The 57,211-nt window shown below is 73.4% G+C and carries 49 protein-coding genes, 3 tRNA genes and 1 pseudogene (2 of these 53 running past the window's edge); 36 read left to right on the forward strand and 17 right to left on the reverse strand.

Annotated features, from left to right (window positions below; all coding sequences use genetic code 11):
* The 6 genes from ACN27B_RS16435 to ACN27B_RS16460 all read left to right on the forward strand — a co-directional run.
* Positions 1-1,137, forward strand: partial view of an ABC transporter substrate-binding protein gene (locus ACN27B_RS16435; protein WP_099162202.1) — the 3' portion only. The gene continues 147 nt to the left of window position 1, outside the view; the window shows 1,137 of its 1,284 coding nt (coding positions 148-1,284); its start codon lies beyond the left edge, outside the window; the stop codon is at positions 1,135-1,137.
* Between the two features lie 81 nt (positions 1,138-1,218).
* Positions 1,219-2,232: a carbohydrate ABC transporter permease gene (locus tag ACN27B_RS16440; protein ID WP_099162201.1), complete on the forward strand. Its 1,014-nt coding sequence runs from the start codon at positions 1,219-1,221 to the stop codon at positions 2,230-2,232.
* A 41-nt stretch (positions 2,233-2,273) separates the two neighbouring features.
* Positions 2,274-3,116: a carbohydrate ABC transporter permease gene (locus tag ACN27B_RS16445; RefSeq protein ID WP_172968022.1), complete on the forward strand. Its 843-nt coding sequence runs from the start codon at positions 2,274-2,276 to the stop codon at positions 3,114-3,116.
* On the forward strand, positions 3,113-5,560 hold the full coding sequence (locus tag ACN27B_RS16450; RefSeq protein ID WP_422740939.1) for a glycoside hydrolase family 2 protein: 2,448 nt from the start codon (positions 3,113-3,115) through the stop codon (positions 5,558-5,560). The genes ACN27B_RS16445 and ACN27B_RS16450 overlap by 4 nt, the downstream gene beginning before the upstream one ends.
* A gap of 77 nt (positions 5,561-5,637) precedes the next feature.
* Complete coding sequence (locus ACN27B_RS16455) at positions 5,638-5,976, forward strand: ArsR/SmtB family transcription factor (RefSeq protein ID WP_013284484.1); 339 nt, start codon at positions 5,638-5,640, stop codon at positions 5,974-5,976.
* On the forward strand, positions 5,973-7,664 hold the full coding sequence (locus ACN27B_RS16460; RefSeq protein ID WP_422740940.1) for a SulP family inorganic anion transporter: 1,692 nt from the start codon (positions 5,973-5,975) through the stop codon (positions 7,662-7,664). Before ACN27B_RS16455 ends, ACN27B_RS16460 begins: the two co-directional genes overlap by 4 nt.
* Here the strand turns inward: ACN27B_RS16460 and ACN27B_RS16465 are convergent.
* Entirely contained in the window at positions 7,661-8,335 is a 675-nt protein-coding gene (locus tag ACN27B_RS16465) for a DUF4386 domain-containing protein (RefSeq protein WP_099162198.1), read from the reverse strand. The genes ACN27B_RS16460 and ACN27B_RS16465 overlap by 4 nt on opposite strands.
* An 86-nt stretch (positions 8,336-8,421) precedes the next feature.
* Here ACN27B_RS16465 and ACN27B_RS16470 point away from each other — a divergent pair, with 86 nt between their 5' ends.
* The 3 genes from ACN27B_RS16470 (at position 8,422) to ACN27B_RS16480 (ending at position 11,080) form a co-directional block, all read left to right on the forward strand.
* On the forward strand, positions 8,422-9,126 hold the full coding sequence (locus ACN27B_RS16470) for a TetR/AcrR family transcriptional regulator C-terminal domain-containing protein (RefSeq protein WP_422740941.1): 705 nt from the start codon (positions 8,422-8,424) through the stop codon (positions 9,124-9,126).
* A 225-nt stretch (positions 9,127-9,351) separates the two neighbouring features.
* Entirely contained in the window at positions 9,352-10,746 is a 1,395-nt protein-coding gene (locus ACN27B_RS16475; protein WP_099162196.1) for a stress response protein, read from the forward strand.
* 160 nt (positions 10,747-10,906) lie between these two features.
* A complete protein-coding gene (locus ACN27B_RS16480) occupies positions 10,907-11,080 on the forward strand; it encodes a hypothetical protein (RefSeq protein WP_422740942.1) in 174 nt (57 codons plus the stop codon).
* Between the two features lie 94 nt (positions 11,081-11,174).
* Here the strand turns inward: ACN27B_RS16480 and ACN27B_RS16485 are convergent, their stop codons facing one another.
* Together ACN27B_RS16485 and ilvD are read right to left on the reverse strand one after the other, a co-directional pair.
* Positions 11,175-11,897, reverse strand: coding sequence for a hypothetical protein (locus ACN27B_RS16485; protein WP_422740943.1), 723 nt, complete (start codon positions 11,895-11,897; stop codon positions 11,175-11,177).
* A gap of 77 nt (positions 11,898-11,974) precedes the next feature.
* Positions 11,975-13,822, reverse strand: a complete 1,848-nt coding sequence (gene ilvD / locus ACN27B_RS16490; protein ID WP_422740945.1) for a dihydroxy-acid dehydratase — start codon at positions 13,820-13,822, stop codon at positions 11,975-11,977.
* Between the two features lie 110 nt (positions 13,823-13,932).
* Here ilvD and ACN27B_RS16495 point away from each other — a divergent pair, with 110 nt between their 5' ends.
* The 5 genes from ACN27B_RS16495 (at position 13,933) to serA (ending at position 22,031) form a co-directional block, all read left to right on the forward strand.
* The gene (locus ACN27B_RS16495; RefSeq protein ID WP_422740946.1) at positions 13,933-16,368 is read left to right on the forward strand and encodes a putative bifunctional diguanylate cyclase/phosphodiesterase; all 2,436 of its coding nucleotides are present in this window, start codon (positions 13,933-13,935) and stop codon (positions 16,366-16,368) included.
* A 180-nt stretch (positions 16,369-16,548) separates the two neighbouring features.
* The gene (locus ACN27B_RS16500) at positions 16,549-18,468 is read left to right on the forward strand and encodes an acetolactate synthase large subunit (protein ID WP_099162193.1); all 1,920 of its coding nucleotides are present in this window, start codon (positions 16,549-16,551) and stop codon (positions 18,466-18,468) included.
* A 61-nt stretch (positions 18,469-18,529) separates the two neighbouring features.
* Entirely contained in the window at positions 18,530-19,045 is a 516-nt protein-coding gene (gene ilvN / locus ACN27B_RS16505) for an acetolactate synthase small subunit (RefSeq protein WP_099162192.1), read from the forward strand.
* A 58-nt stretch (positions 19,046-19,103) separates the two neighbouring features.
* Positions 19,104-20,117 (forward strand): ketol-acid reductoisomerase, encoded by a 1,014-nt coding sequence (gene ilvC, locus ACN27B_RS16510; RefSeq protein WP_099162191.1) that lies wholly within the window; start codon positions 19,104-19,106, stop codon positions 20,115-20,117.
* A 315-nt stretch (positions 20,118-20,432) separates the two neighbouring features.
* The gene (gene serA / locus ACN27B_RS16515; protein ID WP_091580569.1) at positions 20,433-22,031 is read left to right on the forward strand and encodes a phosphoglycerate dehydrogenase; all 1,599 of its coding nucleotides are present in this window, start codon (positions 20,433-20,435) and stop codon (positions 22,029-22,031) included.
* Positions 22,032-22,091: 60 nt separating this feature from the next.
* Here the strand turns inward: serA and ACN27B_RS16520 are convergent, their stop codons facing one another.
* Entirely contained in the window at positions 22,092-22,448 is a 357-nt protein-coding gene (locus ACN27B_RS16520; RefSeq protein ID WP_172967839.1) for a hypothetical protein, read from the reverse strand.
* 333 nt (positions 22,449-22,781) lie between these two features.
* Positions 22,782-23,654, reverse strand: a complete 873-nt coding sequence (locus tag ACN27B_RS16525; RefSeq protein ID WP_422740948.1) for an FAD:protein FMN transferase — start codon at positions 23,652-23,654, stop codon at positions 22,782-22,784.
* A 220-nt stretch (positions 23,655-23,874) separates the two neighbouring features.
* Between ACN27B_RS16525 and ACN27B_RS16530 the strand changes: the two genes are divergently transcribed.
* Both ACN27B_RS16530 and ACN27B_RS16535 read left to right on the forward strand, forming a co-directional pair.
* Positions 23,875-24,906 (forward strand): 3-isopropylmalate dehydrogenase, encoded by a 1,032-nt coding sequence (locus tag ACN27B_RS16530; RefSeq protein WP_422740949.1) that lies wholly within the window; start codon positions 23,875-23,877, stop codon positions 24,904-24,906.
* A gap of 189 nt (positions 24,907-25,095) precedes the next feature.
* Positions 25,096-26,193, forward strand: a complete 1,098-nt coding sequence (locus ACN27B_RS16535; RefSeq protein WP_099162189.1) for a branched-chain amino acid aminotransferase — start codon at positions 25,096-25,098, stop codon at positions 26,191-26,193.
* An 86-nt stretch (positions 26,194-26,279) separates the two neighbouring features.
* Here the strand turns inward: ACN27B_RS16535 and ACN27B_RS16540 are convergent, their stop codons facing one another.
* The 4 genes from ACN27B_RS16540 to ACN27B_RS16555 all read right to left on the reverse strand — a co-directional run bounded on the left by ACN27B_RS16540 (position 26,280) and on the right by ACN27B_RS16555 (position 28,792).
* Entirely contained in the window at positions 26,280-27,011 is a 732-nt protein-coding gene (locus tag ACN27B_RS16540; protein WP_172967838.1) for a tyrosine-protein phosphatase, read from the reverse strand.
* Positions 27,012-27,071: 60 nt separating this feature from the next.
* On the reverse strand, positions 27,072-27,536 hold the full coding sequence (locus ACN27B_RS16545) for a PRC-barrel domain-containing protein (RefSeq protein WP_396822940.1): 465 nt from the start codon (positions 27,534-27,536) through the stop codon (positions 27,072-27,074).
* Positions 27,537-27,698: 162 nt separating this feature from the next.
* Positions 27,699-28,229: a carboxymuconolactone decarboxylase family protein gene (locus ACN27B_RS16550; protein WP_091580544.1), complete on the reverse strand. Its 531-nt coding sequence runs from the start codon at positions 28,227-28,229 to the stop codon at positions 27,699-27,701.
* 2 nt (positions 28,230-28,231) lie between these two features.
* Entirely contained in the window at positions 28,232-28,792 is a 561-nt protein-coding gene (locus tag ACN27B_RS16555; protein ID WP_099162188.1) for a peroxiredoxin, read from the reverse strand.
* Positions 28,793-29,107: 315 nt separating this feature from the next.
* Between ACN27B_RS16555 and cimA the strand changes: the two genes are divergently transcribed.
* Positions 29,108-30,706, forward strand: a complete 1,599-nt coding sequence (gene cimA, locus ACN27B_RS16560) for a citramalate synthase (RefSeq protein ID WP_396822942.1) — start codon at positions 29,108-29,110, stop codon at positions 30,704-30,706.
* Between the two features lie 10 nt (positions 30,707-30,716).
* Here cimA and ACN27B_RS16565 read toward each other — a convergent pair whose 3' ends face one another.
* A complete protein-coding gene (locus ACN27B_RS16565) occupies positions 30,717-31,709 on the reverse strand; it encodes an endonuclease/exonuclease/phosphatase family protein (protein WP_422740950.1) in 993 nt (330 codons plus the stop codon).
* 322 nt (positions 31,710-32,031) lie between these two features.
* Between ACN27B_RS16565 and ACN27B_RS16570 the strand changes: the two genes are divergently transcribed.
* The 7 genes from ACN27B_RS16570 to arfB all read left to right on the forward strand — a co-directional run bounded on the left by ACN27B_RS16570 (position 32,032) and on the right by arfB (position 37,541).
* Positions 32,032-32,556: a hypothetical protein gene (locus ACN27B_RS16570; protein ID WP_281591013.1), complete on the forward strand. Its 525-nt coding sequence runs from the start codon at positions 32,032-32,034 to the stop codon at positions 32,554-32,556.
* A gap of 192 nt (positions 32,557-32,748) precedes the next feature.
* Positions 32,749-33,798: an AAA family ATPase gene (locus ACN27B_RS16575; RefSeq protein WP_091580527.1), complete on the forward strand. Its 1,050-nt coding sequence runs from the start codon at positions 32,749-32,751 to the stop codon at positions 33,796-33,798.
* Complete coding sequence (locus tag ACN27B_RS16580) at positions 33,795-34,856, forward strand: DUF58 domain-containing protein (RefSeq protein WP_099162184.1); 1,062 nt, start codon at positions 33,795-33,797, stop codon at positions 34,854-34,856. The genes ACN27B_RS16575 and ACN27B_RS16580 overlap by 4 nt, the downstream gene beginning before the upstream one ends.
* Positions 34,853-35,812: a VWA domain-containing protein gene (locus ACN27B_RS16585; RefSeq protein WP_098743375.1), complete on the forward strand. Its 960-nt coding sequence runs from the start codon at positions 34,853-34,855 to the stop codon at positions 35,810-35,812. Before ACN27B_RS16580 ends, ACN27B_RS16585 begins: the two co-directional genes overlap by 4 nt.
* Positions 35,813-35,859: 47 nt before the next feature.
* Positions 35,860-36,720 (forward strand): S1C family serine protease, encoded by an 861-nt coding sequence (locus tag ACN27B_RS16590; RefSeq protein ID WP_098743373.1) that lies wholly within the window; start codon positions 35,860-35,862, stop codon positions 36,718-36,720.
* Between the two features lie 88 nt (positions 36,721-36,808).
* Positions 36,809-37,105, forward strand: a complete 297-nt coding sequence (locus ACN27B_RS16595) for a hypothetical protein (RefSeq protein ID WP_098743372.1) — start codon at positions 36,809-36,811, stop codon at positions 37,103-37,105.
* Between the two features lie 10 nt (positions 37,106-37,115).
* Positions 37,116-37,541, forward strand: a complete 426-nt coding sequence (gene arfB, locus ACN27B_RS16600; protein WP_091580508.1) for an alternative ribosome rescue aminoacyl-tRNA hydrolase ArfB — start codon at positions 37,116-37,118, stop codon at positions 37,539-37,541.
* A gap of 11 nt (positions 37,542-37,552) precedes the next feature.
* Here arfB and ACN27B_RS16605 read toward each other — a convergent pair whose 3' ends face one another.
* Positions 37,553-39,982, reverse strand: a complete 2,430-nt coding sequence (locus ACN27B_RS16605) for a low temperature requirement protein A (protein WP_422740951.1) — start codon at positions 39,980-39,982, stop codon at positions 37,553-37,555.
* Between the two features lie 112 nt (positions 39,983-40,094).
* Between ACN27B_RS16605 and ACN27B_RS16610 the strand changes: the two genes are divergently transcribed.
* Positions 40,095-40,670: a GNAT family N-acetyltransferase gene (locus ACN27B_RS16610; RefSeq protein WP_099162182.1), complete on the forward strand. Its 576-nt coding sequence runs from the start codon at positions 40,095-40,097 to the stop codon at positions 40,668-40,670.
* Positions 40,671-40,743: 73 nt separating this feature from the next.
* On the opposite strand, the gene ACN27B_RS16615 is transcribed toward ACN27B_RS16610, so the two are convergent.
* Positions 40,744-41,634: a 3-methyladenine DNA glycosylase gene (locus ACN27B_RS16615; protein ID WP_422740953.1), complete on the reverse strand. Its 891-nt coding sequence runs from the start codon at positions 41,632-41,634 to the stop codon at positions 40,744-40,746.
* 34 nt (positions 41,635-41,668) lie between these two features.
* Entirely contained in the window at positions 41,669-43,087 is a 1,419-nt protein-coding gene (locus ACN27B_RS16620; RefSeq protein ID WP_422740954.1) for a hypothetical protein, read from the reverse strand.
* A gap of 157 nt (positions 43,088-43,244) precedes the next feature.
* Between ACN27B_RS16620 and ACN27B_RS16625 the strand changes: the two genes are divergently transcribed.
* The 4 genes from ACN27B_RS16625 to ACN27B_RS16640 all read left to right on the forward strand — a co-directional run bounded on the left by ACN27B_RS16625 (position 43,245) and on the right by ACN27B_RS16640 (position 44,620).
* The gene (locus tag ACN27B_RS16625; protein WP_098743366.1) at positions 43,245-44,048 is read left to right on the forward strand and encodes a fumarylacetoacetate hydrolase family protein; all 804 of its coding nucleotides are present in this window, start codon (positions 43,245-43,247) and stop codon (positions 44,046-44,048) included.
* Between the two features lie 106 nt (positions 44,049-44,154).
* Positions 44,155-44,226, forward strand: a tRNA-Gln gene (locus ACN27B_RS16630).
* A 75-nt stretch (positions 44,227-44,301) separates the two neighbouring features.
* Positions 44,302-44,374 (forward strand) — tRNA-Glu (locus ACN27B_RS16635).
* A 173-nt stretch (positions 44,375-44,547) separates the two neighbouring features.
* Positions 44,548-44,620 (forward strand) — tRNA-Glu (locus ACN27B_RS16640).
* A 388-nt stretch (positions 44,621-45,008) separates the two neighbouring features.
* On the opposite strand, the gene ACN27B_RS16645 is transcribed toward ACN27B_RS16640, so the two are convergent.
* The gene (locus ACN27B_RS16645) at positions 45,009-45,695 is read right to left on the reverse strand and encodes an IclR family transcriptional regulator (RefSeq protein ID WP_013284529.1); all 687 of its coding nucleotides are present in this window, start codon (positions 45,693-45,695) and stop codon (positions 45,009-45,011) included.
* Positions 45,696-45,744: 49 nt separating this feature from the next.
* On the opposite strand from ACN27B_RS16645, the gene leuC reads away from it, so the two are divergent.
* From leuC to ACN27B_RS16665, 4 genes are all read left to right on the forward strand, one after another.
* Positions 45,745-47,187 carry a 3-isopropylmalate dehydratase large subunit gene (gene leuC, locus ACN27B_RS16650; protein ID WP_099162179.1) on the forward strand — a complete coding sequence of 481 codons (1,443 nt, stop codon included), beginning with the start codon at positions 45,745-45,747 and terminating at the stop codon, positions 47,185-47,187.
* A gap of 15 nt (positions 47,188-47,202) precedes the next feature.
* On the forward strand, positions 47,203-47,790 hold the full coding sequence (gene leuD / locus ACN27B_RS16655; protein WP_091580488.1) for a 3-isopropylmalate dehydratase small subunit: 588 nt from the start codon (positions 47,203-47,205) through the stop codon (positions 47,788-47,790).
* A 160-nt stretch (positions 47,791-47,950) separates the two neighbouring features.
* A complete protein-coding gene (locus tag ACN27B_RS16660; RefSeq protein WP_098743362.1) occupies positions 47,951-48,577 on the forward strand; it encodes an HU family DNA-binding protein in 627 nt (208 codons plus the stop codon).
* Between the two features lie 133 nt (positions 48,578-48,710).
* A complete protein-coding gene (locus ACN27B_RS16665) occupies positions 48,711-50,582 on the forward strand; it encodes an endonuclease/exonuclease/phosphatase family protein (RefSeq protein WP_422740955.1) in 1,872 nt (623 codons plus the stop codon).
* Positions 50,583-50,593: 11 nt separating this feature from the next.
* Here ACN27B_RS16665 and ACN27B_RS16670 read toward each other — a convergent pair whose 3' ends face one another.
* The 3 genes and pseudogenes from ACN27B_RS16670 to cofC form a co-directional block, all read right to left on the reverse strand.
* The gene (locus tag ACN27B_RS16670) at positions 50,594-51,475 is read right to left on the reverse strand and encodes an NUDIX hydrolase (RefSeq protein ID WP_172967837.1); all 882 of its coding nucleotides are present in this window, start codon (positions 51,473-51,475) and stop codon (positions 50,594-50,596) included.
* A 40-nt stretch (positions 51,476-51,515) separates the two neighbouring features.
* Positions 51,516-53,819, reverse strand: coding sequence for an RNA degradosome polyphosphate kinase (locus tag ACN27B_RS16675; RefSeq protein WP_422740956.1), 2,304 nt, complete (start codon positions 53,817-53,819; stop codon positions 51,516-51,518).
* 276 nt (positions 53,820-54,095) lie between these two features.
* Positions 54,096-54,719 (reverse strand): annotated as a pseudogene (gene cofC, locus ACN27B_RS16680) (2-phospho-L-lactate guanylyltransferase); the annotation flags it as partial.
* A gap of 96 nt (positions 54,720-54,815) precedes the next feature.
* Here cofC and ACN27B_RS16685 point away from each other — a divergent pair.
* The 3 genes in view from ACN27B_RS16685 to ACN27B_RS16695 are tightly spaced (at most 11 nt apart) and all read left to right on the forward strand, a layout consistent with a single transcriptional unit that may run on beyond the window.
* A complete protein-coding gene (locus tag ACN27B_RS16685) occupies positions 54,816-55,541 on the forward strand; it encodes a lysophospholipid acyltransferase family protein (RefSeq protein WP_099162174.1) in 726 nt (241 codons plus the stop codon).
* Complete coding sequence (locus ACN27B_RS16690; protein ID WP_091580459.1) at positions 55,538-56,545, forward strand: NAD(P)H-dependent glycerol-3-phosphate dehydrogenase; 1,008 nt, start codon at positions 55,538-55,540, stop codon at positions 56,543-56,545. Before ACN27B_RS16685 ends, ACN27B_RS16690 begins: the two co-directional genes overlap by 4 nt.
* Before the next feature lie 11 nt (positions 56,546-56,556).
* Positions 56,557-57,211, forward strand: partial view of a cystathionine gamma-lyase gene (locus ACN27B_RS16695; protein WP_099162173.1) — the 5' portion only. Its footprint extends 464 nt past the window's final position; the window shows 655 of its 1,119 coding nt (coding positions 1-655); its start codon is at positions 56,557-56,559; its stop codon lies off the right edge, out of view.

The raw sequence follows: 57,211 nt of genomic DNA on the forward strand, positions 1-57,211 counted from the left end.
GACTTCGGCCTGCAGGACCTCAAGACCAAGTACGAGGCCGAGCACCCGAACGTGAAGATCCAGCTCAACTCGGGCGAGTACAACGCCCAGCACGAGGACCTGCAGAAGAAGCTCGTCGCCGGCAACGGCGCGCCGGACATCGCGGCGATCGACGAGGGCTTCATGGTCCAGTTCCGCAGCCAGTCCGACAAGTTCGTCAACCTGCTGGACAAGGGCGCCGGCTCCTACGAGAGCAAGTACCTGCCCTGGAAGTGGAAGCAGTCGCTGTCCGCCGACGGCAAGACGCAGATCGGCCTCGGCACCGACGTCGGCGGCCTGGCCATGTGCTACCGCACCGACCTGTTCAAGGCCGCCGGCCTGCCCACCGAACGCGACCAGGTCTCCGCGCTCTGGCCCACCTGGGACAAGTTCCTGGAGGTCGGCCAGCAGTACACCGGCAAGACCAAGAAGAAGTTCATCGACGCCGGCACCAACCTGTTCAACCCGATCCTCGGCCAGCAGCAGGTCGGCTTCTACAACGACCAGGAGCAGCTCCAGATGGAGCAGGGCCCGAAGGTCGCGTTCGACTACACGGTCAAGGCCGTCGACTCCGGGCTCTCGGCCAACCTGGTCAGCTTCCAGGCCGACTGGGACAAGGGCTTCACCAGCGGCGCGTTCGCGGTGCTCGCCTGCCCGGCGTGGATGCTCGGCCACATCAAGGACACCGCGCCCGGCACCCAGGGCAAGTGGGACATCGCGGCGGTGCCCGGCGGCGGCGGCAACTGGGGCGGCTCGTTCCTGACCATCCCCAAGCAGGGCAAGCACGTCGACGAGGCGTACAAGCTGCTGGAGTGGCTGGTCGCGCCGGAGCAGCAGATCGAGATCTTCAAGAAGGTCGGCAACCTGCCGTCGCAGCCGGCGCTCTACGCCGACCCGGCGATCGCCGACTTCAAGAACCCGTTCTTCAACAACGCCCCGGTCGGCCAGATCTTCCCGAAGATGGCGCAGGGCCTCACCCCGCAGTACCTGGGCAAGAAGAACGGCCCGACCCGGGTCGCGGTGGAGAACGTCATCCGCCGGGTGGAGAACAAGTCGCTGAAGCCGGACGCCGCCTGGAACGAGGCGGTCAAGGAGGCCGACAAGGCCGCCAAGTCCTGACGCACCACAGGTGCCGGAGCGGAACCCGACCGCTCCGGCACCGCCGTACCCGTCCACCCTCCTCGGCTCTGGAGTGATCCGATGTCCAGCACCCGTGCCGCGCCCGCGCCGCCGAGCCGCCGACCCGCGCCGGAGCGCGGCCGCACCGGGGCCGACGACCGGCGGCTGACCTGGCGCAACCGGCTGTACCGCTTCGACATGCGCTACATGCCGTACCTGATGATCGCGCCGTTCTTCCTGCTCTTCCTCGTGTTCGGGCTGTTCCCGCTGCTGTTCAACGCGGTGGTCTCGCTGCGCAACTACCGGCTCGACGACCCGACGCTGCCCTACTGGGCGGGCTTCGAGAACTTCAGCCGGCTCGTCGCCGACGAGGACTTCTGGAACGCCCTCTACAACACCTTCGGCATCTTCCTGCTCTCCACCGTGCCGCAGCTGCTGCTCGCCCTGCTGGTCGCCTCGCTGCTCAACCGGCAGCTGCGGGCGCAGACCTGGTGGCGGGTCGGCGTGCTGCTGCCGTACGTGACACCGATCGTCGCCTCGACCATGGTGTTCAGCGTCTTCTTCTCCCGCGACTTCGGCATGGCCAACTGGGTCCTCGGTCTACTGGGCATCGGCGGCGCCGACGACCCGATCGACTGGCGGGCCGACAAGCTGCACGCCTGGATCGCCATCGCCACCATGGTCAACTGGAAGTGGATCGGCTACAACGCGCTGCTCTACCTGGCCGCCATGCAGTCCATCCCGCGCGACGTCTACGAGGCCGCCGCGATCGACGGCGCCGGCCAGTGGAAGCAGCTCTGGCGGATCACCGTGCCGATGATCCAGCCGGTGGTCCTGTTCACCGTGATCCTCTCCACCATCGGCGGCCTCCAGCTCTTCACCGAGCCGATGCTCTTCGACCCCAACGCCCAGGCCGCCACCGGCGGGCCGAACGGTGAGTGGCAGACCATCGCCCAGCTCATCTACAAGGTCGGCTGGAAGGACCTCAACCTCGGCTACGCCGCGGCCATGTCCTGGGCCCTGTTCCTGATCATCCTGGTCGTCGCCGGGGTCAACTACCTGCTGACGAACCGACTCTCCGGAGGGCGGAAATGAGTGCCGTCGCCTCCCCGCCGGTCCGCCGTAAGCGGCGCGCCATGGCCCGGGCGCCGCAGGACACCCCGGCCGGGCTCTGGACCTACCTGCTCCTCGCGGTCAGCATGCTGTTCGCCGCGTTCCCGCTCTACTGGATGTTCGTCATCGCCACCAGCAACGACGAGGCGCTGGCCAAGCTGCCCCCGGCGATCGTCCCCGGTGACCGGTTCCTGACCAACGTCGACGAGGTCTTCTCCCTCCAGGACGTCTACTTCGCCGCGTCGCTGGTCAACAGCGTCATCGTCTCGACCGTGGTGACCGCCTCGGTGCTGTTCTTCTGCTCGCTCGCCGGGTTCGCCTTCGCCAAGCTGCGGTTCAAGGGCAGCAACGCGCTGATGCTCTTCGTGGTGCTCACGCTGACCGTGCCGAACCAGCTCGGCATCGTCGCGCTCTACATCGTGATGGGCAAGCTCGGCTGGAACGGGACCCTGCTCGCGGTCATCGCGCCCGGCCTGGTCACCGCGTTCGGCGTGTTCTACATGCGGCAGTTCATCGTCAACACCGTCCCGGACGAGCTGGTCGAGTCGGCCCGGGTCGACGGCGCCACGACCATGCGGGTGTACGGCACCATCGTGCTGCCCGCGATCCGTCCGGCCCTGGCGGTTCTCGGCCTGCTCACGTTCGTCGCCACCTGGAACGACTTCCAGTGGCCGCTGATCACGCTCAGCGGCACCGACTTCCCCACCTCGATGGTCGCGGTCTCCGACCTGGCCAGCGGCAACTACGTGATCTACCGGCGGGTGCTGGCCGGCGCGTTCATCGCCACCATCCCCCTGCTGCTCATGCTGTTCATCGGTGGACGCCAGATCGTCCGCGGAATCATGGAAGGCGCGGTGAAGTCGTGAGCCGTCCCACGCTGCTGCACGAGGGCTGGACGCTGCGGGCCCTGCCCGGCCCGCAGGTGCCGTCGGAGATCGCCGGGGTCGAGGTGCCGGCGACCGTGCCCGGGTGCGTGCACACCGACCTGCTCGCCGCCGGGCTCATCCCCGACCCGTACCTCGACGACAACGAGAACCGGCTCACCTGGATCGGGCGCACCGACTGGGTCTACCGGACCACGTTCCACCACGAGCCCGGCGGCGACGACCGGGTCGACCTGGCCTGCGCCGGCCTGGACACGGTCGCAACGGTCACGCTCAACGGCGTCGAGGTCGGGCGCACCGAGAACCAGCACCGCTCCTACCGGTTCGACGTCCGGTCGCTGCTGCGTCCGGGCGACAACACCCTCGCCGTACGCTTCGACTCGCCGTACCGCTACGCCGAGGCCCACCGGGACCGGCTCGGCGACCGGCCGAACGCGTACCCGGAGCCGTTCCACTTCATCCGCAAGACCGCCTGCAACTTCGGCTGGGACTGGGGACCGACCGTGGTCACCGCCGGCATCTGGCAGCAGATCGGCCTGCACGCCTGGTCCGCCGCCCGGCTGGCGACCGTCCGGCCGCTCGTCACGGTCGACGGCGGCGTCGGCCGGGTGGAGCTGCACGTCGAGGTGGAGCGGGCCCGCGACGAGCCGCTGACCGTCCACGCCACGGTCGCCGGCGTCGCCTCCGAGGTGACGGTGCCGGCGGGGGAGCGGGCCGCCGTGCTCACCCTCACCGTCGACGACCCCGCGCTGTGGTGGCCGGTCGGGTACGGCGAGCAGCCGCTGCACGACCTCGACGTGACCCTGCGCGCGGCCGACGGCCGGGACCTGGACACCGCGTCCCGCCGGATCGGCTTCCGCTCGGTGCGCCTGGACACCACGCCCGACGCGCACGGCACCCCGTTCACGCTGCACGTCAACGACGTCCCGATCTTCGTCAAGGGGGTCAACTGGATCCCCGACGACGCATTCCCCAACCGGGTCACCCGGGCCCGGCTGGCGCAGCGGTTCGACCAGGCCCTCGGCGCGAACGTCAACCTGCTGCGGATCTGGGGCGGCGGCCGCTACGAGTCGGACGACTTCTACGAGCTGGCCGACGAGGCCGGGCTGCTGGTGCAGCAGGACTTCCTGTTCGCCTGCGCGGCCTACCCGGAGGAGGAGCCGTTCCGCACCGAGGTCGAGGCGGAGGCGCGGGAACAGGTGACCCGGCTCGCCGGCCACCCGTCGCTGGTGCTCTGGACCGGCAACAACGAGAACATCTGGGGCTGGCACGACTGGGACTGGCAGGAGCCGCTCGCCGGGCGCACCTGGGGGCGCGGCTACTACCTGGAGCTGCTGCCCGCGACCGTCGGCGAGCTGGACCCGACCGTCCCGTACTGGCCGGGCAGCCCCTGGTCGGGCAGCGACGACATCCACCCCAACGACCCGGCACACGGCACCATGCACATCTGGGACGTCTGGAACGACGACGACTACACCAAGTACCGCGAGTACGTGCCGCGCTTCGTCGCCGAGTTCGGCTACCAGGCGCCCCCCGCGTACGCGACGCTGCGCCGGTCCATCTCGGACGAGCCGCTGGCGCACGACTCACCGGGCATGGCCCACCACCAGAAGGCGGCCGACGGGGACCGGAAGCTCCAGCGCGGGCTCGACGCCCACCTGCCGCCGCCCGCCGACTTCGACGACTGGCACTACTACACCCAGCTCAACCAGGCCCGCGCCATCCAACTCGGGGTCGAGCACTTCCGCTCGCACCGGCCGGTCTGCACCGGCACCATCGTGTGGCAGCTCAACGACTGCTGGCCGGTCACGTCCTGGGCCGCCGTCGACGGCGACGGCCGCCGCAAACCCCTGTGGTACGCGCTGCGCCGCGCCTACGCCGACCGGCTGCTCACCGTGCAGCCGCGCGACGGTGGGCTGGCGCTGGTGGCGGTGAACGAGACCGGGCGGGCGTGGACCGCGCCGGCCACGGTCACCCGGCTCACCCTGGCCGGGGAGCCGAGGGCGAAGACCTCGGTCGACCTCGACGTCCCGGCGTACTCCTCGGTGGTGCTGCCGCTGCCGGCGGAGCTGGCGCGGCCGGACGAGGCGCGCCGCGAGCTGCTGGTCGCGGAGGCCGGCGACACCGCGGAGCGGGCGCTGTGGTTCTTCGCCGAGGACCGCGACGTCGAGTGGCCGGCGGCGGACTGGGACGCGACGGTCGAGCCGGCGGACGGCGGACGGCGGGTCCGGGTGACGGCCCGCACGGTGCTGCGCGACCTGACGCTGTTCCCGGACCGCCTCGAGCCGGCCGCGCAGGTGGATCGGGCCCTGGTGACGCTGCTGCCGGGGGAGAGCGCGACGTTCACCGTGCACGCGTCGGGCCCGCTCGACGCCGACGCGCTCACCCGCCGCCCGGTGCTGCGCTGCGTCAACGACGTGCTCTGAGGCGGTCACCCCCATCTCCGATGACTTGAAGACTTCTGCAAGTGCTAAAGTCTTCGAAGTCGTCGGAGGGGCGAGTCGTGTCGGTGCCGCTGTACCAGGCCAAGGCGGAGCTGTTCCGCACCCTCGGGCACCCGGTGCGCATCCGGGTGCTCGAGCTGCTCCAGGACGGGCCGAAGCCGGTCCGCGACCTGCTGGCCGCCATCGACGTGGAGGCGTCCAACCTCTCCCAGCAGCTCGCCGTGCTGCGCCGCGCCGGCATGGTCACCTCGTACCGGGACGGCCCGCTGGTGATGTACGCGCTCAGCACCCCCGACGTGGCCGACCTGCTCGCCGCCGGGCGGCGCATCCTCGGCGCGGTCCTCACCGACCGGGACGCCCTGCTGGACGAGCTGCGGGCCTCGGGGACGGACCGGTGAGCGCGGCGGCCCTTCGTGCCGGTGACCTCGTCCGGCAGGCGGGCCGGCTGTTCGGCGGGCTGCTGCCCGGCCGGGCCGACTGGGCGGCCGTGCGCCGCTCGCCCCGGCGTGACCTGCTCGCCGGGCTCACTGTCGCCGTGGTGGCGCTACCGCTGGCGCTGGCCTTCGGCGTCACCTCCGGGCTCGGCGCGCAGGCCGGTCTGGTCACCGCCGTCGTCGCCGGAGCGGTCGCGGCGGTCTTCGGCGGCTCCAACCTCCAGGTCTCCGGCCCCACCGGGGCGATGACCGTCGTGCTGGTGCCGGTGGTGCAGCAGTTCGGCGCCGGTGGCGTGCTGATGGTCGGCGCGCTGGCCGGGCTGATCCTGATCGCGCTCGCACTGGCCCGCCTCGGCCGGTACGTGCGCTACCTGCCGGCCCCGGTGATCGAGGGCTTCACCGCTGGCATCGCCGTGGTGATCGCGCTGCAACAGGTGCCGGCCGCGCTCGGCGTCGCCGGCGCACACGGGCAGAAGGTGTGGGCGGTGGCCGCCGACGCGGTCGCCCGGTTCGCCGCGCATCCCCGCCCCGCCGCGATCGCCGTGGCGCTCGGCGTGGCGGCGCTGATGCTGCTCGGCGGCCGGTGGCGGCCCGCCGTGCCGTTCTCCCTGGTCGGGGTGGCCGCCGCGACGGTCCTCGCCGAGCTGGCCCCGATCGACCTGGCCCGGATCGGCGAGCTGCCGCAAGGGCTGCCCGCGCCGTCACTGGACTTCGTGGACCTCGGGGCGCTGGGCGTCCTGCTGCCGAGTGCCCTGGCGGTGGCCGCGCTCGCCGCCCTGGAGAGCCTGCTCTCCGCCACGGTGGCGGACGGCCTGACCGTCGGCGAGCGGCACGACCCGGACCGGGAACTGTTCGGCCAGGGCCTGGCCAACCTCGCCTCCCCGGTCTTCGGCGGCATCCCGGCGACCGCCGCCATCGCCCGTACGGCGGTGAACGTGCGCGCCGGTGCGTCCTCGAAGCTCGCCGCGCTCACCCACGCGGTCGCCCTCGCCGCGATCGTGCTCGCCGCCGCTCCGCTGGTCGGCCGCATCCCGCTGGCCGCGCTGGCCGGGGTGCTGCTCGCCACCACGGTCCGGATGGTGGAGGCGGCCTCCCTGCTGGCGCTGATGCGGGCCACCCGGGCCGACGCGGTGGTGCTGGTGCTGACGTTCGCCGTCACGGTGATCTGGGACCTGGTGACCGCTGTGGTCGTCGGGCTCGCCGTGGCGGTCGTCCTGGCGCTGCGTGCGGTGGCCCGCAGCGCCAGGCTGGAACAGGTGCCGCTGGACACCGGCGAGCACAGCGCCGAGGAGCATGCGCTGCTCGCCGAGCACATCGTCGCGTACCGGCTGGACGGGCCGCTCTTCTTCGCCGCCGCGCACACCTTCCTGCTGGAGCTGGCCGAGGTGGCCGACGTCCGGGTGGTGATCCTGCGGATGTCCCGCGTCTCCACCATCGACGCGACCGGCGCCCAGGTGCTCGGCGACGCCGTCGCCCGGCTGCGCGCCCGGGGGATCACGGTGCTGCTCTCCGGCATCACCCCGGGCCACGACCAGGTGCTCAGCGCACTCGGCGTCGCCGACGAGCTGCGCCGCGAGGGCCTGGTGTTCCCGGACACCCCGGCCGCCATCCGGTACGCCCGGGGCGTCGCCCTCGCCGCGAGCCCGGCCTAGGCGTCCGTCCCTTCGAGCGCCCGCCTGCGCACGCCGAAGACGATCAGGTAGCCGAGGATCCACACCTCGCCCACCGTGGCGGGCACCACCAGCAGATCGCCCGCCACACCGGCGCCGGGGGCGAGGTAGGCGACGAACGTCATGAGCACGTAGCCGACGCCGCCGGCGACGAGGACCCAGCCCAGCGGCCGGGGCAGCCAGCCCGACCGGAGCACGCACCAGCCCATCGGTACCAGCCAGAGGCCGAAGAAGAGGCCGCCCACCTCCCACAGGTTTCCGCTGACCAGGTAGAGCAACTGGACGGTGCCGGCGTCGCCCGGCCCGCCGGTCGCAGCCTGCAGAGCCGTCGCGAGCACGGCGGCGCTGCCGAGGATCGCGACGGCGTTGACGAGCCCGAAGGCGGCGATGCTGCCCGCGGCGGTGCCGTCGACAGTGCGGAACAGCCGGTAGAACCAGACGGCGGTGAGCGTCTGGGTGAGGACGACCAGCAGTTCGAGCGCGATGCCGGCGCGTGCCAGCGACTCGTGGGCCACCAGGTTGGCGAGCGTCGTGCCCACGTCGTCGGCGTCGAAGATCATCGGCCGGACGGTGAGGAACCCCAGCGCGCCGGTGACGGCGAGCCCGAGGTAGAACAGCCCGGTCACGCGGGCGGTACGGATCAGCTGGTGCATGGCGGCTCCTCGGGGGTGATCGACGTGCCGTGGCGGGGGTCGCCTTACGCCGTAAGGCCAACCATACGTTGTAAGGTCAAGGGAAGATGGGAAGCCGGATGGGAGCGAGGAAGCCTCGGGAGCCGCTGAGCCGCGAGCGAGCCCTGGCCAGCGCGATCGACCTGGTCGACGCCGAGGGGATGGCCGCGCTCACGATGCGCCGGCTCGCCGCCGAACTCGGCGTCGAGGCCATGTCGCTCTACCACCACCTGCCCGGCAAGGCCGGACTGCTCGACGGCCTCGTGGACGCCGTCGCCGCGGAGATCACCTCAGCCGCCGAGCAGGCCGAGGCGGACGCGCCCGGCGGCGACTGGCGGACCCGGCTGCGACTGCGCTTCCTCGCCGCGCGTGCGGTCATGCTGCGGCACCCGTGGGCCCCGGCGCTGCTCAGCTCCCGCCCGACAGTCCCCGCCGGGGTGTACGCCTACTACGACGGGATCCTCGCCACCCTCGTCGACGGCGGCTTCTCGTACCGGATCGCCCACCGGGCGCTGCACGCCTTCGGCAGCCTGGCGCTCGGCTTCGCGCAGGAGGTGTTCCGGCCCGATGCGGGCGGGGAGGCCGACGCGGACGCGGCGGAGGCCGCGCTGGTGGCGCTGGCCGAACGGTTGCCGCACCTGGCCGCGATGGTGGCCGCCGAGACGCACGACGCGGCGGATCCCACCCTCGGGTGGTGCGACAGTCAGACCGAGTTCGAGTTCACCCTCGACCTGCTCTTCGACGGCCTGGAACGACACCGACCGCATGCCTGAGTCCGTCGGTGGAACGCCATTCGCAGTCAGGTATCGGACTGATAAGCCGACCAGAGCCGAATTGATGACACGGGCTATCCGTCCGGCATTCGGTTTCGACCGGGACGGATCGCTCGACATCCGACTGGTCAACTCTTTCCGTTCGTACGCGCCAACTGTCGCGCCGCTTTCCGGCCGGGCCCGCGAGTAACTTCTCGTACCACCGCATTCACGAGGAGTCACTTTATGTCTGAGGAAACCTGGCTCGCGGCCCGCCTGATCCCCACTTCCGGGATCAACGGCGCGGAGGAGCAGGAACGCCGGGCGACCTCCGCCCTGCTGGCGGTGATGAGCGCAGTCCGGGAATTCGGACGTGTCCTGACTCAGTCCGTCGGCGCGCCGGCCGGAGTGGTGCAGACCTTCATCGAGGTGCCCTTCAAACTCGGAAACCAGCAGCTCTTCCCGGACGGTCTCATTCGCGTCACCAGGGGACAACGCCAGTGGACCGCACTCGTGGAGGTGAAGACCGGCAGTAACCCGCTGCGGTCCGAGCAGTTGGAAGCCTATCTGGACATCGCACGGGAGCAGGGATTCGACGCCCTCATCACGATCTCCAACGAGATCGCCCCCGTCCCGGGGCAGCACCCGACGACCGTCGACCGGCGGAAACTCCGCAAGGTCGCCCTGTACCATTTGCCCTGGACGGAGATCCTCACCCAGGCGGTCATTCAGAAGGAATACCGCGGCGTCGCCGACCCGGATCAGGCATGGGTTCTGGGCGAGTTGATCCGATACCTCGAACACCCGCGCTCGGGCGCTCTTGAGTTCAGCGACATGGGGCCGGCGTGGGTGCAGGTTCGGGATGGGGTGTCTGCCGGGACACTGCGGGCGGGCGACGGTGCGGCAGCGCAGGTCGCCGGACGCTTCGACGCCCTGATCCGTTACGCGTGCCTCCGACTCGGTCGACGGCTCGGCACCGACGTGACTCCCGCGCTGAGCCGCCGCGACCTCGCCGATCCGGCCGCGCGCACCCAGTCGCTCGCCAACCAACTCGCCAGTGCCGGCACCCTGACCGGCAGCATCCGGATTCCGGGTGCGGTCGGCCACCTTCACGTCACCGCCGATCTGCGGGCAGGGCAGATCGTCTGCCACGTCGATGTCGACGCCCCACGGTCTGGCCGGCCGACAACCCGGGTGAACTGGCTGGTCCGTCAACTGAAGGACGCGCCGGACACGGTCCGGATCGAGGCATTCGCGATGCACGCCCGAGGCGGCGGCGCCACCGATCTCCTCCGCCAGATCCGCGCCGAGCCGACGACGCTCATCAGCGACCCCTCGCGCGAACTGCGGGCATTCCGCATCGCTCAGAGCACGGCCGCGGGAACCAAGCGTGGCAGCGGTCGGGGCGCCTTCATCGACTCCGTGCTGCACGCCATCGACGACTTCTACGAGCAGATCATCCAGAACCTGAAGCCGTGGATGCCCGCGCCGCCCCGGTTGCGTACGTCGGAGGACGTGATTCCCGTACAGCCGGTCGCCTCCAGCCTCGTCTCCACCGCCATCTCCTCCCAGGACAGCCCCGAGTTCGACACCCAGGAAACGCCCGGCGGCTCCGGTGCCCCGGACCGCTCCGGCGAGTGACCCCACCGTTCCGCCCATGTGAGGTCGGTCGGCTGGGCCTCTACCCGGCCGGGCCTGGTCGACGACCTGGAAGACGGTCTGACCCTGACGGACAGGCGCGGTCGCTCGGCGGCCAGCGGCCGGGCGGGTTCGGGCGGCGCCGGACGGGTACCAGCACGGCATGACTGATCCGGTTGAGCTGTCCGAACTGCACGCCGGAGGCGCCGACCCCGACGACGTCACCCCGGACGAGCCGCACGCGGACCTGGACGGAACCGACGAGAACTCACCGGCTGAGTTCGGCCTGCCGATAGACGGCACCGCCCCGGCCGAGGAGGACCTCACCCAGTCCTGACGCGCCGCCGCGCCTTGGGTGGAACGTCATGGGTGTTTACGGCCCCGTTTGACACCCATGACGTTCCACCCAACGGTTGTGAGGGCCGAGAGCCCTAGTTGGGGAGTGCGGCGAGGCCGGCCAGCAGTTCCCAGCGCTCGGCCTCGGTGAGCACCGCGTACGCCGGTTCGTCGCGGCGGTCGGTGTCCGCCTCGATCGCCGCGCGTTCCGGGCCGTCCGGCAGCGCGCGGATCTCGTCGGCGGTCAGCCCGGCGGCCCGCCACGCGGCCCGGTGCGCGTCCGCGCGGTGGTGGCGCAACGAGCCCAGGCGGGTCACCAGCAGCAGCGCGGGGGACGCGCCTTCCGGCTCGTACGGCGGGGACATGGCCCGGAACGCCGGCCCGCCGGTGGCCTGGGCGTGCGCCAGCACCCGGCCGACCAGCTCGGCGAGCCGGGGCACGACGACCAGGCCGGGCAGCACCCCGGGCAGCATGCCCCACTTCTCCTCGGCGGCCTCGCCGGTGGCCCGCTGCGCGAACAGCACCAGTTCCCGCCCCAGGTCGGTGAGGTGCCAGGCGCCCGCGTCGTCCCGGACGAAGATGCCCTGCTCCAGCTCCCGGCTCATGTCCCCGTCGCCGTAGGCGAGGCCGTCGGCGAGCGCCTCGGCGGGCATCGGCCGGGCCAGCACGCCGGAGAAGAAGCTGTTCTCGGCGCCGAGTTCGCAGCCGCGCTCGGCGTAGAACGCCTCCATCCGGGGGCGGGCCGCCCAGCGGGCGCCCACATAGACCCGGTCGACCGCCGGTCGGACCAGTCGCGCGTAACTCACCGTCGTCTCCACGCCGCCGGACCCTACCGGCGGCGTGGCGTTAACAGGGGGCCCCTCCTCTACCGGAGGCGTTAACAGGGGGCCCTTCCTTACTCGGGGACGCGGCGGTAGGCGCCGTCGCTGGCCGAGGTCGCCATCGACGCGTACGCGCGCAGCGCCGCCGACACCGGGCGCTGCCGGTCGGTGGGGGTGTAGGGGCGGTCCCGCTTCTCCTCCGCCACCCGCCGCGCGGTCAGCTCGTCGGCCGGCACGTTCAGCTCGATGGACCGGCCCGGGATGTCGATGACGATCTCGTCGCCGTCGCGGACCAGCGCGATCAGGCCACCGGAGGCCGCCTCCGGGGAGACGTGCCCGATGGACAGCCCGGACGTGCCGCCGGAGAAACGGCCGTCGGTGAGCAGCGCGCAGGCGCGGCCCAGCCCCCGGCCCTTGAGGAACGAGGTCGGGTAGAGCATCTCCTGCATGCCGGGGCCGCCCTTCGGGCCCTCGTAGCGGATCACCACCACGTCCCCGGCGACGACCTCCTTGGCGAGGATGGCGGTCACCGCGTCGTCCTGCGACTCGTAGACCTTCGCCGGCCCGCGGAACGTCAGGCACTCCTCGGGCACCCCGGCGGTCTTCACCACGCAGCCGTCCGGCGCCAGGTTGCCGTGCAGGATGGCCAGCCCGCCGTCCGCGCTGTAGGCGTGTTCGCGGTCGCGGATGCAGCCGCCCGCCGCGTCGGTGTCGAGCGACGACCAGCGGTTGGTGGTGGAGAACGGCTCGGTGGTGCGCACCCCGCCGGGCGCGGCGTGGAACAGCTCGACCGCCTCTCGTGTGGCCGATCCGCTGCGCACGTCCCAGTCGGCGAGCCACCGGTCGAGGTCGGGGGAGTGCACCGCGCGCACGTCGCGGTGCAGCAGGCCGGCGCGGTCCAGCTCGCCGAGGATGGCGGGGATGCCACCGGCCCGGTGCACGTCCTCCATGTGGTAGTCCGGGGAGTTCGGCGCGACCTTGGCCAGGCACGGCACCCGCCGGGAGATGGCGTCGATGTCGGCCACCTGGAAGTCCAGCTCCGCCTCGCGGGCGGCGGCGAGCAGGTGCAGGATCGTGTTGGTGGAGCCGCCCATGGCCACGTCGAGCGCGACCGCGTTCTCGAACGCGGCCCGGCCGGCGATCGCGCGGGGCAGCACCGAGGCGTCGTCCTCCTCGTACCACCGCTTGGCGATCTCCACGGCGGTGCGGCCGGCCTCGACGAAGAGCGACCGGCGCGCGGCGTGGGTGGCCAGCGTGGACCCGTTGCCAGGCAGTGCCAGGCCGATCGCCTCGGTGAGGCAGTTCATCGAGTTGGCGGTGAACATGCCGGAGCAGGAGCCGCACGTCGGGCACGCGGAACGCTCGATCTCGCCGAGCTGGTCGTCGGTGACCGCCTCGTTGGAGGAGGCGATCATCGCGTCGATCAGGTCGATCTTGGAGTGGACGACGCCCTCGATCGCCACCGTCTTGCCGGCCTCCATCGGGCCGCCGGAGACGAAGACGGTGGGGATGTTGAGCCGCAGCGCGGCCAGCAGCATGCCGGGGGTGATCTTGTCGCAGTTGGAGATGCAGACCAGGGCGTCCGCGCAGTGCGCGTTGACCATGTATTCGACCGCGTCGGCGATCAGCTCCCGGCTGGGCAGCGAGTAGAGCATGCCGCCGTGGCCCATGGCGATGCCGTCGTCCACCGCGATGGTGTTGAACTCCCGGCCGACGCCGCCGGCCTCGGCCACCGCGTCGGCGACCAGGCCGCCGAGGTCCTTGAGGTGGACGTGACCGGGTACGAACTGGGTGAAACTGTTCGCGATGGCGACGATCGGCTTGCCGAAGTCGTCGTCGGTCATCCCGGTGGCCCGCCAGAGGGCCCGGGCGCCGGCCATCGTCCGACCGTGGGTGGATGTCCTCGACCGCAGCTCAGGCATGACTACCAGTCTGACACCGCCCGCGCGGCGACCCCCCGCCGTGCACCCTGTGTCCCAACAGTTGCACACCCGGTGCCCCACGGAGGGCGCGGATCCGGCAGAGTTGACGCGTGCAGTCGTCCCCGGGGATGGTCACCGTCGCGGTGCTGAGCGGCTCCGTCGCGACCGCCGCCGCCGCGCTGCTCGCCGTGTCCGCCCGCCGGCGCACCGGCCCCCGGCGGCAGGCCCACCTGCTGCTGGCCGTCGCCGCCGGCGCCGCACTGCTCAGCCTGCTCCTCGGCCTCGGTGGTCTGCTGGTCGCCGGGGACCACTGGGCGCACCGGCAGGGCCAGCGCACCGGGTGGGCGACGCTGGTCGCGGTGGGCACCACGGTCGCCGCGCTCGGCCTCGGCGCGGCCCTGCTCCGGCTGCCCGGCGCGGCCGCGACCCGTGCCGCCACCGCCCGGCTGCTGCTCGACGGCCTGATCATGGCCGCCGCGCTCTGGTTCGTCGGCTGGGTGGCGGTCAGCGAGCCGGCCCGGCTGCTCGGTGGCACCACCCCGGCCGCCTGCCTGCCCATCCTGCTGGCCACGGTCAGCGCGGCGCTCACCGCCGGGCTGACGCTGATCCTGGTGCTGCGCGTCGCCCCGCCGCGCGGTTGGCTGACCCTGCTCGGGGCCGGGGCGATCGCGGTGACGGTTGGCGGGCTCGGCGTCTCCGCCGGGCTCTGCCAGGGCGGGCCGGGCATGCTGGTGGCCGGCGCCACGACGACCGCCGCCGGCCTGCTGGCCACCGCCGTCGCCGGGCGCCGGGCCGACCTGACGCAGCTCGACGTCGATCTCATCCGCCGCGACGGCGAGTTCGCCTTCGCGCCGATGTTCGCCATCGCCGCCTCCGCGATGTACCACCTGTTGCAGGGCGGCCGGTTCGACGGTTACGGGATCATGGCCGGCAGTGTCGAGGGGTTCGCGCTGGTGGCCCGGCAGTACCTGGCCCTCAACGACGTCCGCGGCTACGCCGTCCGGCTGGCCGAGCGGGAGGCGCACTTCCGCGAGCTGGCGCACACCGACCCGCTCACCGGCCTGGCCAACCGGCGCGGGCTGCTGCGCGCCCTGCACCGCTGCGCCGAGGCGGGCACGCCCTGCGTGCTGCTCGGGCTCGACCTGGACGGCTTCAAGAACGTCAACGACATGCGCGGGCACGACGTCGGCGACGCGGTGCTGGCCGAGGTGGGCCGGCGGCTGCGCGGCAACCTGCGCCCGGGTGATCTGGCCGCCCGGCTCGGCGGGGACGAGTTCGCGGTGCTGATGCACGGGTCGGCCGAGCCCGGGCCGGTGGCGGACCGCCTGCTCGGGGTGCTCGGCCGGCCGTACGAGGAGGCCGACGGCCCGGTCTTCCTGTCGGTCAGCATCGGCGTGGCCGGCAGTCATGGCGACCACGACGTCGAGCTGCTGCTGCGCAACGCCGACCTGGCGCTGCGCTACGCCAAGCAGCGCGGCAAGAACCGGATCGAGCGCTACGACGCCACGTACGACCAGTTGCTGAGCCGGCGCACCCGGCTGGAGCACGAGTTGCGCGGCGCGATCGAGCGCGACGAGCTGCGGCTGGTCTTCCAGCCGGTGGCCTCGCTGCCCTCGGTGCGCCCGGTCGGCGCCGAGGCGCTGCTGCGCTGGCACCACCCGGAGCTGGGCAACGTGCGGCCGGACGAGTTCATCCCGCTCGCCGAGGAGTGCGGCATGATCGCCAAGCTCGGCGCCTGGGTGCTGCACCAGGCCTGCTACCAGCTCTCCCGGTGGCTGGCCGACGGGCACGACGTCTGGGTGTCGGTGAACGTCTCGCCGCGCGAGCTGCACGCCCCGGAGTACGTGGTCCAGGTCGCCGACGCACTGCGCGCGCACCACGTGCCGCCGCAGCGACTGGTGCTGGAGGTGACCGAGCACGCCGTCGCCACCGACCTGGACGAGTTGATCCGGCGGCTGACAGCCCTGCGGCTGACCGGCGTCCGGATCGCGCTGGACGACTTCGGCGCGGGCTACTCCTCGCTCGGGCAGCTGCGCCGGCTGCCGATCGACATCCTCAAGATCGACCACAGTCTGGTAGCCGAGCACGAGCCGGTGCGGCCGATCGGCCGGGACGGGCCGGCGTTCGCCCCGATGGTCGACATCGTCATGCGCCTCGGCCACCAGCTCGGGCTGGAGGTGATCGCCGAGGGCGTCACCAACCCGACGGAGCTGGCCGCCGTGGTGGCCGCCGGCTGCCGGTTCGGCCAGGGCGCGCTCTTCGGCTGGGGCGTGCCCGCCGAGCACCTGGAGGCGATGCTGGAGGCGGCCACCGCGCCCGGCAACCGGCCCACCTCGGTCCCGCCCGCGCCGCCGCCCCCGCCGGTGCGCTCCCCGTCGCCGTTGCTGCCCCGGCTGCGCAACAACCCGCCCGCCCCGCGTCCCCCGATGGAGGGATCACCGCAGGTGACGAGCGGCGCGGAAGGGGCGCCGGCAGGCGACACGCCCACGTCCGTGAACCAGAATGTGGGATCAGTTGACTCATCGCGTGAGATGCGTCAGGCTTGACCGCATGTCGTCGAACCGGTCGCTGCGAGTACTTACCTGAGCGCACTCTCCCCCCGAGAGTGCGCTGGCCCCGTGCATCCTGCACGTGGGCTTTTTTGTTGCCGTCGGACCATCGCCGGGGCGTCCGCGTCCCATCCTGACAACCGCGTCACCCACTCACAGCCGAAGGCCTGAACCGCCATGACGAGACCCACGCCAGAGACCCTCGCCCACTCCGCCCGACGAGCCCGCCCGGGCGCCGGCGCGGCCGGCGACCCCGACCACGCTCCCGCCCCGCGCGGTGCCGCCCCCGCCGGCAGCCGGGCCGTCCCGGCCGGCGCGGACACCCCCGCCGCGCCCGTACGGCAGCCCGCCACCGCGCAGGTCTCCGGCGCCGGCTCGCTGGTGCGGTCGCTGGAGGCGCTCGGCGTCGACGTGGTCTTCGGCATCCCCGGCGGCGCGATCCTGCCCGCGTACGACCCGCTCTACGACTCGACGGTCCGGCACATCCTGGTCCGCCACGAGCAGGGCGCCGGGCACGCGGCCACCGGCTACGCGCAGGCCACCGGCCGGGTCGGCGTCTGCATCGCCACCTCCGGTCCGGGCGCGACCAACCTGGTCACCCCGATCGCCGACGCCTACATGGACTCGGTGCCGATGGTGGCGATCACCGGTCAGGTGGCCCGGCCGTCGATCGGCACGGACGCCTTCCAGGAGGCCGACATCCAGGGCATCACGCTGCCGATCACCAAGCACAACTTCCTGGTGCAGACCCCGGACGAGATCCCCCGGGTGCTGGCCGAGGCGTTCCACCTGGCCTCGACCGGCCGGCCCGGCCCGGTGCTGGTCGACATCCCGAAGGACGTGCTCCAGGCGCCGGCCACCTTCGCCTGGCCGCCCACCCTGGACCTGCCCGGCTACCGGCCCACGCTGCACCCGCACGGCAAGCAGATCCGCGAGGCGGCCCGGCTGATGACCTCGGCCCGCCGCCCGGTGCTCTACGTCGGCGGCGGCGTGCTCAAGGCCGGCGCCACCGAGGGGCTGCGCCGGCTGGCCGAGCTGACCGGGATCCCGGTGGTCACCACGCTGATGGCGCTCGGCGCGTTCCCCGACTCGCACCGCCAGCACCTGGGCATGCCCGGCATGCACGGCACCGTCGCCGCGGTCTACGGCCTGCAGAAGGCGGACCTGATCGTGGCGCTGGGCGCGCGCTTCGACGACCGGGTGACCGGCAAGCTGGACTCGTTCGCGCCGGACGCCGCGGTGGTGCACGCCGACATCGACCCGGCCGAGATCGGCAAGAACCGGCACGCCGACGTCCCGATCGTGGGCGACGCGCGGCACGTCATCGACGAGCTGATCGCGGCCGTCACCGCCGAGCACGCCGCCCACCCGGCCGCCGACCTGGCGGACTGGTGGACCCAGCTCGACGACCTGCGCGAGCGTTACCCGCTCGGGTTCGAGGAGCCGGCCGACGGCACGCTCGCCCCGCAGTACGTGATCAAGCGGCTGGGGGAGATCGTCGGCCCGGACGCGGTCTACGTGGCCGGCGTCGGCCAGCACCAGATGTGGGCCAGCCAGTTCATCTCGTACGAGAAGCCGAACACCTGGCTCAACTCCGGCGGCCTGGGCACCATGGGCTACGCCGTGCCGGCGGCGATGGGGGCGAAGGTCGGCCGGCCCGAGACCACGGTGTGGGCGGTGGACGGTGACGGCTGCTTCCAGATGACCAACCAGGAGTTGGCGACCTGCGCGCTGGAGGGCATCCCGATCAAGATCGCCGTGATCAACAACGGCAACCTCGGCATGGTGCGGCAGTGGCAGACCCTGTTCTACGGGGAGCGCTACTCCAACACCGAGCTGGGCACCCACAAGCACCGCATCCCGGACTTCGTCAAGCTCGCCGAGGCGCTCGGCTGCGTCGGGCTGCGCTGCGAGAACGCCGCCGACGTGGACAAGACCATCGAGGCGGCGATGGCGATCACCGACGCGCCGGTGGTCATCGACTTCGTGGTCGGCAAGGACGCGATGGTCTGGCCGATGGTGGCCGCCGGCACCAGCAACGACGAGATCATGTTCGCCAGGGGTGTGCGCCCCGCGTTCGACGAGGACGAGCTGTAGTCATGACCGAATGCACCGAGCGCAGCGAGGGCCATGAGGGCATGACGAGGAAGGCACAGCCATGACGATGCACACCCTGTCCGTGCTGGTGGAGAACAAGCCGGGTGTCCTCGCCCGGGTCTCCGGGCTGTTCTCCCGGCGCGGCTTCAACATCGACAGCCTCGCCGTGGGCGAGACCGAGAACCCGGACGTCTCCCGCATCACCATCGTGGTCAACGCCGAGTCCTCGCCGCTGGAGCAGGTGACCAAGCAGCTCAACAAGCTGGTCAACGTACTCAAGATCGTCGAGCTGGACCCGCAGGTCTCGGTGGCCCGGGAGCTGCTGCTGGTCAAGGTCCGCGCGGACCGCTCCGCCCGGGCCCAGGTGCTGGAGACGGTCGGCCTGTTCCGCGCCCGGGTGGTCGACGTCGCGCCGGACACGCTGACCATCGAGGCCACCGGCACGCCGGACAAGCTCGACGCGCTGCTGCGCGACCTGGAGCCGTTCGGCATCAAGGAGATGGTCCAGTCCGGGACCGTCGCCATCGGGCGCGGCTCCCGCGCCATCACCGCCGGCCCGGCGCTGCGCGCCGCCTGATCCGTACCCACCAGTTTTTCGACGGGCCGACGGGCACCGCCGTACGAAAGGGAAGTCAATGAGCGTTGAGGTGTTCTACGACGACGACGCCGACCTGGGCCTGATCCAGGGCCGCAAGGTCGCCGTGATCGGGTACGGCAGCCAGGGGCACGCGCACGCGCTGTCGCTGCGCGACTCCGGCGTCGACGTGGTGATCGGCCTGCCGACCGGGTCGAAGAGCCGGCCCAAGGCCGAGGAGCAGGGCCTGCGGGTGCTCAGCCCGGCCGAGGCGGCGGCCGAGGCCGACGTGATCATGATCCTGGCGCCGGACACCGCCCAGCGTGGCCTCTACGCCGACGCCATCGCGCCGAACCTGGCGCCGGGCAAGGCGCTGTTCTTCGGGCACGGCTTCAACATCCGGTACGGCCTGATCACGCCGCCGGCCGACGTGGACGTGGCGATGGTCGCCCCGAAGGGCCCCGGTCACCTGGTCCGCCGCCAGTACGTCGACGGCAAGGGCGTGCCCTGCCTGGTCGCCGTCGAGCAGGACGCCAGCGGCAACGCCTTCGCCCTCGCGCTGGCGTACGCCAAGGCGATCGGCGGCACCCGGGCCGGCGCGATCCGGACCACGTTCACCGAGGAGACCGAGACCGACCTCTTCGGCGAGCAGGCGGTGCTCTGCGGCGGCGCGGCGGCGCTGGTGCAGACCGGTTTCGAGGTGCTCACCGAGGCCGGCTACGCGCCCGAGGTGGCCTACTTCGAGTGCCTGCACGAGCTGAAGCTCATCGTCGACCTGATGTACGAGGGCGGCATCGCCCGGATGCGCTACAGCATCTCCGACACCGCCGAGTACGGCGACCTGTCCCGCGGCCCGCGCGTCGTCGACTCCCGGGTCAAGGAGGAGATGCGCAAGATCCTCGGCGAGATCCAATCCGGCGAGTTCGCCCGCGAGTGGGTGGCCGAGGACGAGGCCGGCCGGCCGAACTTCGCCAAGTGGCGGGCCGAGGGCGCGGCGCACCCGATCGAGGAGACCGGCCAGAAGCTGCGGGCCATGATGAGCTGGGTCGACCGGCCCATCACCGAGACCGCCTGAGCCAACTCTCCACGCGGCCCGCGACCCGACGCTCTCCCCGGCGTCGGGCCGCGGGCCGCGGCCGTTCACGTGCTGGGACGCGGTGAGCAACGCCTCGTCCCGTCCCGCCCCGGTGAACGGGGGATGTCGGGCGTGCGACGGGCCTGTGTGAGGGCGCTCACCCCGCGGTCCGGGACGCGGAGGGCGGGCCGCCCCCTACCATCCTTGGTGTGGTGCCCCGGCGCACCCGACGGCCATGGCACGGCTCGGCGCAGGGCGCAGCGCGGCGTCCCGACGCCCCCGGGCCGAACCGATACCGAGCGTCTACGAGGACCGATGAATCCTGTCGTACTGATCGCCGAAGAACTCGCACCCGCCGCCATCGAGGTGCTCGCGCACGACTTCGACGTGCGTCACGTGGACGGCACCGACCGACCGGCACTGCTCTCCGCCCTCTCCGAGGCCGACGCGGTGATCGTACGCAGCGCCACCCAGATCGACGCCGAGGCGATCGCCGCCGCGCCGCGCCTGAAGGTGGTCGCCCGGGCCGGCGTCGGCCTGGACAACGTCGAGGTGCCCGCCGCCACCGCGCGGGGCGTCATGGTGGTCAACGCTCCCACCTCCAACATCGTCTCCGCCGCCGAGCAGGCCGTCGCGCTGCTGCTCGCGGTGGCCCGCAACACCGCCAGCGCCAGCGCCGCGCTCAAGGCCGGCGAGTGGAAGCGGTCCAAGTACACCGGCGTGGAGATCCAGGGCAAGACCGTGGGCGTGGTCGGGCTCGGCCGCATCGGCGTCCTCTTCGCCCAGCGCATCGCCGCCTTCGGGACCCGGATGATCGCGTACGACCCGTACATCCAGCCGGCCCGCGCCGCGCAGCTCGGCGTCCGCCTGGTCGGGCTGGAGGAGCTGCTGCGCGAGAGCGACTTCATCTCGATCCACCTGCCGAAGACGCCGGAGACGGTCGGCCTGATCGGCGAGAAGGAGCTGGCGATCGTCAAGCCGGGCGTCCGGATCGTCAACGCGGCCCGCGGCGGTCTGGTCGACGAGCAGGCCCTGGCCGACGCGATCGCGGAGGGCCGGGTCGCCGGCGCCGGCGTCGACGTGTACGCGAAGGAGCCGTGCACCTCCTCGCCGCTGTTCGCCTTCGACAACGTGGTCGCCACCCCGCACCTGGGTGCCTCCACCAACGAGGCGCAGGACAAGGCCGGCCTGGCGGTGGCGAAGAGCGTCAAGCTGGCGCTCCAGGGCGAGTTCGTGCCGGACGCGGTCAACGTGCAGGCCGGCGGCGTGGTCGCCGAGGACGTCCGCCCGCTGCTGCCGCTGGCCGAGAAGCTGGGCCGGGCCTTCACCGCCCTGGCCGGCGGCGTGGCCGCCAGCGTCACCGTCGAGGTGCGCGGCGAGATCGCCACCCACGACGTGTCGGTGCTCAAGCTCGCCGCCACCAAGGGGCTGTTCAGCTCCGTGGTGGAGGAGCAGGTCACCTACGTCAACGCGCCGCACCTGGCCGCCGAGCGGGGTGTCGAGGTCACGCTCGCCACGCCGGCCGAGACGATCGACCACCCGAACCTGGTGACCGTGCGCGGCGCGCTGCCGGACGGGCGGACCGTGCGGGTCTCCGGCACGGTGACCCACACCGGCGCCCGCGACGTGCTCAAGCTGACCGAGGTGGACGGCTTCGACGTCGAGATCGGCGCGGAGGGCATCCTGGTCTTCCTGCGCTACGTCGACCGGCCCGGCGTGGTCGGCACGGTCGGCACGCTGCTCGGCGAGGCCGGCGTCAACATCGCCGCCATGCAGGTGGCCCGGCGGGAGGCCGGCGGTGAGACGCTGATGACGCTCACCGTCGACCAGGCGCTCGGCGCCGACCTGCTCACCTCCGCGGCCGACTCGATCGGTGCGGTCGCGGCCAGCGCCGCCGACCTCCGCGACGAGTAGTCCGGACGCAGACGGAACGGGGCCCGGCCGAACCGGCCGGGCCCTTCGTCGTTCCCGGGATCAGGAGCGGACGCGGGCCGGGGGCGGGTAGACCGAGCCGTCCTGCGCGTCGAACAGCATCAGGTCGTGCTCGCCGGCCAGCCGCTCGATGTCCAGCAGGACCTGGTCCGGGCAGGTGGGGTACAGGTTCATCTCGACGTGGTCGGCGGCCGCGTGCAGCGGCGCGACCTCCCACGGCGTGCCCGGCCGGGCGGGACGGTCGGGATAGCTCGCCGTGATCGCCCGGTAGAAGCCGACCACCCGCGGGTCCGGGTGCTGCTCGCCGTGCCGGCCCTCGCGGCATCGCTGCACCGCCGCCCGCACCTGCTCCGGTGTCGCCCCGTTCGGCAGGGCCCACACGCTCAGATCGAAACTCACGGCGGACAGCGTGCCATCCCGGGCGGCCCACGTCACTTCTGCCCCGCCCCGCCGGTCCACCTGCTGATTGCCGACACGGTGACGGAGGGTCCGCTGTGGAGACTCTTGCGTCGAGTTGCGTCGATTCGCTAGCGTACCGGTGCGGTTTCCGGCTGAGTCGATTTCCGGCCCGTCTTCGGGTGGCGTGGTCGGGCGTCCGGCCTGTCGGCCCGCACCCCTCGAATGCGCGAGCCACGCGCACTCGTCGCTGACCGGCCCCCACGGTCGTTGCCGAGACCGTGGGGGCCGATCGCGGCCCGCACCCCGGATGCGAGAACGGGGCGCGGTGGCGCCTCAGCGCCGGTGGTGCACGAAGAGCGGGCGGTAGTCCGATCCGGTGCGGAACCAGGCCAGGCCGGCCGGGCCGGCGGCGTACAGGGCGGTGGCGTAGGCGTCGGCGACGGCCAGGTCCGGGCCCACCACGGTGGCCGCCGCGAGGCGGTCGGTCGGCTCCCCGGTGTGCGGGTCGACGACGTGCCCGCGCCGGCCGGTGACCCCGGACGTGCCGACCGCGCCGGCGGTCATCTCCAGCACCAGCGGCGCCCGGCGGGTGTCCGTGGGGTGGTGCACCGCGACCCGCCACGGTCCGCCGTGCGCGGCGTGCCCGCGTACCGTCAGGTCGGCGCCGCTGAGCACGGCGTAGTCGTGGATGCCGGCGGCGCGCAGCCGCGCCGCGGCCCGCTCCACCGCCCAGCCGCCGAGCAGGCCGCCGGGATCGAAGCCGCCCGGCACCGCCCAGGCGTCGAACCAGCCGTCGGTCGCCGCCCGCATCGCGGCGCAGCGGTCCACCAGATCGGCCAACGGCGGGTACGAGTCGGGGCTGATCTCGTCCCGGCGCAGCCGCGAGACCAGGCTGTCCGGCTGGTTCGGACCGTAGGTGAGGTCGACGGCGCGCAGTTCCGCGACGGCGTCCCGGAGCGCCTCGCCGACGATCCGGTGGCCCAGCCAGTCGGGCGCGTTGATCAGCAGGGTGTACTCGGCGGTGGAGGTGTGCACGGTGTGCCGGACGCTGATCCGGTCGTACGCGCCGCCGCCGGCCCGCTCCACCCGGTGGCTGCGCGCCCCCAGGCGCAGGTCCGGGCGAGGGTGGTGGAACGCGGTCTGGTCGACCCAGCGGGTCCGGGGTTGCTCGTCCGCCCAGTGGGCCCGCCGCTGGTCGATCCGCATGACACCCGCCCCCTCGCTGGCCGCCGCCGCGGTGCGGCGATGCCGGTCCCGGACCCCCGTCGACCCGGTCGACCCGACCATAAGCAGTGGAGATGACCGCACCATGAATGCCGGCTGGGAGCCTGCTGTGCATCGGCTCGTCCCGGATGGTGGAAGACTCGTACCGGGGGCCGGGACGCCGACGTACGGTTGCGCAGAACGTCGAGGTGAGGAGCGTCAGGTGGCACGCATCGCGGTGGTGGCCGGCGACGGCATCGGTCCCGAGGTGGTCGGGCAGGCCCGCAAGGTCCTCGACGCGGTGCTGCCCGGGATCGAGGCGACCGAGTACGACCTGGGCGCCGCCCGCTGGCACCGCACCGGCGAGGTGCTCCCCGACGCGGTCCTCGACGAGCTGGCCGGGCACGACGCCATCCTGCTCGGCGCGGTCGGCGACCCGACCGTGCCGCCGGGCGTGCTGGAGCGGGGGCTGCTGCTCAAGCTCCGCTTCGCCTTCGACCAGTACGTCAACCTCCGCCCGTCCCGGCTCTGGCCCGGCGTGACCGGCCCGCTGGCCGCGGTCAAGCCCGGCGAGGTCGACCTCGTGGTGGTCCGCGAGGGCACCGAGGGGCTGTACGCGGGCGCCGGCGGCACGCTGCACCGGGACACCCCCGCCGAGGTGGCCACCGAGGAGAGCCTGAACACCCGGCACGGCGTCGAGCGGGTGATCCGGGACGCGTTCGCCCGGGCCGGCCGTCGCGAGCGCCGCAAGGTCACCCTGGTGCACAAGACCAACGTGCTCACCCACGCCGGCTCGCTCTGGTCGCGGGCCTTCGCCCAGGTGGCCGCCGAGCACCCCGACGTGGCCACGGAGTACCAGCACGTCGACGCCGCCGCGATGTTCCTGGTGACCAACCCGTCCCGCTACGACGTGGTGGTGACCGACAACCTGTTCGGCGACATCCTCACCGACATCGCCGCCGCCGTGACCGGCGGCATCGGGCTGGCCGCCAGCGGCTGCATCAACCCGGAGGGGCGCTACCCGTCGATGTTCGAGCCGGTGCACGGCTCCGCGCCGGACATCGCCGGCAAGGGTGTCGCCGACCCGGTGGCCGCCGTGCTCTCCGCCGCGCTGCTGCTCGACCAGCTCGGCCACGCCGACGCCGCCGCGCGGGTCACCGCCGCCGTCGCCACCGAGCTGGCCGGGCGCACGCCCGGCGCGCGACTGCGCACCGAGGAGGTCGGCGACCGGCTCGCCGGGTACGCCGTAGCCTGACCGGGCCGTTCCCGTGGCGGCCCGGTTCCGGGCCGCCAGACCCGTTTCCGGGCCAGCTCCGGCCGATTGGCATCGTCGATGTGCCGGGGCGGAACTATCCGCTGAACGACCGTTCGGGGTAAGTTTCTGGCACCAGTGACGGCGGCGTGCGATCCCGTACGCCGTGGGACCCGCAGGGAGGTCAGCGCGATGAGCGGTGGTGACAAGCTCGATTTCGAGATCCGTCCGAATCCCGCGCCGGTATCCGCCGCCGACCGGGCCGCCCTGCTGGCGAACCCGGGCTTCGGCCGGGTGTTCACCGACCACATGGTGATCGTGCGCTACGCCGAGGGCAAGGGCTGGTACGACGCCCGCATCGAGGCGCGGGCGCCGATCCCGATGGACCCGGCCGCCGCGGTGCTGCACTACGCGCAGGAGATCTTCGAGGGCCTGAAGGCGTACCGGACCGGCGACGGCGCGGTGACGATGTTCCGTCCGGAGGCCAACGCGGCCCGGTTCGCCGCTTCCGCCCGCCGCCTGGCCATGCCGGAACTGCCGCCGGAGACGTTCGTCGAGTCGCTGCGCCGGCTGGTCGAGATCGACCAGGAGTGGATCCCGGAGCACGAGGACGCCAGCCTCTACCTGCGCCCGTTCATGTTCGCCAGCGAGGTCTTCCTCGGGGTGCGCCCGGCCAACGAATACCTCTACTGCGTCATCGCCTCGCCGGCCGGCGCCTACTTCGCCGGCGGGGTGAAGCCGGTGACGGTGTGGGTCTCCCCGGACTACACCCGGGCGGCGCCCGGTGGCACCGGCGCGGCCAAGTGCGGTGGCAACTACGCCGCCTCGCTGGCGGCCCAGGCCGAGGCGATCGAGGCCGGCTGCGACCAGGTGGTCTTCCTGGACGCGGTGGAGCGGCGGTTCGTCGACGAGCTGGGCGGCATGAACGTCTTCTTCGTCTACGACGACGGCACGCTGGTCACGCCGCCGCTGGGCGGCACGATCCTGCCGGGCATCACCCGCGACGCGGTCCTGACCCTGGCCGCCGAGGCCGGGCACGAGGTGCGGGAGCAGCCGGTCGGCTTCGCCGACTGGCAGGCGGACGCCGCCAGCGGCCGGCTGCGCGAGGTCTTCGCCTGCGGCACCGCCGCGGTGATCACCCCGATCGGCGGCGTGCGCTTCCCGGACGGCGAGTTCCTCATCGGCGGCGGTGAGCCGGGCCGGACCACCATGGCGCTGCGGCAGAAGCTCGTCGACATCCAGCGCGGCCGCGCCGAGGACCGCCACGGCTGGGTCACCCGGGTCCTCTGACCCACCCCACCGCCCGACCCACCATCACGGCCGGCCCCGTCTCCCGACGGGCGCCGGCCGTTCCCCTTCCTACCGGGCGGGGAGGGTCACTCCAGGAGGTGGGTGCGGAGGGCGGCCAGTTGGGCCTCGGTGACGCCGGCGTGGGTCAGGTAGCCCTCGATCGAGCCGTAGCCGGCGCGCAGCTCGGCCAGGAACAGCTCCATCGCCTCGGCCGGGGAGGCCAGGAACGGCGGTGGGACCTCCTCCGCGTCCGGCAGGGTGGCCCGGACCCAGGCGCTGAACCGCTCGGACGCGGCGGTGCTCAACGCGTAGTCCGCGACGACGTCGTCGTCCGGCACGCCCAGCACGGCGAGCGTCAGCGCGCAGACGATGCCGGTGCGGTCCTTGCCGGCGACGCAGTGCACCACCACCGGCGCGTTGGCGCTGTCGGCGATCAGGCCGATCGCCTCGGCCAGCCCGGCGGTGCCGGTGCGGGCCAGGTCGGCGTAGCGGTCGGCGAGGTAGCGGGCCAGGCTGACGCCGGAGGACTCGAACTGCCGCGCGGCCCAGTCCTCGTGCTCGGGGTGGATGTGCCGGTAGGCGAGCCCGTCGTAGGCCGGCACCCGGCCGTCGCGTTCCACCTCGGTCGGGCGGCGCAGGTCGATCACCGTGCGAATGCCGAGCGCGGTGAAGGCGGCCCGGTCGGTCTCGTCGATGCGGTGCAGCGAGTCGGAGCGGTAGAGCCGGCGGCGCCGGACGGTGCGCCCGTCGCGGGCGCGGTAGCCGCCGACGTCGCGGAAGTTGAACAACGCGGGGAAGGGTGTCTCCGGGGCATCCACCCCTGACACGGTAACGGCCGGCGGGGCGTCTGGAAGCCCCCGCCGGCCGTGCACCGGGTGTCAGATCCGGGCCGGGCCGTCCGGCGGCAGCGCGGAGTGGTTCTCGCCGTAGTAGCCGCCGAGCCTGTCCCGGTAGGCCGGGTCGGCGTGGTTGGCCTCGTCGTACTCCGGGGCGGCCTTGATCTGGTCCTTGTCCCGGTCGACGTGGACCTTCCGCTCGTCGTGGTCGACGTGGTTCACGGTGCCGGCCGGCAGCATGACCTTCTTGCCGAAGATCCACGGGCCGGTGTCGACCACCAGGTAGCTGTCGTCCACCTCGTGGCTCGCCTTGTCGATCTTTCCGATGCTGCCGTCGGTGGCCTCCACCTTGTAGCCGGTGAGGTCCGCGCTGGCCACCCCGGCCTCGTCGCGGTAGCGCCACGGGTCGAACGCGCCGGCGGGCGCGCCGCCGGCGTGGGCGCCCTGGCCGCCGTCGAGTACCGGGTCGGTGGTGCCGTGCGTGGTGTGCGGGTCGAGCCTGTCCATAGGGGCAACTCCTGTCCCGACTGTCCCAGTCGTCAAGGGAGTGAAAGTCATGCTGTCCCGCGAATTCCTACCCGTTGGCCGGCTTGCCAACCCTCCGGAACCGCCGAGGGCCGGTGCCGCGGCTCGCGGCACCGGCCCTCGGAGTGGCGGTCGTACGGCCGGTCAGGCCAGCGCGGCCTCCGCGTCGAGGGTCACCGCGGCGGCGTGCACGACGGCGGCGATCCGCAGCCCCTCGTGCACCTGGTCACGGCTGAAGCCGGCCGCGCGCAGCGTCTTCTCGTGCGACTCCAGGCAGACGCCGCAGCCGGTGATCGCGGAGACGGCCAGGCACCACAGCTCGAAGTCGGTCTTCTCCACGCCCGGGCGGGCGATGATCTGCATCCGCAGCCGGGCCGGCAGCGACGCGTACTGGTCGTCGCCGATCAGGTGCTTGGCCCGGTAGTAGACGTTGTTCATGGCCATGACCGCCGCCGCGCCCTTGGCCGCCTCGACCGCCTCCGGCGTGAGGTGACCGGCCGCCTCGGCGGCGATCTCCCGCAGCACCACCGGGTTGCGGGACGCCACCGCGCAGGCCAGGGCAGTGCCCCAGGCCTGTTCCGGCTTGAGCGTCGAGGTGGTGATGGTGGAGCTCAGGTTGAGCCGGATGTCCTTGGCGTAGTCGGGCAGGGCCGCCTTGACCGCGTCCAGACCCATCGTCAGGCCCCGGCGCCGGCGAGGAGCGCGTTGGCGTCCAGCGTCGCGCTGCCCTTGTTCCAGTTGCACGGGCACAGCTCGTCGGTCTGCAGCGCGTCGAGCACCCGCAGCACCTCGGAGACGTTACGGCCGACCGAACCGGCGGTCACCATGGCGAACTGGATCTCGTTGTTCGGGTCCACGATGAAGGTGGCCCGCTGCGCGACGCCGTCGGCGCCGAGCACGCCGCAGGCCTCGGTCAGCTCGCGCTTGATGTCGCTCAGCATCGGGAAGGGCAGCTCGCGCAGGTCCGGGTGGTCCTTGCGCCACGCGTAGTGGACGAACTCGTTGTCCACGGAGACGCCGAGCACCTGGGCGTCCCGGTCGGCGAACTCGCCGTTGAGGCGGCCGAACTCGGCGATCTCGGTCGGGCAGATGAAGGTGAAGTCCTTCGGCCAGAAGAAGACGACGCGCCACTGGCCCTCGTGGGACTTGTGGTGGATCGTCTCGAACGCCTTGTCGGCGTCGAGCGAGACGCAGGCGGTCAGTTCGTACTCGGGGAAGTGGTCACCGACAGTGAGCACGGGTCCTCCTTGACAGTGGCCGGGTGCGGGTGGCCCGGCCAGTAACTGGATCAGTTCCAGATACTTCCGTAGCGCCGTTTCCGCTCGTGGGCGGTGGTCGCCCGTGTGAAGACGATCACCAGCGACACGGCCGTCCCGGGATGTGGATTTCGCCTCCCAAAAACCGGCGGAGGTGGCAGAGTGCTCGTCGTGACCAGCTCTGTCCTGATCATTGGCAGCTAGCGCGCCGGCCTTCCCCTCCGCCGAGCGCGCAGACCTCCCGCATCCGCGGGGGGTCTTTTTGTTGCTCCCCCCAGGCACGAGAAGAGGACTCCGATGACCTTCCAGGTGTACGACACGACGCTGCGCGACGGCGCCCAGCGTGAAGGGCTCAGCTACTCGGTGGTCGACAAGCTGGCGGTGGCCCGCCTGCTCGACGACCTCGGAGTCGGCTTCATCGAGGGCGGCTGGCCGGGGGCGGTACCCAAGGACACCGAGTTCTTCCGCCGGGCCCGCACCGAGCTGGACCTGCGGCACGCGGTCCTGGTCGCCTTCGGGGCCACCCGCAAGGCCGGCCTGGCGGTCGAGGACGACCCGCAGGTACGCGGGCTGCTCGACGCCCGGACCCCGGCCGTGGCGCTGGTCGCCAAGGCGGACCTGCGGCACGTCGAGCGGGCGCTGCGCACCACCGCCGAGGAGAACCTGGCGATGGTCCGCGACACCGTGGCGTACCTGGTGGCGCAGGGGCGGCGCGTCTTCGTCGACGGGGAGCACACCTTCGACGGCTTCCGCCACGACCCCGGCTACACCGCCGCGGTGGTGGAGGCCGCGCTGGCCGCCGGCGCCGAGCGGTTCGTGCTGTGCGACACCAACGGCGGCATGCTGCCCTCCCAGGTCACCGCCGCGATCGAGGAGCTGGTCGCGCGCACCGGCGTCGCGCCCGAGCGGCTCGGCATGCACGCCCAGAACGACACCGCCTGCGCGGTGGCGAACACCATCGCGGCGGTCGAGGCCGGCGTCCGGCACGTGCAGGGCACCGCCAACGGTTACGGCGAGCGCCCCGGCAACGCGGACCTGTTCGCGATCGTGGCCAACCTCCAGCTCAAGCTCGGCATGCCCGTCCTACCGGAGGGCTGCCTGGAACAGATGGTGCGGGTCGCGCACGCCATCGCCGAGATCGCCAACATCGCCCCCGACACCCACCAGGCCTACGTCGGGGCCGCCGCCTTCGCCCACAAGGCGGGGCTGCACGCGAGCGCGATCAAGGTCGACCCGTTGCTCTACAACCACGTCGACCCGGCCGTGGTGGGCAACGACATGCGGATCCTGGTGACCGAGATGGCCGGCCGGGCCAGCATCGAGCTCAAGAGTCGCGAGCTCGGCCTGGACCTGGCCGGCCATCCGGACGCGCTGTCGTCGGTCACCGCCCGGGTCAAGGAACTGGAGGCGGGCGGCTGGTCGTTCGAAGCCGCCGACGCGTCGTTCGAGCTGCTGGTCCGCTCGGAGCTGCCGGACGCCGCGCCGGCCCGGCCGTTCGCGCTGGAGTCGTACCGGGTGCTGGTCGAGCACCGCGAGGACGGGGCGGTGGTCTCCGAGGCGACCGTCAAGATCCGGGTACGCGGTGAGCGCGTGATCGCCACCGCCGAGGGCAACGGCCCGGTCAACGCGCTGGACGAGGCGCTGCGGGTGGGGCTGGCCCGGCACTACCCGGAGCTGCGCGAGTTCGAGCTGGCCGACTACAAGGTCCGCATCCTGGAGGGCAGCCACGGCACCGGCGCGGTGACCCGGGTGTTGGTGGAGACCGCCGGCGCCGGCCGCGACTGGACCACGGTCGGCGTGCACCCCAACGTGGTCGAGGCCAGCTGGCACGCCCTGGTCGACGCGCTCACGTACGGGCTGGACCGGGCCCGGGCGCAGGACGGGGCACCCGCCTGAGACGGAGGGCTCACGCCGCCGGCAGGCGCAGCTCGGCCAGCAGCGCCCGGTGGTCGCTGCCGGGCACCGGCCAGGTGCCGGCGGCGCGGACCGCGATCCGCCGGTCGACCAGCACGTGGTCGATGGTGACCGGCGGGATCGGATCCCCGTCGTACGGGCCCCACGTGCCACCGAGGCCGGTGCCGGTCGCGTCGGCCGCGTCGGTGTAGCCGGTCGCGATCAGGTCGCGCAGCGCGGCGTGGTCCAGGGTGGCGTTGAAGTCCCCGGCCAGCACGCTGAGCCCGCCGGTCGGCGTGGCCGGCGGCTGCGCCCGCTGGTCGGTCCACCAGTCCGGCACCACGTCGACCGCGTACGGCGCGGCCGGATGCGCCGACTCCACCCGCAGCGGCGGCGCGCCCGGCACCGCCACCGTCCCGTACGCCTGGGTGAAGAAGAAGCCCCGGTTGCGCCGGTGGCCGGTGTCGCTCAGCGGGTGGCGGGCGTACAGGCCGGAGCCGGTGGCGCCCACCTCAGGGCTCAGCGACCGGTGCGGCAGCAGCGTGGCCAGGCCGAGCCGGTCCAGGTCGGCGGCGAGCCGCGGGGTCAGTTCCTGCACGGCGAGCACGTCCACCCGCCGGGCGCGGACCAGCTCCACCAGGCCCGCCGGGTCGGCCGAACCCAGGCGCAGGTTGGCGGTGAGCAGCCGCAGCGTCGGGCCGGCGGCCGGGGGCCGGTCGTCGGGCAGCGCGCGGGGGGCCACCGCGCCGAGCAGCGCCAGCGCGGCGAGCGTCGCCACCGCCGCGGGCGCCCGGCGCCGCAGCGCGAACGCCGGCACCACCACGACCCAGGCCAGGGCCGCGACGTACGGCGTGAAGGCGGTGGTCAGCACCAGCGGACCCCGCTCCAGCCCGGTCAGGCGCAGCACCGCCCAGGCGGCCACCGGCGCGGCCGCCGACCAGCACGCCGCCGTCACCCATCGCCCGCCCCGGGCGCCACCGCGTGTCGGCGCTTCCGTCGTGATCACGACGGTCAGGCTACCGGCCGCCGCGCCGCATCCCGTGAAGCAATTTCGTGAATGTCGAGCGCCGCGTACTCACCATTCAGGCGGGTCGCGGACACGCAATGAGAACTATTGACCCGTCGCATTTTCCGGTGCTAGGTTCCACCTGGTTGAGAAGTCGCGACTCTCTGTAGTAAGGCCAGTTCAGCAGCGGTGCGCTCCCGACGCGGATACCCGATGGTCCGCAATTGTTCGCGCCCGATCGCCCGTGCTCGAAAAGCATCCGCCCCGCGCGACAATTCGCGGGTCGGCCGTATCACCACGGTCCACAAAAGGGAGATCTGTCATGGCCACATTCTTCAAGCGAAAGGCGACGGTGGTGGCACTCGCCGCCCTGTCCCTCACCGTGGCGGGCGGAGGCGTCGCGATCGCCGCCCAGCCGGAGGCGAAGGTCCCGCAGCCCGCCGTCCGGAACGCTCCGCAGCAGCCGCCGGTGACCGCCGCCGAGCAGCGGGCCGCCAAGGCGGCCCTGCGCGCCACCCTCGCCCCGCCGGCGCCGGGCACGGTGGCCTGGGCGGTCGTCGCCCAGAACGGGACGCTGCTCCAGCACTCCGGCAACGTCGTCTCCTCGTCCAAGTTCGCGCCCGGGCCGGGTGTCCTCGCCGGCCAGTACCTGTTGCTGCTGGACTACAACGTCTCCGCGAAGTCCTACCACGTGTCCATCGGCACGAACGACACGGCGAACGTGCCCCCGGGCGGTGAGGTCGGGGCCGCGCCGCGGACCCTGACGCCGACCGGAGTGTTCGTGCAGACCCGCAACTCCACCGGCGGCTACGCGGACCGGCCGTTCCACATCGTGATCGCCAACTGACCCACCCGCCCGCGCGTCGACCCCCGCTCCGGCGGGGGTCGATGTCGTGTTCCGTGTCCGTCCGGGCCTCACAGCGCCGGTTCACGCCGTTGCCGCCCGATCGGGGAGGTCCTCCCGGTCCGGCCCGTCGACGGCCGGACAGGGGCCGATAATCCGACGTTTGTCGCGCGTCCGGCCCGGGAAGCAAGCACCGTGACGGACATCTCGGACACCCTGGCCAGCGTGCCCAGCCCGGTCGATGCCGATGCGAGCGGCGTCGAGCTGGAACAGACCCTCTTCGAGGTCAAACGCGTGATCGTCGGGCAGGATCGGCTCGTCGACCGCCTGCTCACCGCCCTGATCGCCGACGGTCACTGCCTGCTGGAGGGCGTACCGGGGGTGGCCAAGACGCTGGCCGCGCAGACGCTCGCCACAGTGGTCGGCGGGACCTTCGCCCGGATCCAGTTCACGCCCGACCTGGTCCCGTCGGACATCGTCGGCACCCGGATCTACCGCGCCTCCACCGAGACGTTCGACGTGGAGCTGGGACCGATCATGTCGAACCTGGTCCTCGCCGACGAGATCAACCGGGCCCCGGCCAAGGTCCAGTCGGCACTGCTGGAGGCGATGGCCGACCGGCAGGTCTCGATCGCCGGGCGGAGCTGGCCGGTGCCCGACCCGTTCCTGGTGCTGGCCACCCAGAACCCGATCGAGTCGGAGGGGGTCTACCAACTCCCCGAGGCGCAGCGCGACCGGTTCCTCATGAAGGTCGTGGTCGACTACCCCAGCGACGCCGACGAACTGGCCATCCTCTACCGGATGAGCACCGAGCGGCCCACCCCGCGCCCGGTTCTCGACCCGGCCCGGCTGCGGGAACTCCAGCGCCGCGCGACCGACGTCTTCGTCCACCACGCGCTGGCCGAGTACGTGGTCCGGCTCATCCTCGCCACCCGCGACCCCGGGCGGTTCGGGCTGCCCGACGTCGCCCCGCTGCTGGCGTACGGCGCGAGCCCCCGGGCCACGCTCGGTCTGGTCGCGGCGGCCCGGGCACAGGCCCTGATCCACGGCCGGGACTACGTGCTGCCCGAGGACATCCGGGACCTGGCGGTGGACGTGCTGGCGCACCGGCTGGTGCTCTCCTTCGACGCGGTCGCCGACGGCATCTCCGGGGAGGACGTGGTGCGCCGGCTGGTCGAGGCGGTGCCCCCACCCCGGCTGGTGACCGGACCCGCGGAGGCGGCGCCGGACCTGGCGGCGGCATGACCCGCCGGGCCGTCCCCGCCCCGCCCGCGCCCGCCCGGCCCGATCTCGGCGCCGCCGCTCCCGGCCTCGCCGACCTCGCTCCCGACCAGCGGGTACGCCGACTGGAGCTGACCGTGACCCGGCGGCTGGACGGTCTGCTGCACGGCCGGTACCGGGGGCTGCTGCCCGGGCCCGGCAGTGAGGCGGCCGGCAGTCGCGAGTACCGCCCCGGCGAGGACGAGGTCCGCCGGATGGACTGGGCGGTCACCGCGCGCACCACCGTCCCGCACGTGCGCGAGGTCGACGCCGACCGGGAGCTGACCACCTGGATGGTCGTCGACGCCAGCGCCAGCATGGAGTACGGAACCGCGGCGCTGGACAAGCGGGAACTCGCGGTGGCGGCGGTGGCCTGCGTCGGCTTCCTCACCGCCGGGGTCGGCAACCGGCTGGGCGCCCAGGTGCTCGCCCCGGACGGGCTGCGCCGGTTCCCGGCCCGCAGCGGGCGTACCCATCTGCTCGGGCTGCTCCGTGCGCTGCTCGGCGCCCCGCGTACCGACGACGGGCCGGACCCGCGCGCGGCCGGTCCGGCCGGCGGCGCCCGGGCGGGCGCCGCGCCGGGCCTCGCCGACGGGCTGGACGGCCTGCACCGGGTCGCCACCGGCCGGGGCCTCGTGGTGGTCGTCTCCGACTTCCTCGACGAACTGCCCGAGGACCCGGACGGCCCGCCGCCGCCCTGGGCGGCCGCGCTGCGCCGGCTGGCGGTCCGGCACCAGGTGCTCGCCGTGGAGGTGACCGACCCGCGCGAGCTGGAACTGCCGGACGTCGGCCTGATCACGCTGGTCGACCCGGAGAGCGGTCGCCACCGCGAGGTGTGGACCGGCGACCCGGCCCTGCGCGAGCGGTTCGCGCGGGCCGCCGCTGAGCAGCGCGACCAGGTCCGCCGCACGCTGCGCCGGGCCGGCGCGACCCACCTGGAGCTGCGCACCGACCGGGACTGGTGCGCGGATGTCGTCCGGCACGTGCACGAGCAGCGCCGGCTGGCGACGGCGCCGGCCGGCGCCCGGGGAGGTGCCGCATGACCTGGCAGTCGCCCGCCCGCCTGTGGCTGCTGCTCGCCGTCGCCGCGTTGGTCGCCGGCTATCTCGTGCTGCAACGCCGGCAGAGCCGCTACGCGGTCCGGTTCACCAACCTGCGCCTGCTGGACCGGGTGGCCCCGCGCCGGCCGGCCTGGCGACGACACGTCCCGGCCGGACTCTTCCTCGCCATGCTGGCGCTGCTGGTGGTCGGCTTCGCCCGGCCGGAGGCGGAGGTGCGGGTGCCCCGGGAGCGGGCCACCGTGATGGTCGCGGTGGACGTCTCCACCTCGATGCTCGCCTCCGACGTGGACCCGGACCGGCTGACCGCGGCCAAGGAGGCCGGCCGGAAGTTCGTCGACGGGCTGCCCGACGAGTTCAACGTCGGCCTGGTCGCGTTCGCCGGCAGCGCGGCGGTGCTGGTGCCCCCGAGCACCGACCGGGAGGCGCTGCACGAGGGGATCGAACGGCTCGCCGAGGGGATCACCGGCGTGCAGGGGACCGCGATCGGCGAGGCGATCAGCACCTCGCTGGGCGCGGTGAAGAGCCTGGACGCCACCGCCGCGAAGGACCCCCCGCCGGCCCGGATCATCATCCTCTCCGACGGCGCCAACACCTCCGGGATGGACCCGATGGAGGCCGCCGACCAGGCGGTCGCCGCCAAGGTGCCGGTGCACACGATCTCCTTCGGCACGCCCGGCGGCTCGGTCGACCGGGGCGGCCGGGCGATCCAGGTGCCGGTGGACGGGCAGACGCTCAAGGCGGTGGCCGACCAGACCGGCGGCGGTTTCCACGAGGCGTCCACCACCGCCGAGCTGAAGGACGTCTACGAGGACATCGGCACGTCGGTCGGCTACCGCACGGAACGGCAGGACGTCTCGGCCCGCTTCATCGGGCTCGGGCTGGTCCTGGCCATGGGCGCCGCCGCCGGGTCGCTGCGGTGGTTCTCCCGGCTGCCCTGACCCGCACACCACGACCGGACGACGGCACGACACGTGAGGAGCCAGGCATGGCAGTGCAGACCGGACTCGGCGAGCCGCGCGGTCCGTGGTTCGTCTCGCCGGAGCTGGACCCGGACGGGCGCGGGCACCGGGACGGGGCAGGCCCCGACCAGGGGGCGGGGCGGCGGAGTTGGCAGAGCCGGCTGCTGGGCGCGGCGGCGGTGGTGGCGCTCTCCACCGTCTCCGGCGCGGCGGCCGGCACCTGGGCCGCCGACCGGGGCGCGCCCGGCCCGTCCGCGGCCTCGGCCGCGCCGGTGCCGGCGGAGCTGGTCACCGCCGCCGGCCGGACCGTGCCCGGCGTGGTGTCGGTGATGGTCGCCGGGAAGTCCGGCGCGGGGGCCTCCGGGTCCGGCTTCGCCATCGACAACGAGCAGCACATCGTCACCAACGACCACATCCTCGCCCGGGGTGGCTCCGGGCCGGTGACGGTGGAGACCTCGGACGGGCGTCGGTTCCCCGCCGAGGTGGTGGGCCGGGAGCCGGGCAGCGACCTCGCGGTGCTCAAGGTGCCGGCGTCCGCCGGGCTGCCGCCGCTGCCGTTGGCCAAGGCGAACTCGACCCGGGTGGGGGAGCCGGTGCTCGCGGTCGGCTCGCCGCTCGGGCTGGCCGGCACCGTCACCGCCGGTATCGTCAGCGCGCTCAACCGGCAGGTGCGGATCGGCAACGGCCGGCACACGGCGGTGCAGACCGACGCCTCCATCAACCCGGGCAATTCCGGTGGGCCGCTGGTGAACGCGCGCGGCGAGGTGGTCGGGGTCAACACCGCCATCGCCACCATCGACGGGAACGGCTCGATCGGCATCGGCTTCGCCATCCCGATCGACCAGGTCCAGCAGACCGCCGACACCATCATCGGTCGTGGCGGCTGAGCTGCGCAGACGCCGCGGAACTGTCGGATATCCGGCGTGGGAGCATCGGACAATGGAAATATTACGCTGAGTATGGATACTGGCGGAGGTGGAGCAAGCTGTCATCGCGGCCCTCCTCGTGGTGGGCCTGGTCATCGGCGCCGGTGTCGGCGCGTCGTACGCCCGTGCCCAGCGCGGCTGGAAGGACTACCAGACGATCCGGACCAGCGTGCCCGGCGCCCGGCGCAACGCCTGGACCGCGATCCGTGGCGTGGTCGTCAAGATCGCCGTGATCGCCCTGCTGACGGTCGGCGCGGCGGCGTACGCGGCGTCGGGCTCCGACGAGGAGCGGGCCAGTCCCACCCCGACCGGAACCCCCACCCCGAGCCACCGTCCGGGGCGCTAGCCTCGGGGGCGTGGACGACGGACTGCGGGTGACCGACCGGCTCGTGGTGCCCGCCGCCGAGCTGCGGGAGCGGTTCTCCCGATCGTCCGGGCCGGGCGGACAGGGGGTCAACACCACCGACTCGCGGGTCGAGTTGAGCTTCGACCTGGCCGGCTCGCCGAGCGTGCCCGAGTCACTGCGGGAACGGGCCCTGACCCGACTCGCCGGCCGGCTGGTCGACGGCGTGCTGACCGTCGCGGCCAGCGAGCACCGCGCGCAACTGGCCAACCGGGAAGCGGCCCGGGAGCGGATGGCCGCCCTGCTGCGCGAGGCGGTCGCCCCGCCGCCGAAGCCGCGCCGCCCGACCCGACCGTCGCGGGGCGCCAAGGAGCGCCGGTTGGCCGAGAAGAAGCGGCAGTCGCAGCGCAAGCGCGACCGTCGGGTGGACGGCGACTGATCCTCCGGTGGTCAGTGCGAGACCACCGGCTGCACGGCGGGTACGGGCCGGCCACGGGTCGCCTCGATGGCGGTGACGGCCAGGCAGACCGCGGTGAGCAGGGCCAGTGACACCAGCGCCGGAAGCCCCGCCGTCAGCGGCAGCAACGCGGCCACGAGCCCGGCCTGCGCCACGCGGAGCGGCCGGCGGCGTCCGACGGTCCGCGAGTGGAACGCCTGCACGGCGACCAGGTAGAGCAGCACCCCGCCGAAGAGCGCGGCGTGCCCCAACAGGTACGGCGGCGGTCCCAACGTGAGGAGACCGGCGCTGCCCAACACCGACATGGATTTCCGCAGGCCCAGGGAGACCAGCACGATCCCGGCGACCATGGGCAGGTGCAGCAACATGTACGCGTTCCGGGCGATCCGCGTCCGGACCGTTCCGTCGGCGGCCTCCAACGCCCGTTCCCCCTCGGCGCTGTCCCAGCCGAAGTAAGCCCACCACAATGCGGCGAGCAGCCCGGTGGCGAGCAGGACCGCCACGATGATCCGGGCCGAGATCGGGGTGTAGGCGAGCGCGGTGCCCATCGAGATCACCGCCTCGCCGAGCGCGATGATGACGATCAGGCTGAACCGGTCGGCCCAGTGCGCGGCGGATTCGATCCGCAGCACGCGCAGGACCCGGGCGTTGCCGAGGACGTCGACCAGGATCGCCGCGATCCACAGGCCCACCCGCACCGGAGGGAGCGCTCGGATGTCACCCACCGGCTCGGGCACCAGCGCCGCGATCAGCAGCAGGCCGAGCGCGACGAGGCTGGGCACGGTGGCCAGGGCCGGCCGCGGCGGCCACATCCCCGGGTGCTGTCGTGCCGCACCGGCGAACGAGACGAGCACCAGCAGCCGGATCACGGCGTAGCAGGCTACGAAGACCAGCGGCCCGGACATGCCGCCCAGCGCGTCCGCCAACGCCTGCGGGCCGGCCAGCGTGATCACCGCGGTGACCGCCACGACCAGCACCATCACCAGGCGTACCAGGGGACTCTCCGAACGCACCACCGAGGCCAGCCAGGCGTAGGCGCACCAGGCCAGCCAGAGCGTGGTGAGCACGAGCAGGCCGCGGACGACGCCGCTCACCGTCGGGTCGTCGGCCATCAGCGCCGCCACCTGGAGGAAGGCGTACACGAAGACGAGGTCGAAGAAGAGCTCCTTCGGTGTGACGCCGGCGTGCTCGTGGGCGCCGCCGATGGCCACGTGCAGGCGCCGGTGACGGTGCCGGAAGATCGTCGCGTCGGCCAACGCGGTCGCGCCCACGGCAGCCGCCAGCACGGCCAGTTCGGCGAGCACCGGCAGGCGCGGGGCGACCGGCGCGGCCGCCAGCACCAGCACGATGCCGAGCAGCGGCGAGCGGCCCAGGATGCGTAGCGTCCGCAGCTCGAACAGCACCAGTCCGACCAGGTACAGCACCACCCCGCCGTAGAGCGTCGCCACCCCGAGGAGCGGATCACTCTCCCCGCTGTGCACCCGCAGCTCGCCGAGTGCCTTCTTGAGTCCCAGCGCCACGAGGATCAGTCCGGCCATCATCGGCAGGTGCAGGAAGCTGTACGCGTCCCGTCCGAGTGCCGCGCGCCGGTCGCTCGCGACCCGCTGGAGCGCCTTCTCCGCCGCGAACCGGGCGATGTCGAAGTACGTCCACCAGAGCGCGCCGGCGAGCACGACACCGAGCAGAGTCCCGATCGCCACGGCCGGGGTCAGCGGCTGCGCCACCGCCATGCCCTGGCTGAGCCCGATCGAGATGATCGTCTCGCCGAACCCGATCAGGATGATCAGCGCGTGTCGCTCCGCCCAGTACGGTATGGAGGCGATCCGCCACCGCTGGGCTCCGACCAGCAGGACGCCGCCGTACTCGACGACGACCGCACAACCGACCAGGGCGAATCGGACCCACTCCCGGGTGACGGCATCCGGGACGTAGGTCGGCGCCACCGCCGCCGCGAGCAGGAACAGCGCACCCACCGCGGCGGGCGGCCAGACCCTCCGGATCAGGTGCCGGACCCCGGTCCGGTCCGTCGTGGCCACCGTGGCCACGGCGAGCGCGGTGCCCCGCACGACGAGGTAACCCAGGGCGAAGACCACGGGACCGGACAGCCCGCCCGGACGATCCAGGAACGCCTCCCGCACCGTCAGGCTCATCACGAACAGGGCGGCGCTGAGCCCGAACATCGCCACCGGCAGGACGCCCCGATCCAGTCGCACCATCGTCCCGAGCCAGGCGAACGGCGTCCAGCACCACCAGAGCAGCACGAGGAGCAGGAGTCCACGGGGCAGACCGGCCGGGTTGAGCTGCTCGGCGGTCAACCCGGTGACGTTGAGGAAGGCGAACACGAAGATCAGGTCGAGGAACAACTCCAGCCGGCTGACCCCGCCGGCCTGGTCGGCCAGTTGGATCCGACCGACCCCGCCCATTTCCCCACTGTGCCAAGGCCCGAGGTTCGGGCGTCGGGGATTGCCCGATCGGGCCGGCTGGCAGCGGTTTAAAAGTTTGCGGCCCGCTGCGCGGCTGCCCAGAATCCATCCCGTGCCGACCGACTTCTCCGTCAAGCCCACGCTCACCGGCGAGCGTGTGCTGCTGCGCCCGTTCCACGACGACGACCTGCCCGCGCTGGCGGAGATCCTGACCGACCCGGAGGTGGCCCGGCTGACCGGGAGCCCGCCCGGGGAAGGCTTCCCCGACACCCGGCTGCGGGCCTGGTACGGCACCCGCAACAGCCAGACCGACCGGCTCGACCTGGCCGTGGTCGACCGCGCCAGTGGGCGCTGCGTCGGCGAGGTGGTGCTGAACGAGTGGGACCGCGCCAACGCGAGCTGCAACTTCCGCACCCTCATCGGGCCGACCGGACGGGACCGGGGCCTCGGCACCGAGGCGGTCCGGCTGATCGTCGGCCACGGCTTCGAGCAGCTCGGCCTGCACCGCGTCGGGCTGGAGGTGTTCGCGTTCAACCCGCGCGCCCGGCGGGCCTACGAGAAGGTCGGCTTCGTGGCCGAGGGGACGCTGCGGCAGGTGCTGCGCGACGGCGACGGCTGGGTGGACGCCACCGTCATGTCGATCCTCGCGCCGGAGTGGGCCCGACACCGGGGGCATCCGGAGGGTTGAGCCGGAGGCGTCGACCCGCGTCCGTGCTCGCCGACGCCGGCCTGCGCGCTCGGCTGACCCGCCGCGGCCCGGCTCAGGCCGGGCCGGCGGGCGCCGACCGGTCCAGCGCGGCCAGCAGGCGGGACCGCAGCCCGGCGGCCCGCTCGGCGAAGCCGCGCTGGGCGGCGGCGTACTCGGCCCGGCCCTCCGGGGTCTCCACCCGCACCGGCGGGTGGCCCAGATCCGCCAGGTCGTACGGGCTGGCCCGCATGTCCAGCACGCGGATCTCCCGGGCCAGCGCGAACGCGTCCGCGACCAGCTCCGACGGCACCAGCGGCGAGAGCTTGTAGGCCCACTTGTAGAGATCCATGTTGGCGTGCAGGCAGCCCGGCTGCTCCAGCGCGTGCTGACGCTCCCGGGTCGGTTGGAGCACGTTGAGCGGCCGGGCCGGACCGGTGAAGAACCGGAACGCGTCGAAGTGGCTGCACCGCACGCCACGCTCCTCGACCACCGCCGCGGTCGCCTCCGGGCTCAGGCGCAACGGCCAGGCGTTGTGCCGCACCTGCTCCTGCGTCTGCCGGTAGACCATCGCCCACTCGTGCATGCCGAAGCAGCCCAGGTGCGCCGGGCGACCGGCGGTGGCCGCCAGCAGCGTACGGATCCAGTCGATCGACTCGGCGCGCCGCGCGCGTACCCGCTCGGTGTCGAGGGTGAGCCCGACGGCGCCGGCGGTGTAGTCCGGGCCGAACCCGGCCGGGTCGGCGTCGCGCAGCGCCACGCCCGCGCCGGGGTGCCACCGGCGCAGCTGCGCCGGCCGGTGCGAGTAGTAGGTGAACAGGAAGTCCTCCACCGGATGCTTCACCCCGGTGCGGCGGCGGGCCAGGTGCGGCGCCAGCCAGGCGTCGACCCGCTCCTCGTGGGCGCGCCGGCGGGCCTGCCAGTCGGCCGCGTCGAGCACGGCGGCGGGGGCGAGGGCGGCGGTCACGGACCCCAGGGTACGACCGCCGCCTGCACCCCGGTCAGTCCACGTCCACCCGCACGCCGGCGGAGAACACCCCGCTGCGCAGCTCCAACTGCTTCGGCGGCTCGCCGCCGTGCACGGTGAAGACCAGCGGCAGCAGCACCCGCCGGCCGGCGGCCACCGGTTGGGCGAACACGTCCCGGCCGAGGTTCGCCACCCGCGTGGCGTTCTCGTCCGCGGCCACCCAGTTGCCGCCGGGCAGGTACGCGCGCTGCAACTGACCGTGCCACGTCTGCTGCTCGGACGTGAGGTTGCGCACGCCCACGGTGGCCAGGCACGGCCGCCCGCCGCCCGGCGCCGCCGGCAGCACCCCCGTCCCGCAGCTCATCCGGTAGACGGTGAACTCGAACGCGGTCTCCCGCAACGGCACCCCCAGCGCGCCGGTGACGCTGCTGCCCACCCAGGCGCCGCTGGTCGGCTGCTTGGTGGTGTCCATCGCGGCGACCCGCTGCGTGGCCGTCCACGCCGCCGCCCCGACCACGCCGGCCAGCACCGCGGCGGCCACGCCGACCACCAGCCAGACCGGCGGCCGGCGACGTCGGACGGCGGGCGTGGGCAGCGCCGGGCGCGGGTAGACGGTGCCCCGGTCCTCCGGGCCGCCCGCCCCGCTCGCGGCGACCGGTTCGGCCGGTCGAGTCCCGGTCGCGCCCGACGCCCCGATCGTGCCCCCGCTCGTCGTGGCGGGCCGGCGTCGTCGCCGGGCCGCCGCCCACCAGAGCAGGCCGCCGGTGAGCACCAGCAGCGCGGCGAACGCGGCGAGCAGCACCGGCGGACGACGCCAGGCCGGGGCCGCCGTCACCTGCGCCGCCGGCGCCGTGGCCGCGCCCACCCAGGTCGCCGTGGCGCAGTCGTACGGACGGGTGCCGTCGGTGCCGTAGACGCAGGTGGGGGCCGTCACCGAACGGCCCGGGCCGGTGACCGCGAGCGCGGTGTGCAGGGTGGTGGTGCTCCGCGCCGGCAGCCGCAGCCGCCAGGTGACCTCGCCGGCCGTCGCCCTCACCGGGCCGGTGGCCCGACCCCCGCCGGTCACCGTGGTGGCGCGGGAGCCGCTCGGCAGCTCCTGCCGCACCAGCGTCTCGACCGGCGTCGCACCGGCGTTGCGCACCTCGATCCGGTAACCCGGCGCCGGCGTGCCGGCCGCGCCCACCGCCACGCTCACCGGTGGCATCGACGCCGGGACCGGAGCCGGGCCGGTGGTCGGCACCGCGGGCGGCACCGCCGGGACGCCGGTCGGGATCGGGGTGGCCGCCTCGGCCGGGCGGGCCGGCGCCGCGACCGCGGCCGGCGGTGGGGCCGGTCGGGCGGGAGCGGCGGCCGCCCGGGGCGCCGCCGGGGGCAGCGCGGGCACGGCGGCGATGACGCCGAGGCAGTTCACCAGCACTGCCAGGGTCCTGTGGTGTCGTCTCGATGCAGGCATACCAACGAACCTCCGGACCCGAAGCTATGGTCCGGGGCCCGCCGGGCGGGTACGAAGCCGGCAATCCCGCCCCGGCCGGTGTGATCCGGCGTACCCTGGCCGGCCGCGCCGGGCCGGACCGGCCGCCACCCGCCGGCGTCGGGGATAGATTGGCCAGGTGCGTATCGCTCGTTTCGCTCATGCCAAGGGAATGTCGTTCGGAGTCGTCGAGGGCGAACCGGAGGCCGGGCCGCAGGGCCTGACCATCGCCGAGATCGAGGGCCACCCGTTCGGGCAGATCCAGTTCTCCGGCGCCCGCTGGGCGCTCTCCGACGTCCGGCTCCTGTCGCCGATCCTGCCCAGCAAGGTGGTCTGTGTCGGCCGTAACTACGCCGAGCACGCCGCCGAGCACGGCAGCGAGGTGCCCAAGGAGCCGCTGCTCTTCCTCAAGCCGTCCACCTCGGTGATCGGTCCGCGGGACGCCATCCGCCTGCCGATCTTCTCGAAGCAGGTGGAGCACGAGGCGGAGCTGGCCGTGGTGATCGGGGCGCCGGGCGCCCGCCGCGCCGACCGGGCCGCCGCCGAGCGGGCCATCTTCGGCTACACCTGCGCCAACGACGTCACCGCGCGGGACCTCCAGCGGTCCGACGGCCAGTGGACCCGGGCCAAGGGCTTCGACTCGTTCTGCCCCATCGGTCCGTGGATCACCACCGGGCTGGACGTGGCCGACCTGGAGATCCGGTGCGAGGTGGGCCGCAACCCGGAGGAGATGGAGGTCCGCCAGCTCGGCCGGACCAAGGACATGGTCTTCGACGTGCCGGGCCTGGTGTCCTACATCTCGCACGTGATGACGCTGCTTCCCGGCGACGTGGTGCTCACCGGCACGCCGGCGGGGGTTAGCCCGCTCACCGAGGGGGATACGGTCACCGTGCGGATCGAGGGGATCGGGGAACTCAGCAACCCCGTCGTCCCCGTCGCCTGATCCGTCCGACGCCCCGTTTCCGCAGGTCAAGGGTGGTTCGGGGGGTTGGATTTGGCCTGTCGGCACCGGGAGGGTAAAGTTCATTCCCGGCGCCGCAAGGGGCCAATGGGGTATGGGGTAATTGGCAGCCCGACTGATTCTGGTTCAGTTAGTCTAGGTTCGAGTCCTGGTACCCCAGCGCAGCCGCGGGTTCGCAAGAACCCCGGTCGCTGGATTCCGGCAGTTCACCGCTGCCGGAGTGCAAGAAGGTTCTGGCCCCGTCGTCTAGCGGCCCAGGACGCCGCCCTCTCAAGGCGGTAGCGCCGGTTCGAATCCGGTCGGGGCTACAGCACCGTCAGCCCGTCCCACTTCCCGGGGCGGGCTGTTCTGCTGTTCGGCTCCCCCGCGTCTGCTGTTCGGCTGCCCGCGCAGGGGGTGACCCCCGGCGGCGGTGCCGGACGCGGTGCCGCTAGACTACTGCCACGCCGCCCGGCAGGGTGGTGAAGCAGGAAAAGTGCCTGGCCCCGTCGTCTAGCGGCCCAGGACGCCGCCCTCTCAAGGCGGTAGCGCCGGTTCGAATCCGGTCGGGGCTACGTCATCGAACGGCCCGTCTCGCTCCCGCGAGACGGGCCGTTCGACATTCTGCCTTCCCTCCGGCCTGGTCGCTCCTCGTCCCCTCCGGCCCGGTCGCTCCTCGTCGATCAAGGAGTTCGCGTCACCCGCGCTGCCCCGATCCGACGCAAACTCCTTGATCGACGGAGCGGGACGGCTGCCGCCGCCTGGAACAGCGAAGATCTTGGTACGAAACGGCCCCTGGAGGGGCCGTTTCGTACCAAGATCTCGCAGCCGGGCAGCCGGGCAGCCGGGCAGCCGGGCAGCCGGGCAGCCGGGCAGCCGGGCAGCCGGGCAGCCGGGCAGCCGGGCAGCCGGGCAGCCGGGCAGCCGGGCAGCCGGGCAGCCGGGCAGCCGGGCAGCCGGGGGTCAGAGGCCGGAGAGGCGTTGGCCGGCGCGGACGACGGCCATGGCGTGGCGTTCGCCGGGGCGGCGGCCGAGGCGTTCGATCGGACCGGAGATGCTGATCGCGGCGATCACCCGCCCGGTGCGGTCCCGGATCGGGGCGGAGACGCTCGCCACGCCGGCCTCCCGCTCCGCGACGCTCTGCGCCCAGCCGCGCCGGCGCACCTCGGCCAGCGTGCGGCCGGTGAACTTGGAGCGGGGGAGCAGCGGCATGACCGCCTCCGGTGGCTCCCAGGCGAGCAGGATCTGGGCCGCCGAGCCGGCGGTCATCGGCAGCACCGAGCCGACCGGGACGGTGTCCCGCAGACCGCTGGCGCGCTCGGCGGCGGCCACGCAGATGCGCTCGTCGGCGCGGCGCAGGTAGAGCTGGGCGCTCTCGCCGGTGGCGTCGCGCAGCGCCGCGAGCAGCGGCTCGGCGGCGGTGAGCAGCACGTCCGGGGCCGCGTTGGCCAGCTCGCCCAGGCGTGGACCCGGGCGCCATCGGCCCTGGGTGTCCCGGACCAGCATCCGGTGGATCTCCAGCGCCTGTGCCAGCCGGTGCGCGGTGGCCCGGGGCAGCTTGGTGCGTTCAACGAGTTCGGCCAGGCTGGCGCCGTCGACACAGGCGGCCAGGATGACCACCGCCTTGTCGAGAACGCCGACACCGCTCATACTGTGTCCCACAAGCCGAAATTTACCTCCCAGAATTTAGGATGTCCAGATGGTGGGAGTCACTCAACCGAGGACCCTGGCCGAGAAGGTCTGGGACGCGCACGTGGTCCGCTCCGCCGCCGGCGAGCCGGACCTGCTCTTCATCGACCTGCACCTGCTGCACGAGGTGACCAGCCCGCAGGCGTTCGACGGGCTGCGCCTGGCCGGGCGCGGGGTGCGCCGGACCGATCTGACGATCGCGACCGAGGACCACAACACCCCGACCGGGTACGACGACCCTGCGTTCCGCTCCCGGCGCGGCGACCTGCTCACGATCGCGGACCCCACCTCCCGCACCCAGATCGAGACGCTGCGCCGCAACTGCGCCGAGTTCGGGGTGCGGCTGCACCCGCTGGGCGACGAGAACCAGGGCATCGTGCACGTCATCGGCCCGCAGCTCGGTCTCACCCAGCCCGGCATGACGATCGTCTGCGGCGACTCGCACACCGCCACCCACGGCGCGTTCGGCGCGCTCGCGTTCGGCATCGGCACCAGCGAGGTCGAGCACGTGCTCGCCACCCAGACGTTGCCGCAGGCCCGCCCGCGCACCATGGCGGTCAACGTGGTCGGCGAACTGGCGCCCGGCGTCACCGCCAAGGACCTGGTGCTCGCGCTGATCGCGCAGGTGGGCACCGGCGGCGGTCGCGGCCACATCGTCGAGTACCGGGGCGAGGCCATCCGCGACCTGTCGATGGAGGGGCGGATGACGATCGCCAACATGTCCATCGAGTGGGGCGCCAAGGCCGGCATGATCGCGCCGGACGAGACCACGTTCGCGTACCTGAAGGGGCGGCCGAACGCGCCCCAGGGGGCCGACTGGGACGCGGCGCTGGAATACTGGCGGACGTTGCCCACCGACGAGGGCGCGACGTTCGACACCGAGGTCACGCTGGACGCGAGCCGGATCACGCCGTTCGTCACCTGGGGCACCAACCCCGGTCAGGGCGTGCCGCTGGGCGCGACCGTGCCGGACCCGGAGGCGTTCGACACCGAGCCGGAGCGGGTCGCCGCCCGGCGGGCGTTGGAATACATGGACCTCAGCCCCGGCACCCCGCTGCGCGACCTCGCCGTCGACGTGGTCTTCGTCGGCTCCTGCACCAACGGCCGGTTGGAGGACCTGCGGGCCGCCGCCGACGTGCTGCGCGGGCGGCGGGTCGCCGACGGCGTACGCATGCTCGTGGTTCCCGGCTCCGCCGCGGTCCGGGAGGCGGCCGAGATCGAGGGGCTGGACCAGGTCTTCACCGACGCGGGCGCCGAGTGGCGGTTCGCCGGCTGCTCCATGTGTCTGGGGATGAACCCCGACACGCTCAGGCCCGGGGAGCGCTCCGCCTCGACCTCCAACCGCAACTTCGAGGGCCGCCAGGGTCGGGGCGGGCGTACCCACCTGGTGTCCCCGCCGGTCGCCGCCGCCACCGCCGTGGTCGGCCGGCTGGCCGCCCCCGCCGACCTGTAGAAGGGCAGCCGAGAGATGGACAAGTTCACCACCCACACCGGCACCGTGGTGCCGCTGCGGCGGTCCAACGTGGACACCGACCAGATCATCCCCGCCGTGTACCTCAAGCGGGTGACCCGGACCGGTTTCGCCGACGGCCTGTTCAATGCGTGGCGGGAGGACCCGTCATTCGTTCTCAACGATCCCGCTTATTCGGGAGCGTCGATTCTTGTGGCCGGTCCGGAGTTCGGCACCGGGTCGTCCCGGGAGCATGCCGTCTGGGCGCTGCGGGACTGGGGGTTCCGGGCCGTCGTGTCGCCCCGCTTCGGCGACATCTTCCGCGGCAACGCGCTGAAGGAAGGGCTCCTTCCGGTCGAGCTGGAATTGAGTGCCGTGGAGCAACTCTGGGCGCTCGCGGAATCCGATCCGACCACTCCGGTCACCGTCGATCTCGACGCCCGCGAGGTCCGCGCCGGGGATGCCACCTGGGCCTTCCCGCTGGACGACCACAGTCGGTGGCGGCTGATGGAGGGCTTGGACGACATTGGACTCACCCTCCGGCACGAGGCCGACATCGCCACGTACGAGGCCTCCCGACCGGTGTTCCTGCCCTCGATCGCCTGACCCGTACCCCCTTTTCGCCCCCACCGGCCCGGCCGGTGGGGGCGAATCCGTTGCGACACAAGGGCTTTTTTCCACCGAATGTTTGTGTCCAGGCAGCACAGGGCATACCGTGCGCGCAGAATGGCTCGCGTCGAGTCAGTTGCACAATCGGGAGGAAGTCGTGAACAAGGCCGAGCTCATCGAGGCGCTCGCCGTTCGCCTGGGGGACCGGAAGACGGCGACGGCCGCGCTCGACGCGGTTCTCGCTGAGGTCCAGGCGGCGGTCACCAAGGGCGAGAAGGTGGCGATCACCGGATTCGGAGCGTTCGAGAAGCGCGTCCGGGGAGCCCGAACAGCGCGCAACCCGCGGACCGGCGAGGCGGTGAAGGTCAAGAAGACCTCCGTCCCGACCTTCCGGGCGGGCGCGGGCTTCAAGGAGATGGTGGCCAGCGGCAAGGTGCCGAAGGACACCGCCGCCGCGAAGAAGACCACCGGGGCCGCCAAGACCACCGCGGCGGCGAAGAAGACCACGGCGGCGAAGACCACCGGGGCCGCGAAGAAGACCACGGCGGCGAAGGCCACCAAGACCACGGCCGCGAGCAAGAAGGCCGCACCGGCCAAGAAGGCCACCGCGACCAAGACCGCGGCGGCGAAGAAGACGACCGCGGCGAAGTCCGCCACGGCCAAGAAGACCACCGCGGCCAAGAAGACGACCGCGGCCAAGTCGGCCACGGCGAAGAAGACCACGGCGGCCAAGAAGGCGCCCGCGAAGAAGGCGCCGGCCAAGAAGGCCGCCACCCGGCGCTGACCGGACCGTCCCACCGGGGGCGCCCACCGTTCGCGGTGGGCGCCCTCGTCCGTGGGTACGCGTTGACCGCCCGCCGCGCCGCCGCGCAGAATCGCCGTGCCGAAACCCCCGTCGGTCACGAGAAGAGGCGCCCGTGCGGCACCGTCACCTCTGCACCCTCGCGCTCGCCCTGGGCGTCACGGTCCTGCTGGACGTGCTTCGGGTCTGGCTCCCGTCGGTCATCACGCTCTTCGGCCGCGCCGCCGAGACGCCCGCCGAGCTGCTCGGCGCGTTCGCGCTCGGCTGGTTCGTGCTCGCGCTGGCCGCGCCCGGCCTGGTACGCCGGCTCGGCGTCCGCCCGGTCGGCCTCGCGGCGGCCGGCGTGCTGGCCGCCGTACGCCTGCTCCTGACCGCCGGTCCCGGTGGCACGGCCCAGCTCTGGCTGGCGTGCGCCGGGCTGCTCGCCGGCCTGGTCTGGCTCGCCGCGGCCGCCGCGCTCGTCGACCGGCCGGTCGCCGGGCTGGCGCTCGGCCTGGCCGGCAACGCGGTCGGGCACGCCCTGCTCGGCACCGAGGACCTGGTCTGGCGCGGTGGTGTGCTCGGGTGGAGCCTGAGCGTCCCGCTGGTGCTGGCGTTCCTCGCCGCGGCCGGGCTCTCCGCGACACGACGGCCGGCGACGCCGTCCGCCGGGCGGCGGGCCTGGTTGCTCTGCGGTCCGGCGCTGCTGCTGGCCAACCAGATCGCGCTCGCCCCGGCGGTCTGGAGCGCCGCCGCCGGCGCCGGTTCCCCCGACTTCCCCGGCCTCGCCCGTCCCGCCGTCCCCGTGCTGGGCGGGTACGCGGTCCTGCTGTTCCTGGCGGGCGTGCTGCTCCGGATGCCGACCCGTCTCGCCCGGGTGCTCTGGCCGGTCGCGCTGGTCGCGGGCGCGGTGCTGTTCGCGACCGGGCGGTTGGTCCCGGCGTACCTGCTCACCGCCGCCGGGCTCGGCGGTTGCCTGGCGCTGACCGACTCGACGACCGACGACGCGGTGGCCGGCGCCGACCCGGACGGACGGGCGGCGGCGCGGCGCGGTCGGGCCGCCGTCGTCGGAATGCTGGTCTTCGCGGTGGCCACGGTGGCCTACTACGCCGCCTACGACCTCGGGTACCCCAACGGGTGGGTGCCGGTCGCCGCGGCCGTCCTGGTTGCTCTGGTGGCGTTCACCGGGCCACCGTGGTCCGCCCCGACCCTGCCCGATCCGGCGCGGACCTGGCTCCTCCTCGGCCTGACGGCGTCGGCCGGGCTCGCCGCCCACCTGCACGCCCCGCCGTCGGACCCCCGGCCGGGCGGCCCGCCGGGGACGGTGCGGGTCACCGCCTACAACATCCGGATGGGCTTCGGCATCGACGGCCGGCTGGACCTCGACGCGGTCGCCGGACAGCTGCGCGGGGCGGACGTGGTGCTGCTCAGCGAGGTGGACCGGGGCTGGTGGCTCAACGGCGGGCACGACACGGTGGCGCTGCTGGCCGGTCGGCTGGGGATGCCGTACGTCTTCGCGCCCGCCGCCGACCCGGTGTGGGGCGACGCGGTGCTCACCCGATTCCCGGTGCGCTCCGGCCGGACCCGGCCGTTGACCGCGCACGGCGCGCCGACCGGGGCGCAGGCGCTCGGCGTGACGCTCGACCTCGGCGGGCGCGAGCTGGCCGTGGTCGCCACCCACCTGCAACCGCCGCCCGGCCGGGATCCGGTGGAACAGGCCCGCGAGGTGGCCGCGTTCGCCGGCGAATACGCGGCCGGCCGGCCGCTGGTGCTCGGCGGCGACCTCAACACCGAGCCGGACGATCCGGCGTTCGCCGAGTTCACCCGGGCCGGTCTGGTGGACGCGCTGGCCGCCGCCCGGCCGCTGCGGACCAGCCCCGCCGACGACCCGCGTACCCAGATCGACCACGTCCTCGTCTCGCCGGGCCTGACCGCCGCCGAGGTGCGCGCGCCGCGTACCGAGGCCAGCGACCACCTCCCGGTGACGCTCACCGTCGCGTTCCCGTGAACCCGGCCCGCCTACAGGCGGTCGGCGAGCACCAGGCGGTCGCCGGCGAAGGGGAGGAGCCAGCCGCCCCCCTTGGCGGTGGTGAAGTCGTCGGCGCGGCCGGTGAGCCGTTCCAGCGCGCCCGGGATCACCTTGCCCTGGCTGCACACCGCGACCGGCTCGCCGGCGGCGGCCAGCGCGGTCAGCCGCGCGGCGGCGGCGAGCGCGCACTCCTCGGCCTGCTGGCCCGGCGCCGGCTCGTCCAGGTCGCCGCAGACCTCGATCGGCAGGTCCAGGTGGGTCGCCGCCGGGTCCAGGGTCTGCACGCAGCGGCGGGCCGACGCGGAGAGCAGGCGCACCGGGCGGACCAGGGACACCAGCGGGACCAGCGCCCGCGCCTGCGCCCGCCCCTCGGCGTCCAGCGGGCGGCCGGTGTCCGGGCCGGTCCACGTGCCCCGCTTGCCGGCGTGCGCGTGCCGGACCAGCAGCAGCGTGGCGGTGACCGGCGGCAGCGCCGCGAACGCGGCGATCACCTCGGCGTCGTGCGGATAGCTGACCCGGCGGGCGGCGTCGTCCACCGCGTACCAGGCCACCTCGTCGACCTCGGTGCCGGGCTGGAAGCCGCCGGCGCCGACGGCCCGCATCGACCACCAGTCGACCGCCTTGGGTCGGCCCTCGCTGCGGTAGCGGACCGTGGGCAGGCGGACCTGCGGCACGGCCCGCACGTCGGTCTCCTCGGCCACCTCCCGCACGGCGGCGACCAGCGGGTGCTCGCCGGCGTCCAGCTTGCCCTTGGGCAGTGACCAGTCGCCGTAGCGGGGACGGTGCACCAGGCAGATCTCGACGCCGGTGGGACCCGGACGCCAGACGACGCCACCCGCCGCCCGGATCCGCACCGGTTCGTCGTCGCTCATCCGCTCACCGTATGCCCGCCCGTCGCCCGGCACGGCCCGCTCAGTCCGCCCGACCGCCGACCCGGCGCAACAGCAGGTCCTGCAGGTGGGTCAGCGGCGCGTCGTCGGTGCCGGTACGCCGGTGCCAGCTGCCGTCCGCGGCCAGCTCGAACGCGTCCACGTCGCTGTCGAACGCGGTGGCCAGGACGTGGTCCAGCTCGGCCCGGGCCACCGGGTCGCTCACCTGCACCAGCGCCTCCACCCGGCGGTCCAGGTTGCGGTGCATCAGGTCGGCCGAACCCATCCAGAACTCCGCGTCGCCGTTGTTGCCGAACCGGAAGACGCGCGAGTGCTCCAGGAACCGGCCGAGGATCGAGCGGACCCGGATGTTCTCCGACAGCCCGGGCACGCCCGGGCGCAGCGTGCACATGCCCCGGATCAGCAGGTCGACGTGGACGCCCGCCCGCGACGCCCGGTAGAGCGCGTCGGTGATCTCCTCGTCGACCAGGGAGTTCACCTTGAACTGCACCAGCCCCGGCATGCCGAGCCGGACGTGCTCGATCTCCCGGTCGATCCGCTCGATCAGGCCGCTGCGGATGCCCTGCGGGGCGACCAGCAGCCGGCGGAAGGCGGTCTGCCGGCTGTAGCCGGTGAGCACGTTGAACAGGTCGGTCAGGTCGGCGCCGATCTCCGGATCGGCGGTGAGCATGCCGAAGTCCTCGTAGAGCCGGGCGGTCTTCGGGTGGTAGTTGCCGGTGCCGATGTGGCAGTAGCGCCGGATCTGGTTGCCCTCCTGGCGCACCACCAGCGCGGTCTTGCAGTGCGTCTTGAGCCCCACCAGGCCGTAGACCACATGGCAGCCGGCCCGCTCCAGGGTGCGGGCCCAGCCGATGTTGGCCACCTCGTCGAAGCGCGCCTTCAGCTCCACCAGCACCACCACCTGCTTGCCGGCGGCGGCCGCGTCGACCAGCGCGTCGACGATCGGGGAGTCGCCGCTGGTGCGGTAGAGCGTCTGCTTGATGGCGAGCACGTTCGGGTCGGCCGCGGCCTGCTCCACGAAGCGCTGCACGCTGGTCGCGAACGAGTGGTAGGGGTGGTGCACCAGCACGTCGCCGTCGCGCAACGTGGCGAACACGCTGCGCGGCACCTCACCCTCGGCCAGGCGCGGGTGGGTGGCCGGCACGAACGGCGGGTCCTTGAGGTCGGGTCGGTCGGCCTCGCCGTAGACCTGCCACAGGGCGGACAGGTCGAGCAGCCCTCGGACCCGCAGCACGTCGTGTCCGTCCATGTCCAGCTCGCGGACGAGCAGCTCCAGCATGTGGTCGGAGATGGAGGCGGCCACCTCCAGCCGCACCGGCGGGCCGAACCGGCGCCGGGCCAGCTCCCGCTCGAGCGCCTGGAGCAGGTCCTCGTCGCGGTCCTCGTCGACCTCCACCTCGGCGTTGCGGGTGACCCGGAACAGGTGGCACTCGACCACCTGCATGCCGGAGAAGAGCTGGCCGAGGTGGACGGAGATGAGGTCCTCCACCGGCAGGAAACGCACCCCGGGCCGGTCCTTGGCCACCCGGACGAACCGGGGGACGTTGTTCGGCACCTTGACCCGGGCGAACAGCTCCGAACCGCCGTCCGGGTCGCGGACCGAGACGGCCAGGTTCAGCGACCGGCCGGAGATGTAGGGGAACGGGTGCGCCGGGTCGACCGCGAGCGGCGTGAGCACCGGGAAGATGTGCTCGCGGAACCAGGTGCGCAGCCGCTCCCGCTCGGCGTCGTCGAGGTCGCTCCACCGCAGGACCCGGATGTCCTCCTCGGCGAGCCGGGGCAGCACGTCGTCGACGAAGCAGGCGGCGTGCCGGGCGACCAGGTCGGCGGTCCGCTCGGTGATCAGTTCGAGCTGGGTGCGCAGCGGCAGCCGGTCACCGCCGCGCACCGGCAGGCCGGCGGAGAGCCGGCGCTTGAGCCCGGCCACCCGGACCATGAAGAACTCGTCCAGGTTGCTGGCGAAGATCGCCAGGAACTTCGCGCGCTCCAGCAGCGGCGTGCGGGGGTCCTCGGCGAGCGCCAGCACCCGGGCGTTGAAGTCGAGCCAGGACAGCTCGCGGTTGAGGAAGCGGTCCTCCGGCAGCGGCTGCGCGGTCGACGGGCCGGCGTCCGGGTCGGTCCCGTCGGCCGGGCCGGGTCCCTCCACCGGGTCGAGCGGCTCGTCAAGGCCGGTGGCGCCGGCCGCGTCCGGGTCGGCGCCGAGGCGCTCCTCGGGCGGCCGGGTCTGCCGGAACCGCCCGTCGGGTCCGCGCGTGGGGCGGCCGTTGCGGGGCGTGCCGGGGTCGAGGAGGGGCGGCGGGTCGGAGTGCTCGCGAGGGGTGCTCACCACCTCATGATTCCCTGACGAGAGTGAACAGAAAATGAACTCCGGCCAGGTTGTTCACGCCATGGTCGGCAAGGTCACGCGGACCACCTCGCCGGCCGCGTCGCGTTCCACGCGCACCCGCTGGCCGAGCCGCAGCAGCCGGAGCCCGGACGCGTCGAACGCGCGGGCCGGGAAGGCCAGCTCGGTGCCGTCGTCGAGCAGCAGCACCCCGCTGCGGGTCGACGCGTCGTAGGTGGCCACCGTGCCCTGCATGCCAGCACCGTACCGGACCGCACCGGCGACCCGGGCCAGCAGCGCCCCGGTGCGGGGGCCCACGCCCAGCCCGGCGGCGGCGGCCAGGTCGGGCGGGGTGTCCACGTCCCGGCGCAGGCTGGGCCAGTCGCCGGCCAGCGGTAGCGCGCCGCCGGCGGCGTGCGCGGCGGCCGAGCCCGGGCCGAAGCGGGGGGCCAGCGGCAGCCCGGCCGGCGCGGCGAGCAGCACGGTGCCCCCGCCCGGGGCGTCGGCCACGAACCCGCGTACCCCCTCGGTGGCGCGCAGCGCCGCGGCCAGCTCGGCCGGGCGCAGCGCCGGCAGGTCGGCGGTGAGGGCGGCCACCGCCTCCCCGGGCCCGGCGAGGGCCGCGCCGTGCCGGAAGGCCGCGTTGAGCCCGCCGCCCGGGTCGGCAACGACCCGGGTGCCCGCGGCGGTCGCCGCCGCGCCCGCCCGGGGGTCGTCGGTGACCACCAGCACCCGGGCGACCGCCGGGCACGCCCGCACCGCGCGCAGCGTGTCGGCCGCCAGGGCCAGCGCCAGTTCCTCGTGGGGTACGCCGGGCAGCGCGCCCCGCAGCCGGCTCTTCGCGGCGCGGAGGCGCTTCACCGGCATCACCACGGTCCAGCTCGGCTCAGGCACGCCGACCATCCTGCCAGCGCCGGTGGCGGTACCCGCACTGGCCGGACCGGGGGCGAGCAGGCATGATTCTCTCCCGGGGCGCGTGGGGCGGAACGAGGAGGCACTGTGGCACCGCGGAGGCTGGGATTCTGGCAACGGTTCGCCGTGGTGCTGGTGAAGCCGGTGTTGACGGTGTGGACCAGGCGCACCTGGCGGGGGATGGAACACCTGCGCCGCGACGGCGGGATCATCATCGTGCCCAACCACATCTCGCACGCCGACCCGCTGGTCTCCGCGCACTTCATCTACGACGCCGGGCGCTGGCCGCAGTTCCTGGGCAAGGCCAGCGTCTTCCGGGTCCCGGTGATCGGCTGGATCCTGCACCGGTGCAGGCAGATCCCGGTCGAGCGGGGCAGCGTCGAGGCGGTCAAGTCGCTGGACAAGCTGGTCGCCGCGCTGGACGAGGGAGGCGCCGTGGTGATCTACCCGGAGGGCACCACGACCCGGGAGCCGCAGCTGTGGCCGATGAAGGGCAAGACCGGCGCGGCCCGGCTGGCGTTGGCCACCGGCGCCCCGGTGATCCCGGTGGCGATGGTCGGCCCGGAGCGGATGTTCGACCCCCGGACGGCGCGGATCGGGCTGCGCCCGCGCACCCCGGTGACGGTGGTGGCCGGGCCGCCGGTCGACCTGAGCCGGTGGGCGGACGCCACGCCGACCCGGGCGATCCTGGAGGAGATGACGGACACGATCATGCTGCGGATCCGTGACCTGGTCGCCGAGATCCGCGGTGGCACCCCGCCACCGCTCTGGCAGCGGCCGGCCCGCACCGGCACCCGGGAGGTCTCCGAATGAGCGGGCACGTCGCGGTCCTCGGCGCCGGGTCCTGGGGAACCGCGTTCGCCAAGATCCTCGCCGACGCCGGGCGGGACGTCACCGTCCTGGCCCGCCGCGCCGCCGTGGCCGAGGCGATCCGGACCGGACGGCACAACCCGGACTACCTGCCGGACGTGCGCCTGCCCGAGCGGGTCACCGCCACCGGCGACGCCGCCGAGGCGATCGAGGGCGCCGAGGTGGTGGTGCTCTCGGTGCCGTCGCAGACGCTGCGCGGAAACCTGGCCGACTGGACGCCCCACCTGGCCCCCGACGCCACGCTGGTGTCCCTGATGAAGGGCATCGAGCTGGGCACCACGAAGCGGATGAGCCAGGTGATCACCGAGACGGCCGGGGTGCCGGCCGACCGGGTGGTGGTCGTCTCCGGGCCCAACCTGGCCCCGGAGATCGCCGCCGAGCAGCCGGCCGCCACCGTGGTCGCCGGCACCGACAGCCGCCGGACGGCGCTGGTGCAGGCCTCGATCCGGACGCCCTACTTCCGCCCGTACACCAACGACGACGTGATCGGCTGCGAGCTGGGTGGGGCGGTGAAGAACGTGATCGCGCTGGCGTACGGGATCGCCACCGCGATGGGCTTCGGCGACAACACCCGGGCCATGCTGATGACCCGTGGCCTGGCCGAGACCGCCCGGCTGGGCGTGGCGCTCGGCGCCGACCCGATCACCTTCGCCGGCCTGGCCGGCATGGGTGACCTGGTCGCCTCCTGCTCGTCCCCGCTGGCCCGCAACCGCACCTTCGGCGAGCACCTGGGCCGGGGCGAGACGCTGGAGCAGGCGCAGGCGGCCACCCGGCAGACCGCCGAGGGTGTGAAGAGCTGCCTGGCCATCCGCGACCTGGCCCGGGCGCACGGGGTGGAGATGCCGATCACCGAGCAGATCGAGCGGATCTGTCACGAGGGGATGGACCCCCGCCTCGCCGTGGACGCGCTGATGAGCCGGACCGCCAAGCCGGAGTCGTACGAGTGAGCGGAGCGGGCATGACGTCGCCGCACTGGGGAGACGGCACGCGCAGCGTGCACGCCGGCCTGCCGGACGCCGTACCCGGGCAGCCGTTCCTGCCCGGTCCGGTGTTCGCCGCGCCGTACCACCTCGACCCGTCGCGCGGCCCGTCGGCCGCCCGGGACGGGTACGGGCGGCCGGACAACCCCACCCGGCGGCTGCTGGAGACGGCGATCGGCGAGTTGGAGGGCGGCGACTGCCTGGTCTTCGCCAGCGGGCAGGCGGCCATCACCGGGCTGCTGCTGACCGTGCTGCGCCCAGGGGACACCGTGGCGCTGCCGGCCGACGGCTACTTCTCGGTGCGGGCGTTCGCCACCGACACCCTGGAGCAGCTCGGGGTGCGGGTGGTGCTCGTGCCGACCGCCGGGCCGTACCCGTCGTTCGACGGTGTCCGGCTGGTCCTGCTGGAAACCCCGGCGAACCCCGGCCTCGACGTCGCCGACGTGCGGGCGGTGGCCGCCGCCGCGCGTGCCGCCGGGGCGCTGGTGGCGGTGGACAACACCACCGCCACGCCGCTCGGGCAGCGTCCGCTGGACCTCGGCGCGGACGTGGTGGTCGCCTCCGGCACCAAGGCGCTGACCGGCCACTCCGACCTGCTGCTGGGCTACCTGGCGACGCGCGACGCCGGGCTGC

Source organism: Micromonospora sp. WMMD754, assembly GCF_049315235.1.
Classification (GTDB): domain Bacteria; phylum Actinomycetota; class Actinomycetes; order Mycobacteriales; family Micromonosporaceae; genus Micromonospora; species Micromonospora sediminicola.

Excerpts from the sequence above, each read along its gene's own strand:
- ACN27B_RS16440 (WP_099162201.1), top strand. The coding sequence starts at position 1,219 with ATGTCCAGCACCCGTGCCGCGCCCGCGCCGCCGAGCCGCCGACCCGCG.
- ACN27B_RS16445 (WP_172968022.1), top strand. The coding sequence starts at position 2,274 with ATGGCCCGGGCGCCGCAGGACACCCCGGCCGGGCTCTGGACCTACCTG.
- ACN27B_RS16465 (WP_099162198.1), bottom strand. The coding sequence starts at position 8,335 with ATGCACCAGCTGATCCGTACCGCCCGCGTGACCGGGCTGTTCTACCTC.
- ACN27B_RS16470 (WP_422740941.1), top strand. The coding sequence starts at position 8,422 with ATGGGAAGCCGGATGGGAGCGAGGAAGCCTCGGGAGCCGCTGAGCCGC.
- ACN27B_RS16475 (WP_099162196.1), top strand. The coding sequence starts at position 9,352 with ATGTCTGAGGAAACCTGGCTCGCGGCCCGCCTGATCCCCACTTCCGGG.
- ACN27B_RS16480 (WP_422740942.1), top strand. The coding sequence starts at position 10,907 with ATGACTGATCCGGTTGAGCTGTCCGAACTGCACGCCGGAGGCGCCGAC.
- ilvD (WP_422740945.1), bottom strand. The coding sequence starts at position 13,822 with ATGCCTGAGCTGCGGTCGAGGACATCCACCCACGGTCGGACGATGGCC.
- ACN27B_RS16500 (WP_099162193.1), top strand. The coding sequence starts at position 16,549 with ATGACGAGACCCACGCCAGAGACCCTCGCCCACTCCGCCCGACGAGCC.
- ilvN (WP_099162192.1), top strand. The coding sequence starts at position 18,530 with ATGACGATGCACACCCTGTCCGTGCTGGTGGAGAACAAGCCGGGTGTC.
- ilvC (WP_099162191.1), top strand. The coding sequence starts at position 19,104 with ATGAGCGTTGAGGTGTTCTACGACGACGACGCCGACCTGGGCCTGATC.
- serA (WP_091580569.1), top strand. The coding sequence starts at position 20,433 with ATGAATCCTGTCGTACTGATCGCCGAAGAACTCGCACCCGCCGCCATC.
- ACN27B_RS16525 (WP_422740948.1), bottom strand. The coding sequence starts at position 23,654 with ATGCGGATCGACCAGCGGCGGGCCCACTGGGCGGACGAGCAACCCCGG.
- ACN27B_RS16535 (WP_099162189.1), top strand. The coding sequence starts at position 25,096 with ATGAGCGGTGGTGACAAGCTCGATTTCGAGATCCGTCCGAATCCCGCG.
- ACN27B_RS16545 (WP_396822940.1), bottom strand. The coding sequence starts at position 27,536 with ATGGACAGGCTCGACCCGCACACCACGCACGGCACCACCGACCCGGTA.
- ACN27B_RS16550 (WP_091580544.1), bottom strand. The coding sequence starts at position 28,229 with ATGGGTCTGGACGCGGTCAAGGCGGCCCTGCCCGACTACGCCAAGGAC.
- cimA (WP_396822942.1), top strand. The coding sequence starts at position 29,108 with ATGACCTTCCAGGTGTACGACACGACGCTGCGCGACGGCGCCCAGCGT.
- ACN27B_RS16570 (WP_281591013.1), top strand. The coding sequence starts at position 32,032 with ATGGCCACATTCTTCAAGCGAAAGGCGACGGTGGTGGCACTCGCCGCC.
- ACN27B_RS16580 (WP_099162184.1), top strand. The coding sequence starts at position 33,795 with ATGACCCGCCGGGCCGTCCCCGCCCCGCCCGCGCCCGCCCGGCCCGAT.
- ACN27B_RS16585 (WP_098743375.1), top strand. The coding sequence starts at position 34,853 with ATGACCTGGCAGTCGCCCGCCCGCCTGTGGCTGCTGCTCGCCGTCGCC.
- ACN27B_RS16590 (WP_098743373.1), top strand. The coding sequence starts at position 35,860 with ATGGCAGTGCAGACCGGACTCGGCGAGCCGCGCGGTCCGTGGTTCGTC.
- ACN27B_RS16605 (WP_422740951.1), bottom strand. The coding sequence starts at position 39,982 with ATGGGCGGGGTCGGTCGGATCCAACTGGCCGACCAGGCCGGCGGGGTC.
- ACN27B_RS16620 (WP_422740954.1), bottom strand. The coding sequence starts at position 43,087 with ATGCCTGCATCGAGACGACACCACAGGACCCTGGCAGTGCTGGTGAAC.
- ACN27B_RS16645 (WP_013284529.1), bottom strand. The coding sequence starts at position 45,695 with ATGAGCGGTGTCGGCGTTCTCGACAAGGCGGTGGTCATCCTGGCCGCC.
- leuC (WP_099162179.1), top strand. The coding sequence starts at position 45,745 with ATGGTGGGAGTCACTCAACCGAGGACCCTGGCCGAGAAGGTCTGGGAC.
- leuD (WP_091580488.1), top strand. The coding sequence starts at position 47,203 with ATGGACAAGTTCACCACCCACACCGGCACCGTGGTGCCGCTGCGGCGG.
- ACN27B_RS16670 (WP_172967837.1), bottom strand. The coding sequence starts at position 51,475 with ATGAGCGACGACGAACCGGTGCGGATCCGGGCGGCGGGTGGCGTCGTC.
- ACN27B_RS16690 (WP_091580459.1), top strand. The coding sequence starts at position 55,538 with ATGAGCGGGCACGTCGCGGTCCTCGGCGCCGGGTCCTGGGGAACCGCG.